Annotated in this window: 48 protein-coding genes (1 of these 48 running past the window's edge); 18 read left to right on the forward strand and 30 right to left on the reverse strand. The window is 43.8% G+C overall.

Annotated elements, in window-relative coordinates; genetic code table 11:
- Positions 1-1,050, forward strand: a 1,050-nt coding sequence (locus C900_RS28835; RefSeq protein WP_245558473.1) for an RHS repeat-associated core domain-containing protein, incomplete at its 5' end; no start/stop codon positions are given.
- Entirely contained in the window at positions 1,051-1,479 is a 429-nt protein-coding gene (locus C900_RS22775; RefSeq protein ID WP_040497357.1) for a hypothetical protein, read from the forward strand.
- Positions 1,480-1,539: 60 nt separating this feature from the next.
- Here the strand turns inward: C900_RS22775 and C900_RS22780 are convergent, their stop codons facing one another.
- The gene (locus C900_RS22780; RefSeq protein WP_009582633.1) at positions 1,540-1,887 is read right to left on the reverse strand and encodes a helix-turn-helix domain-containing protein; all 348 of its coding nucleotides are present in this window, start codon (positions 1,885-1,887) and stop codon (positions 1,540-1,542) included.
- A gap of 115 nt (positions 1,888-2,002) precedes the next feature.
- Here C900_RS22780 and C900_RS22785 point away from each other — a divergent pair, with 115 nt between their 5' ends.
- The 8 genes from C900_RS22785 to C900_RS22825 all read left to right on the forward strand — a co-directional run bounded on the left by C900_RS22785 (position 2,003) and on the right by C900_RS22825 (position 9,422).
- Positions 2,003-2,200 (forward strand): SymE family type I addiction module toxin, encoded by a 198-nt coding sequence (locus tag C900_RS22785; protein WP_040497358.1) that lies wholly within the window; start codon positions 2,003-2,005, stop codon positions 2,198-2,200.
- Positions 2,190-4,862: a CHC2 zinc finger domain-containing protein gene (locus C900_RS22790; RefSeq protein WP_009582635.1), complete on the forward strand. Its 2,673-nt coding sequence runs from the start codon at positions 2,190-2,192 to the stop codon at positions 4,860-4,862. The genes C900_RS22785 and C900_RS22790 overlap by 11 nt, the downstream gene beginning before the upstream one ends.
- Before the next feature lie 149 nt (positions 4,863-5,011).
- On the forward strand, positions 5,012-5,920 hold the full coding sequence (locus C900_RS28840) for a tyrosine-type recombinase/integrase (RefSeq protein WP_009582636.1): 909 nt from the start codon (positions 5,012-5,014) through the stop codon (positions 5,918-5,920).
- A 124-nt stretch (positions 5,921-6,044) separates the two neighbouring features.
- The gene (locus C900_RS22800) at positions 6,045-6,782 is read left to right on the forward strand and encodes a tyrosine-type recombinase/integrase (RefSeq protein ID WP_009582638.1); all 738 of its coding nucleotides are present in this window, start codon (positions 6,045-6,047) and stop codon (positions 6,780-6,782) included.
- Between the two features lie 913 nt (positions 6,783-7,695).
- Positions 7,696-7,962 carry a hypothetical protein gene (locus tag C900_RS22810; protein ID WP_009582640.1) on the forward strand — a complete coding sequence of 89 codons (267 nt, stop codon included), beginning with the start codon at positions 7,696-7,698 and terminating at the stop codon, positions 7,960-7,962.
- Between the two features lie 60 nt (positions 7,963-8,022).
- Entirely contained in the window at positions 8,023-8,169 is a 147-nt protein-coding gene (locus C900_RS22815; RefSeq protein ID WP_009582641.1) for a hypothetical protein, read from the forward strand.
- A gap of 2 nt (positions 8,170-8,171) precedes the next feature.
- Positions 8,172-8,858: a hypothetical protein gene (locus C900_RS22820; protein ID WP_083867562.1), complete on the forward strand. Its 687-nt coding sequence runs from the start codon at positions 8,172-8,174 to the stop codon at positions 8,856-8,858.
- Between the two features lie 132 nt (positions 8,859-8,990).
- Entirely contained in the window at positions 8,991-9,422 is a 432-nt protein-coding gene (locus tag C900_RS22825; RefSeq protein WP_157494144.1) for a hypothetical protein, read from the forward strand.
- Here the strand turns inward: C900_RS22825 and C900_RS22830 are convergent.
- On the reverse strand, positions 9,419-9,754 hold the full coding sequence (locus C900_RS22830) for a helix-turn-helix domain-containing protein (protein WP_245558474.1): 336 nt from the start codon (positions 9,752-9,754) through the stop codon (positions 9,419-9,421). The two genes, C900_RS22825 and C900_RS22830, sit on opposite strands and share 4 nt — an antisense overlap.
- Positions 9,755-9,770: 16 nt before the next feature.
- On the opposite strand from C900_RS22830, the gene C900_RS22835 reads away from it, so the two are divergent.
- The gene (locus C900_RS22835) at positions 9,771-10,127 is read left to right on the forward strand and encodes a hypothetical protein (RefSeq protein ID WP_040497362.1); all 357 of its coding nucleotides are present in this window, start codon (positions 9,771-9,773) and stop codon (positions 10,125-10,127) included.
- A 2-nt stretch (positions 10,128-10,129) separates the two neighbouring features.
- Positions 10,130-10,252: a hypothetical protein gene (locus tag C900_RS29480; RefSeq protein ID WP_245558476.1), complete on the forward strand. Its 123-nt coding sequence runs from the start codon at positions 10,130-10,132 to the stop codon at positions 10,250-10,252.
- A gap of 515 nt (positions 10,253-10,767) precedes the next feature.
- Here the strand turns inward: C900_RS29480 and C900_RS22840 are convergent.
- From C900_RS22840 to C900_RS22860, 5 genes are all read right to left on the reverse strand, one after another.
- Positions 10,768-12,117 carry a RagB/SusD family nutrient uptake outer membrane protein gene (locus C900_RS22840; RefSeq protein WP_040497372.1) on the reverse strand — a complete coding sequence of 450 codons (1,350 nt, stop codon included), beginning with the start codon at positions 12,115-12,117 and terminating at the stop codon, positions 10,768-10,770.
- Positions 12,118-12,143: 26 nt separating this feature from the next.
- Positions 12,144-15,158, reverse strand: coding sequence for a SusC/RagA family TonB-linked outer membrane protein (locus C900_RS22845; RefSeq protein WP_009582649.1), 3,015 nt, complete (start codon positions 15,156-15,158; stop codon positions 12,144-12,146).
- A 405-nt stretch (positions 15,159-15,563) separates the two neighbouring features.
- Positions 15,564-16,589 (reverse strand): WD40/YVTN/BNR-like repeat-containing protein, encoded by a 1,026-nt coding sequence (locus C900_RS22850; protein ID WP_040497373.1) that lies wholly within the window; start codon positions 16,587-16,589, stop codon positions 15,564-15,566.
- Positions 16,590-16,620: 31 nt separating this feature from the next.
- The gene (locus C900_RS22855) at positions 16,621-18,870 is read right to left on the reverse strand and encodes a S9 family peptidase (protein WP_009582651.1); all 2,250 of its coding nucleotides are present in this window, start codon (positions 18,868-18,870) and stop codon (positions 16,621-16,623) included.
- A 38-nt stretch (positions 18,871-18,908) separates the two neighbouring features.
- The gene (locus C900_RS22860; protein WP_009582652.1) at positions 18,909-19,976 is read right to left on the reverse strand and encodes a proline racemase family protein; all 1,068 of its coding nucleotides are present in this window, start codon (positions 19,974-19,976) and stop codon (positions 18,909-18,911) included.
- Positions 19,977-20,719: 743 nt separating this feature from the next.
- On the opposite strand from C900_RS22860, the gene C900_RS29485 reads away from it, so the two are divergent.
- The 3 genes from C900_RS29485 to C900_RS28850 all read left to right on the forward strand — a co-directional run bounded on the left by C900_RS29485 (position 20,720) and on the right by C900_RS28850 (position 31,202).
- The gene (locus C900_RS29485; protein WP_157494145.1) at positions 20,720-24,178 is read left to right on the forward strand and encodes a M43 family zinc metalloprotease; all 3,459 of its coding nucleotides are present in this window, start codon (positions 20,720-20,722) and stop codon (positions 24,176-24,178) included.
- 143 nt (positions 24,179-24,321) lie between these two features.
- Positions 24,322-28,668 carry a GEVED domain-containing protein gene (locus tag C900_RS28845; protein WP_009582654.1) on the forward strand — a complete coding sequence of 1,449 codons (4,347 nt, stop codon included), beginning with the start codon at positions 24,322-24,324 and terminating at the stop codon, positions 28,666-28,668.
- 569 nt (positions 28,669-29,237) lie between these two features.
- Positions 29,238-31,202, forward strand: coding sequence for an ATP-binding protein (locus C900_RS28850; RefSeq protein WP_009582655.1), 1,965 nt, complete (start codon positions 29,238-29,240; stop codon positions 31,200-31,202).
- 67 nt (positions 31,203-31,269) lie between these two features.
- Here the strand turns inward: C900_RS28850 and C900_RS22880 are convergent, their stop codons facing one another.
- The 12 genes from C900_RS22880 to C900_RS22935 form a co-directional block, all read right to left on the reverse strand.
- Positions 31,270-31,857, reverse strand: coding sequence for an LURP-one-related family protein (locus tag C900_RS22880; RefSeq protein WP_009582656.1), 588 nt, complete (start codon positions 31,855-31,857; stop codon positions 31,270-31,272).
- A 359-nt stretch (positions 31,858-32,216) separates the two neighbouring features.
- Complete coding sequence (locus tag C900_RS22885) at positions 32,217-33,461, reverse strand: NAD(P)/FAD-dependent oxidoreductase (RefSeq protein WP_009582657.1); 1,245 nt, start codon at positions 33,459-33,461, stop codon at positions 32,217-32,219.
- Between the two features lie 73 nt (positions 33,462-33,534).
- Positions 33,535-34,536, reverse strand: coding sequence for a 4-hydroxyproline epimerase (locus C900_RS22890; protein WP_009582658.1), 1,002 nt, complete (start codon positions 34,534-34,536; stop codon positions 33,535-33,537).
- A complete protein-coding gene (gene lhpI, locus C900_RS22895) occupies positions 34,529-35,422 on the reverse strand; it encodes a bifunctional Delta(1)-pyrroline-2-carboxylate/Delta(1)-piperideine-2-carboxylate reductase (RefSeq protein ID WP_245558475.1) in 894 nt (297 codons plus the stop codon). Before lhpI ends, C900_RS22890 begins: the two co-directional genes overlap by 8 nt.
- Positions 35,423-35,459: 37 nt before the next feature.
- Positions 35,460-37,061 (reverse strand): aldehyde dehydrogenase (NADP(+)), encoded by a 1,602-nt coding sequence (locus C900_RS22900; RefSeq protein ID WP_009582660.1) that lies wholly within the window; start codon positions 37,059-37,061, stop codon positions 35,460-35,462.
- Positions 37,062-37,083: 22 nt separating this feature from the next.
- Positions 37,084-38,022, reverse strand: coding sequence for a dihydrodipicolinate synthase family protein (locus C900_RS22905; protein ID WP_009582661.1), 939 nt, complete (start codon positions 38,020-38,022; stop codon positions 37,084-37,086).
- Positions 38,023-38,219: 197 nt separating this feature from the next.
- Positions 38,220-38,678 (reverse strand): GNAT family N-acetyltransferase, encoded by a 459-nt coding sequence (locus tag C900_RS22910; RefSeq protein WP_009582662.1) that lies wholly within the window; start codon positions 38,676-38,678, stop codon positions 38,220-38,222.
- 12 nt (positions 38,679-38,690) lie between these two features.
- Positions 38,691-39,257, reverse strand: a complete 567-nt coding sequence (locus tag C900_RS22915) for an NADPH-dependent FMN reductase (RefSeq protein WP_157494147.1) — start codon at positions 39,255-39,257, stop codon at positions 38,691-38,693.
- Between the two features lie 188 nt (positions 39,258-39,445).
- Positions 39,446-40,582 carry a serine hydrolase domain-containing protein gene (locus C900_RS22920; protein WP_009582664.1) on the reverse strand — a complete coding sequence of 379 codons (1,137 nt, stop codon included), beginning with the start codon at positions 40,580-40,582 and terminating at the stop codon, positions 39,446-39,448.
- 172 nt (positions 40,583-40,754) lie between these two features.
- On the reverse strand, positions 40,755-41,351 hold the full coding sequence (locus C900_RS22925) for a hypothetical protein (RefSeq protein ID WP_009582665.1): 597 nt from the start codon (positions 41,349-41,351) through the stop codon (positions 40,755-40,757).
- Positions 41,352-41,457: 106 nt separating this feature from the next.
- Positions 41,458-42,279, reverse strand: a complete 822-nt coding sequence (locus tag C900_RS22930; RefSeq protein ID WP_009582666.1) for a LytR/AlgR family response regulator transcription factor — start codon at positions 42,277-42,279, stop codon at positions 41,458-41,460.
- Positions 42,280-42,289: 10 nt separating this feature from the next.
- Positions 42,290-43,489 carry a hypothetical protein gene (locus tag C900_RS22935; RefSeq protein WP_009582667.1) on the reverse strand — a complete coding sequence of 400 codons (1,200 nt, stop codon included), beginning with the start codon at positions 43,487-43,489 and terminating at the stop codon, positions 42,290-42,292.
- Positions 43,490-43,619: 130 nt separating this feature from the next.
- On the opposite strand from C900_RS22935, the gene C900_RS22940 reads away from it, so the two are divergent.
- Entirely contained in the window at positions 43,620-44,387 is a 768-nt protein-coding gene (locus C900_RS22940; protein ID WP_009582668.1) for a hypothetical protein, read from the forward strand.
- 40 nt (positions 44,388-44,427) lie between these two features.
- Positions 44,428-45,261 carry a DUF6597 domain-containing transcriptional factor gene (locus C900_RS22945; protein WP_040497366.1) on the forward strand — a complete coding sequence of 278 codons (834 nt, stop codon included), beginning with the start codon at positions 44,428-44,430 and terminating at the stop codon, positions 45,259-45,261.
- A gap of 97 nt (positions 45,262-45,358) precedes the next feature.
- On the opposite strand, the gene C900_RS22950 is transcribed toward C900_RS22945, so the two are convergent.
- From C900_RS22950 to C900_RS22990, 9 genes are all read right to left on the reverse strand, one after another.
- Positions 45,359-46,849 (reverse strand): hypothetical protein, encoded by a 1,491-nt coding sequence (locus C900_RS22950; RefSeq protein ID WP_009582670.1) that lies wholly within the window; start codon positions 46,847-46,849, stop codon positions 45,359-45,361.
- A gap of 553 nt (positions 46,850-47,402) precedes the next feature.
- Positions 47,403-48,356, reverse strand: a complete 954-nt coding sequence (locus tag C900_RS29490; RefSeq protein WP_185113992.1) for an SRPBCC domain-containing protein — start codon at positions 48,354-48,356, stop codon at positions 47,403-47,405.
- A gap of 4 nt (positions 48,357-48,360) precedes the next feature.
- Positions 48,361-48,711 (reverse strand): ArsR/SmtB family transcription factor, encoded by a 351-nt coding sequence (locus C900_RS22960; RefSeq protein WP_009582672.1) that lies wholly within the window; start codon positions 48,709-48,711, stop codon positions 48,361-48,363.
- A gap of 120 nt (positions 48,712-48,831) precedes the next feature.
- Complete coding sequence (locus C900_RS22965; protein WP_009582673.1) at positions 48,832-49,941, reverse strand: adenylate/guanylate cyclase domain-containing protein; 1,110 nt, start codon at positions 49,939-49,941, stop codon at positions 48,832-48,834.
- A 121-nt stretch (positions 49,942-50,062) separates the two neighbouring features.
- On the reverse strand, positions 50,063-51,001 hold the full coding sequence (locus C900_RS22970) for a proline dehydrogenase family protein (RefSeq protein WP_009582674.1): 939 nt from the start codon (positions 50,999-51,001) through the stop codon (positions 50,063-50,065).
- Positions 51,002-51,156: 155 nt separating this feature from the next.
- A complete protein-coding gene (locus tag C900_RS22975) occupies positions 51,157-51,618 on the reverse strand; it encodes a hypothetical protein (protein WP_009582675.1) in 462 nt (153 codons plus the stop codon).
- Between the two features lie 103 nt (positions 51,619-51,721).
- Entirely contained in the window at positions 51,722-52,042 is a 321-nt protein-coding gene (locus C900_RS22980) for an MmcQ/YjbR family DNA-binding protein (protein ID WP_009582676.1), read from the reverse strand.
- A gap of 271 nt (positions 52,043-52,313) precedes the next feature.
- Positions 52,314-53,081, reverse strand: coding sequence for a M57 family metalloprotease (locus C900_RS22985; protein WP_009582677.1), 768 nt, complete (start codon positions 53,079-53,081; stop codon positions 52,314-52,316).
- A gap of 668 nt (positions 53,082-53,749) precedes the next feature.
- Complete coding sequence (locus tag C900_RS22990) at positions 53,750-54,358, reverse strand: hypothetical protein (protein WP_009582678.1); 609 nt, start codon at positions 54,356-54,358, stop codon at positions 53,750-53,752.
- Positions 54,359-54,551: 193 nt separating this feature from the next.
- On the opposite strand from C900_RS22990, the gene C900_RS22995 reads away from it, so the two are divergent.
- The gene (locus C900_RS22995) at positions 54,552-55,604 is read left to right on the forward strand and encodes a calcium/sodium antiporter (protein ID WP_009582679.1); all 1,053 of its coding nucleotides are present in this window, start codon (positions 54,552-54,554) and stop codon (positions 55,602-55,604) included.
- A gap of 57 nt (positions 55,605-55,661) precedes the next feature.
- Here C900_RS22995 and C900_RS23000 read toward each other — a convergent pair whose 3' ends face one another.
- Both C900_RS23000 and C900_RS23005 read right to left on the reverse strand, forming a co-directional pair.
- Positions 55,662-56,600: a hypothetical protein gene (locus tag C900_RS23000; RefSeq protein WP_009582680.1), complete on the reverse strand. Its 939-nt coding sequence runs from the start codon at positions 56,598-56,600 to the stop codon at positions 55,662-55,664.
- Between the two features lie 243 nt (positions 56,601-56,843).
- Positions 56,844-57,671: the 3' portion of an SMP-30/gluconolactonase/LRE family protein gene (locus C900_RS23005; RefSeq protein ID WP_040497368.1), read on the reverse strand. 48 nt of this gene lie beyond the right edge of the window; 828 of the gene's 876 nt are visible here — the last part of the coding sequence; its start codon lies beyond the right edge, outside the window; it ends in the stop codon at positions 56,844-56,846.

Here is a 57,671-nt window from a genome sequence, read left to right on the forward strand (position 1 = left end):
AAGGCAGGATTTGTGTATGTTTATATCAGCAGCGAAAGTGCTGCCACCCACTGGGTATATTTTGATGACATGAAGGTGACCCTAAATGAGAGTCCGGTGGTGCAGGAGGATGATTACTACCCATTCGGACAGACTTTTAACTCCTACAACAGAGTCACTGCGGAACGTAACAAATACCTCTATAACGGCAAAGAGAAAATTGATGCACTTGATTTGGGTTGGTACGATTATGGGGCTAGGAATTATGATGCCTCAATAGGAAGGTTCTTTAATCAAGATAGATTTGCGGAGAAATATTTATCTCTCAACCCTTATCAATACACGGCCAATAATCCGATTCTTTTTGTTGATATAAATGGTGATTCAATTCGCATTAGTCATAAAAAACAAGAATTGACATATCTTATAAATAAGGACGGCACAAGTTCAGTTCTAGATAAAAATGGCAATGCTTATAATGGGAAAAAGAATAAAAAAGGCCAATATAAAGGGTTCGTTGGAAAAGTTCAGCAAGGACTTGATGATATTCGCAATGGTGGAGATTCGGGAAATGGTTTAGTCACTGCCCTTCATGACAATGCTAGAGATGTAACAATAACTAGCGGCACTAATGAGACGGAATTTAAAGGTCAAAATATTACTGTTTCATGGTCTTCTGGAAATACTTCGGGTGGTCTAGATATTAACGGCAGTTCAAATAGACCGGCCTTTATTGGTCTGGGGCATGAACTTGCTCATGCATATGATGGATTAGATGGTCAAATTGCGCCAGGCACGTGGTATACAAATTCTGGAGGACAGCAAATTAATAATGGGGAAAAATTTGCCTCGCATGTAGAAAACACATTGAGGAGTGAGAATGGATTAGCACTAAGGCAATGGTATGGTGCTGCGGGTGAAGGTCGGATTTTGCAAAATGGAAGTAATACTCAAAGTGCAGTTCATTATAACATACGCAAGCGTAGTTATACCTTACCAGGAGGAAATATCCAGAGACAGCAATCTATTAAAACTCCATTTACTTATGGAACACATAAAATGAAGTACTAAATGACAAAATGGTTAATTCTTTTTTCAGGTTTTTTGATTAGTTACTCTTATGGTCAAAGTTTAGCCCAAGAGGTGAAGACTGATCATTCAAGGCGAGAAGCAGTAATTTTTGGTAGTGACTATAAAGATATATTAATAGTTCCCAAGGAATATGACAGATTTACCCCAGATATAACACAAATCAACTCTGTTGAGCGTGTTCTCTGTAAATCAATTCAAGGATTTAGAAATAACTTTCGTCAGTATGTAGGATATATAAATACAGAATCTGACTCCATCATTTTAGTTAGTATCCTGTCTAAAAAAGTCATTAAAAAGAATCAGGAATCCTGGAAAAGGGAGTTCATTTATGGTTTGGGTGATTTTTATGAGAGAAATCAGAGAATAATTTATTATAACTTGTCCGAAAATAAAATATTAAAACTATAGTAGGTAAGTTACCACCGTGACATACAGAACATAGAAGCCCTTGCATTAATGCAGGGCTTTTTACTTAGTAGCGTAAGCTCTTCGGGTTTTAGCATCCCTAAGAATGGCATCGAGACTAAACAAAACACACCTTCTTTCTTCCTCGTCCAGATGATTGATATCCTTTAGCCTCTGCAGCATAGTAGGGTCTTTAAAAGTATCACCTTCCTCTACTTCACCAAGCAGATAACCTACGGTAGTATCCAGTAGAGAAGCCATTTTCTTGGCCACATCAATACTGGGGATCATCTCATCCCGTTCATACCGTCCGATTACAGAATGAGAGGTGCTTAACTCGTTGGCCAGTTTTTGTTGCGAGAGACCTTTTTCCTCTCTGCATTCCCTTAATCGTTTACCGAAAGACTTCATAATAGGTACTTTTAAAGTTCAATAAACCCTTTAAAAGACGGGTTTTCGCAAAAATACGGTACTTAAACGATAGATAAAAGTCTGAAACAATTAGGGTTCAATAAAAAATATTTTCATGAAGAAACAATCATCGAGAAAGGTCAAACTACAGTCTAAGCACAGACAACTTGCTTGGGGAGATCAAAAGATAGTGCCAGAGCTACGGGTAAACGGAATATGGTTGGAGCAGCACGGATTTAAACCCGGTGGTCAGGTGGAAATAACAGTGACCCAAAACGAACTCATCATCAAACCAATTGTTCATGGAGATTAACGAGATCAAACAGCACTTCACTATCCTGGACATCGCAGACCGTTTAGGTATCCAGGTGAACAAACAGGGTAAAGCCCATTGCCCGTTCCATGATGATAAAACCCCCAGCCTGCAGTTCAGCAAAGAGAAGAACATAGCCACCTGCTTTAGTTCAAGGTGCAGTGCCGGCACAATGGACATTATCGGGCTAACGGAAAAGTACCTGAAAGTAAGCACCCATGAGGCCATCATGCAGCTAAAAGAATGGACAGGGTCGGTAGCACCGACAGGCAATAATGGAAAAACTACAACAAGTTCAGAAATGGAACAGATCGCCATCCTGACAAAAGCCTTCCATTACTACGAAAACGGAATCAGGACAAGCAGAAAGAGCAAAGAATATTTAGACAGCCGGGGACTGATCCAGACCACGCCAAGCAGACAAGGCACAGAAACAGGCTTTAACAGTGGCAACTTCCACGCAAGGGCAAACGAGAGCTTAAAAGCTACAGCATTAAAATACGGACTGATCTATGAGAGCATCGGCAACAGTGGTGGTTACTCAGCTTTTGCAAAGAATAGCCTGGTGTTCCCCCTGAAAAACAAGGACAGGAAAATCGTTGGCCTGTACTTCCGTTCTCTCGATGAAAAAGCAGTCAGCAAACATTTATACTTAAAAGACAGAAAAGGACTTTACCCACAGTACCCCAAGCCAGAAACTACCAAACTAATTTTAACAGAAGCGATTATAGATGCCGCTACCTTACAGCAAATCCCGGGGATCACAGCAGAATATGAAATACTTGCCTGCTATGGCACCAACGGACTGACAGAGGAACACACCAGGGCAATCCAATCACTGGCCAGCCTGCAGGAGATTACGTTTTTCTTTGACGGAGATCCCGCAGGATCTGCAGGCGTGGAAAAGCAAAGTGAAAAGCTCCGGGAGCTGCGTCCGGACGTGAAGATCTATCACGTAGAAACCCCTAAAAACGAAGACGTGAACAGCTTGTATGTAGGCCATCAAGAGAAAGCGGAAGAACTGTTTAAGCACTTACTGAAAGGGAGAAAGCTTTTATCCTCAAATGAAATAAAAAAGGAAGTTCAGAAACCAGAGCCAACAACACAACCAGTTCCCAAACAATCCAAGCCACCCACAGCAGGAAAGTTCGATACATCGAACCCGCACAAGATCAGTTACTTTACTGACATAGCCCATTACTATGTGAAAGGCGGATTACGGCAGGAGCTTGACAGCCTGCGGGTCAGCCTGGTGATCGAGGCAACCCACCAAACGGCCAATTACCAAAAATACCGGAACAAACTTGACCTTTACGAAAACAAACAGGTGGAAAGGATCGCCAGGGAAGCAGCAGAAAAATTAAGCCTGCGGGCTGATCTGGTAGAGCTGGACTTGCACAGGCTTACCGATCAGTTGGAAGACCACCGGGACAAACAAATGGATAGCAGGGAAACAGGCAGGCCCAAAGTGATCCTGGACAACACCGTGACCAGCCAGTGTAAAGCTTTCCTAAGCAAACCCGACCTGATCAAACGCTTTAATGAACTGATCGGAAAGGCGGGTGTAGTGGGAGAAGAAAACAACCGGATATTTTTGTTCTGCATCGCTGCATCCAGCAAAATGCCGGACACACTTCACGCTTTAATACAGGGTAGTTCCGGCAGTGGCAAAACCCACCTGTTGGTGAAGATCAGCAGCTTTATCCCGGACGAAGATGTGAAGCGGTTCACCAGGGTAACGGACAGCAGCTTTTACAACTACGGCATGTACGACTTGCAAAACAAACTGATCTGCTTAGAGGATCTGGACGGGATGAAAGAAGAAGCACAGTTGGCATTTAGGGAATTACAGAGCAGGGAAATGTTATCGAGCAGCACGAGCGGCCAGGATGAAAAAGGCAATATCAGGTCTTTTGAAAAGATCGTTTACGGCCCGATTGCCTCCATGGCCTGCACCACCAAAGGGGAAATCTACGAAGACAATATGAACCGCTGTTTTTTGATCGCAGTGGATGAGACCCACGAACAGACAAAAAATATCATCCGGTACCAGAACCGGAAAGCCTCCGGCAAGATCGATGGAGCAGAAGAAAAACGGGTGACAACCTTCGTCCAAAACTGCATCAGGATGTTAAAACCGTGCCAGGTGATCAACCCTTATGCGGACAAAGTGCAACTGCCGGAAGAAGCCCACAAGATCAGGCGGTTAAATGACCTCTACCAAAGCTTTGTAAAGCAGGTTGCCCTGATGAACCAGTACAGGCGAAAGAAAGACCAAAAAGGAAGATTGATAGCCGAGAAAGAAGACCTGCAGGTGGCAGCCGAAATCATGTTTGAAAGCATCATCCTGAAAGTGGACGAACTGGACGGGAGCCTGCGGCTCTTTTACGAAAACCTAAAGCAGTACGTGAAAAGCAAAGGCGAATCCTACCAGTCTTACAGCTTTGGCCAAAGGGAGATCCGGCAGGCGCTGCACTTGAGCAAAACCCAATTGCACCGCTATATCAATGACCTGTTAAGCCTGGAATACATCCAGCAAACTGGCGGATATGCCAACCGGGGCTATCAGTACAAAATAACCTGGTGGGACAATATCGAGGCACTACGGGCGAAAGTAAAAAGACACCTGCAAGGACAGCTTGACCAACTTGAAATTTTATAAAGCTTGTGTTCCAAATGCATGGAACGCCAGATGGAACGCCAGAAAAAGTAAAAATCGTTGAATACAGCCATTAGAGGCTCTTTATAAGCCTGGCGTTCCGTGTTCCAGAAAAATGCGAGGGGTACCTCCCTTCAAAAGTTGAATGAAAAATGAAGCACCTACCAATTTTTAACAAAGAGTACAGGAAGTTACTAAAAGACTTTGGCGTGTACCTGGAAAGGATGGGTTACAACAAAAACACCCAAAGCATGCTACCATCCTGCCTGCAGGAGTTCTTTTACCGGATGGAGCAGCAAGGCATAAACACCCTTGACCAGCTCACACCGGGACTTATACGAAAACACTACGAGTACTTAACAGAAAGACCCAACCGCACCCGTCCCGGAGGACTAAGCGACAGCATGATCAACCACCACATGTACGCCCTGAAAACCTTTATCAACTATCAGCAGGAAAGCGGGAACATGCACACCAACCCTTTTAGTGTACTGAACTTCCCCAAAGTGAAATGCCCGCCCAGGCAAGTGCTGACAATAGAGGAAATCAAAGCACTGTACAATGCTTGTGAGAATATGAAAGACAGGGCAATGCTTGGGCTGTTTTATGGTTGCGGGTTAAGAAGATCGGAAGCAATGAAACTGAATATTATTGACATCAACTTTAAAAGCCAGCTGCTCTACGTGCGGTCAGGAAAAGGCAGGAAAAGAAGGGTCGTTCCCCTGACCGATCAGGTAAAAACCGATCTGCAAAACTACTATCTGTATGAAAGAGGGCTACAGGTGAGAGAGATTACCAAAGACAACCAAAATGCCTTCATATTGAACAGACACGGCAACAGGATGGTAGAATACTGGAAAAGGTTAAAATACCTGGTGAAACAAGCAGAACTACCCGAGCAGATCAGCCTGCACCACCTGCGTCACAGCATTGCCACGCATTTACTGGAGAGTGGGTTAAGTATCGAACAGGTCAGGGACTTTTTAGGCCACCGTTACCTGGAGAGCACACAGATATACACAAGAATAAGCAAGCAATATTTAGCCAGCCAAACGGTATGAAGGAAGACTTAAAAACTTACCTGCTTAAAGAGCATACACCACCAACAGTCAAAATCTACTTGCGTGACATCCGGATTTTTTTGGACTACATGACTGAAGAAAAAGCACAAACAGCCACAAAGACATGATGCAGTATGTGGATTACCTCAGGAAACAATATCAAAACCCTAAAACCATTAACCGGATGTTGTACGGTGTAAAAGCCTGGTACCACTGGCTAATCCATACCGGAAAAAGGAACGACCACCCTTGCAGGTACTTAACCCTGAAAGATGCCAAATACGAAGATATCCAGTTGCAAGACTTATTTACTTCAATAGAATTAGAACAGTTGATGGAAAGGAAAGAACGCTATGAAAGTGTACGGATCAGGAACCAGGTAGCCATCAGTTTATTGATCTATCAGGGTTTGCGATTAACAGAAGTTGAGCAGTTAAGAATACAGGATATTGACCTGGAAGCCGGGATGATCTACAGCAAAGGCATGGCGAAAACCTTACCAAGAACCTTAAAAATGAAACCCCAACAGATCATGCTTTTTTACAAGTACATCCACGAAATACGGCCAAAGATCATCAGTGAAACGACCAATCAATTAATACTCAATATCAGAGGAAAAGCAATGTCAGCAGACAGTATCAATTACCTGATCGAGACGTTTAAAAACTACTTCCCGGACAAAAACCTGAATGCAAAAACCATCCGCCAAAGCGTGATCGCCAACCTTTTAAAAGAAGGAAAAGACCTAAGGGTAGTCCAGGTGTTTGCAGGACATAAAAACCCAACATCAACAGAGAAATACAGGCAAACGGGGTTGGAAGAGTTGAAGGCTGCCGTGTTAAAATATCATCCATTAGGTTAGGAGAGGTCAGTGCGCACGCCTTATGGGCGTGAAGAAAGTGTGTGCAATCCGAACGTTTGGTACATTTAGCGGTGTTCAGTCGTTCAGGTGCATAGCTTCCCGCTCCGGCCATACCGCACAAATCCCCAGCTATGCACCCTCTCTACCTTCACGGGCTGTTCTCCTTGCAGGTCAACCGTTCCGGCCAACGCTTCACCTGCAACCACAGCCCAGAGTTAATCCGCATCTACCGCCCATATCCCTGTAGCGCAGGCCGGGCAAGCTGTCCGGGAACACCGGACGACCCGAAGAAAAAAGCAAATCCACGCACCGTAAACCGCTCCACAAGTAAAATGATACCGTGATTATTGTCTGATAAAATTGCACTCCTGAAAAAGGAGAGCAGAAAGCGGTATCACCATATCATTTTACTTGCTCCGCTATTTAGCCGACCCGCAAGGCCGATTTGCTTTTTTGCCGACCCTTCTTTGCCCTACTTCCTGCACACAGGTCTATGGGGTGCGGTCAGCGCACAGTCAGCCCCCTAATATGTGTGTTCCAAATAAAGTTTAGCGGTAGATCAAAGAGAGTACCCCGAATGAAAATTAATGCAACCATGAAGGGCATATTAGTGTGCTGCCTCTTGCCCACGCATGCGGAATCACCCCCAAACCCCCGATCATGGGGGCTTTTTCCAGCCGCACAAGGCCGGGACAGTGCTAACCTTCCGCTCTGGTAACATCCTGCCCCGATTGAGTGCAGTGGTTCGCTTGAATCATTTTTTTGAAGAATAAATGCCGCACAAACCCACACACGGCCAAAGCTTTTATCCTTCAAAAAAACGTTTTTACCCTACTTCGATGGCTTAATGTTAAGTTTATGTTAAGTCTCAGGAAATCTAGGAAAAACATTGTCAACCCAAGTATTTAGAAATATGAATAAATATCAAATAACAGTTCGAAAAAGCTCTGTTGGTTCAGCGGGAGGTTGGATAGCAACAGTAGCAAAACAGTATGCACCCAAAGGTGCAAAGTCGTCAGTAGCACTCGGGGAGAGTGAAATCTATGCAACTAAGCAGGAAGCCTGGACAAGTATCCAGAAACGAGTTGAGAAGCTCGACTTTGAGGGGAATGAAGTTCACTTTAATAGCGAAAAAATCAACTCGTATGAAGAAGTCCAGCAAAAAGTGGAAGCGTTATAGTGATTGCCTCTTGGGTTTACCAAGAGGCATTTTTACCTTCAACTGAAAAACTCAATTGAAATGAAAAAATGCCTATCTTTAGGGCTTGCCGTTGAAGGCAAAAAAGTTCTTTTAGCTGGTGTGTTGGAAGTGGTTTTTGAGTTGAAAAAGGTTGTAAGGGTTCTTAGAAGCATCTTTATCAAGGTAAGGAATGGCAGACTGATTTAGATATTAATCTTTACGATTTTGAGTGGAGACAATATGATCCTGCTTTGGGTAGAACTCCTATTTTAGACCCTCATGCTTATAAATATTCTAGTCTTAGCCCTTATAGCTGGGCTGCTAATAATCCGATAAGTATAATTGACCCAGATGGTAGAGACATTATCATTGGGGCAAATAGTGTTACGTTTACTGGTTCAGATGCGCAAGCTGCTTTCTCAGCGTTAAAAAATAGTTATAGTTCCAAAGGCCCTTGTGAAGGAGCTGATTGTGATAAGAAAAAAGAAGGAGGTGGAGATGGTAAAATAGCTCTTGTGGGAGTTCCAGTTGTTAACGGTTTGGAGAAAGTGGCCACAGAAACTATAAAGTCAAGAGGTAAAGCTCTTTTTAGTTTTGCTTTAAAGACTTTTGGGTTAACACTATCTTTCGTATTAGAAAGTGAAGATGCTGGTAGAGGTTCAGCTTTTGTGAACCGTTTGTCTGAAGATGAAGAAGACAGGCTTTACGAGTTGCAGAATAAGAGCATGGCAGAAGGTTTGGATCAATCCGAAGAGTTGGAGTATCAAGAGCTATTAGATACGAAATATCCTTATGGAGATCCTTTTGAGCAAAGTTTTGAAAAAATGCGACAGGGTAATAATCAGAAGAAGAACCAAGAGGTGACATCTTTATATAAAGAATTTTGGTATTACTGATAAAGATACCCAAAGAAAAATCCATGATATGATTACTGGTAAGAATTTATCCAGAGATGAAATTAAAAAAGTGATTAAAGATTATTTAGGCAAATGATGAACAATCAGGACTTTCACAAAGTGCTTAGCTCGATGTCAAATAAAAGAGTACTAAAAGTTAATGCTGGAGGGTCTACGGGATCAATTTTCAGTTTAGATATTGGTGACGAGTTGATTAAGGAGGAAAGAGGGGGGCAAACTTTTTATCAAGGCGAATGCCTATTAATGATTTACTGTTCATGGAGGTTATTCGATATTCATGGTAAAAAACCTGTTACTGGTTGCCATGAAAATAGTGATCTGAATGGTTCAATGACTCTAGGGTTAAAGAGCCTTTTAGATGATACCGTAGAGAAAGTATTATTGACCTCTTTTTATGATATATCCGTTGTTTTTAAAAGTGGGAAGATCCTATCAGTTTTTTGTGATCTAACACCCTATGTCGATGAAGAAACCAATTGGTTTTTTGGGCTTCAAGGGAAATATTATTCTATAAATAACAATCTTCAACTAGTTGAAGACTAGCTAAAACAACAAAGCCTTGCAGGAATGCGGGGCTTTTTTAATATCAGAGCATATTGATTTTGGTAGCCTTGATAAAATGATCTACGGTAAGCAGCAGGCATTCCTTTTCCTTCTCGGGCAGGCTGTTGATATCGATAAACCGCTGCAGCATTTTTTTGATCCTTGAACAGTTCTTCCTCAGTCTCTCCGAGCAGATAACCTACAGTAGTATCCAGTATTTTGGCCAGCTTCTTTGCGGCCTCAATGGAGGGCTTCATCTCATCGCGTTCATACTTGCCGATAGTAGTATGGGAAGTATTGAATATTGTAGCCAGCTCTGTGCAAAATCTCATTGAAATCCCAAAAAGTGTGTCCCAATATTGGAACAGGTACCTCAATGGAAACATCCTTTCGCTGAAGCGCCAGGCGCATAACGCTGACTTCCGCACTATTGATGCAGTGCAATACAATACACCTACACCATGGCAACCAGTTGTCAGCCGTAGCCAATGCCGCAGCCTGGGAAGGCTTGCCGATAAGAACCCAACTGGCACAGAAGTTACTTCCGTGACATACCCACAAAACATGTCAGGCCAGGTCAAAAATGAAATTAGTAAAGGTAAAAACAAAAACCCAACATCTTCGAATTTTTTGTTCAGAACAAATGACACTTCGACCATCACTCCTTTCCTCGCTGTGAAAAAAATGGTGACGAGTTTCCGGTAGAGATAAGTCTTAGCCCGCTCGAAACCGAGGAAGGGCGGTGGGTTTCTGCAGCCATAAGAGATATCACTGAACTTAAAGCCCACTTAGCCCAGCGCAAACAACGAAAAAGAGAGATATTTTCTTAGCCAGATTTGCAACCTCCTACGACCCTTCTTTAAATCATCTTCCTCTTCTTGTCTCGCCTCCTATTCACAATTTCGCCCACTTTGCGAGTCACAGACTCTGGTATCCTTTTTTAAGCACAAGTCACAGACTTGCGCTAGTGAAGTTCAATGATTCCCGTCAAGCCAACATGTAGTAGAGAAAAATTCAGATCCATAGCTCAGAATGAAGATTACTTCGGCAACAGCTCTTTTCCTAAAGGAGCCCGGAACCTAAGCCTGGAGACAGGTGCGTCTCCGTTTACACGATAAATTTAACTGGAGCTTTTCCCTGGCTACTGGCGCGGCCTGAGCTCAGACTTCTAACCTGATCATGAAGATCCCGCTCTGGCGCATGCTTTATTTGTCAACTGCTTTTGCCTGCTTCTTTAACGGCAATCCATCGTAATTACAGACAGACCTACCCTACAAAAAAAAAAGAGCCATCAGATATACTGACAGCCCTTTCTCACCTAAACAAAAAAATATGCTAAAAACAACTAATATCCTTTATTCTGCACCATGGCAGGATTTGCATCTACTTCTGACTCCGGGATAGGAAATGCAAGCTTAGTTGAACCATAAGGTATGCCAGATGCTCCAAAAGTCTGTCCCGGATCTACATATGGAATACCGCGACCATAACGGGTCAGGTCAAAGAACCGGTGTCCCTCCATTGCAAGTTCTTTGCGTCTTTCAAGCAGTAGGTTGTCAACAGTAGCCTCGGCATAAGGGCTTGCATTTCTTGCCAGAGGAACCACGTTTAAAGCCTCCAGAGCATTAGCAGCATCCTGATTAATTAATGCTTCCGCATAATTGAGCAATACTTCTTCATATCTGATCACGAATACATGATCAGTATAATCAGGTGAATTATATTTACCGGTAACTCGAATGGTTCCTCCATTATTGGTAAACAAAGCTCTGCGAACGTCTCCGGCCTCGTAAACATTGTACAGGTCAGTGGTTACTTCAATGTCTCCATAAACGGTGTTTTGCAAAATGAAGAACAATCCGTTGATACCCTCGTTATCTGCACCTGTATAAGCAAGTTCGAAAACAGAGCTGGATGATCCTTTACCGGGATTTCCTGTGGCACTTATAGCGAATAACCCCGAATCAATAACCTTTTTAGCTGCAGTAGCAGCCTTACTCCACTCTTTCGTATACAGGTAAAGCCTTGATTGCAGGGCTAATGCAGCCCATGAAGTCATAAAAATAGGCGAGCTGCCATCCAGTTCCTGCTTCATTTTATTTTCTGCTGCTAACAGGTCTGTTTCTACCTGATCCCACACCTTGTCTACAGCCGCTCTTTCAGGATAAATGTTGTCATCCAAAAACTCCGTAATAATAGGAACGCCCATATTATTTCCTCCGGTAACATGCTGTTGACCATATAGTCTTAAAAGGTCCATATATGCCAAAGCTCTGATGGCATGAGCCTGTCCTTTAACGTACTGAACTTCATCACTGTCATTATTTTCAACCTCAGCGCCAATGATAATATTTGCGCTTGATATCACCTGGTAAATTCTTCTCCACGTGTTTCTGGGATAAGCATCAGCAGCATTTACCGCAAATTGGGCTGGTTGAACAAAACGTCCCGAGTTCGCATTACTAAAGGCATTGTCTGATCGTACATCAGCGAAAATAACATAGTCTCTGCCATAGTAATCGGAGGTATTCATCCGGTCGTAAGCTCCAAGGATGAGTCCTTGCAAGTCTTCCAACGTGTTAACACTGGTGGTCACTTCTTTATCAGAAGTAACCTCCGGCTCCAGAAATTCTTTGCTGCAGGATGTCCATGCAAGAGATATCAGGAGTATATAGAATATTTCAAATCGTTTCATATTATTGATCATTTAAATAACTTTTATTAAAACCCTACCTTCAATCCTACTGCAATATTCTTTAGCGGAGCGGAATTGAGATCGATAAAACCGTCAGCTTTTACCTCCGGATCAAACTCCAGGTTATCATCCTTCACCCAGGTCCAGAGGTTAGTACCTTTTACATACAGACTTGCTGAGGATAAGCCTACTTGCGACACTAGTGATACCGGTAGGTTGTAACCGACAGTCAGGTCTCTCAATCGAACATATTCTCCATCGTACAACCTCCTGCTGGAGGTCTGGTTAGACTGCGATGTGTTGCCATAGATATTTTGTGGATGTTCGCTAATGTCACCTGGTTGTTGCCATCTGTCATAGGTACGGGCATATCCACTGGATACGTTATAGGTAAAACGTCCATCAGAAAGAGTGTATCCCGCCCATGTATCATAAAGTTTATTTCCAGTGGAGTAGTACAGGAGTGCAGTTAGAAAAATACCCTTGTATTCCAAACGGGTATTGAGACCGCCATAGAAGGTAGGAGTAGCGTTAGCTCCCTGGTAGTAATCTGCGCTTCCATTATAAACGGAGGTCACCACTTCACTATTCTCAGCTTCCAGCCACTGTGGTTGACCAGTTTGAGGGTTCACTCCCTTCCAGGTAGGCATAAACCAGGAGTAAACCGGCAAGCCGGTAGCCACTTTTCTGGTGTTGGTGGTAATACCAATTTCCTCACCTGTCGCACTGGCAGGTAACTTGGTAACTTCATTCTTCAGAGATGTTAGGTTAAAACCAACATTCCACTTAAAGGCTCCGGTTCTAAGAATATCAGCCGAAACAGATACCTCTATTCCTTTATTAACCATCTCACCTACATTTTGCAATTGCTGGTCGAAGCCTGTTGTGTAAGAAAGGGGGACCTCAAGTAACAGATCAGACCCTGTTCTATGAAAGTATTCAACAGTAGACGTGATCCGTTCGAATAATCCAAGATCCAAAGCAAAATTCCAGGTTTTTGAGGTCTCCCATGTCAGGTCGTAGTTACCAAATTGGCTAGGAGCAATAGCTCCGGCTCCATTGTACGTATAATCGTAACCCAGAAAAGCCTGAAATTGATTCACACCAATACCACCATTTCCTGTCTTGCCGTATGAAACCCGTAGCTTAGCATTATCCAGAGCCCCGATTTCCTGTAGAAAGCCTTCATTAGACAGCACCCATGATGCACCTATTGAATAGAATAATCCCCACCGGTTGTCTGCGGAGAACCTGGAATTGCCTTCACCTCTTAATGTAGCGTCAACAAAAATTCTACTGTCAAAAGCATAATTAACCACACCCGCGATGGAATTCACCGCCCAATCATACTTGTATCCATTAGCAAAAGTAACGTTACCTACAGAGCTGGGGTAATACAGACCGTCAGCGGCTATATCGCTACCTCCGGCCCCTATGGTATAGTATTGATTCTTTTGGGCTTCATAGATAAGTTTCAGTCCTAAATCATTGGAGCCATTGATAGCAAGATTATAATCAAGCATGTTTTTCCATACCCAGTTAAAGTTACGGTTGCTGTACACAAATGAACTTCCGTTGGTTCCGGCTCCATCACCATAGATACGATTGTTATAATATAACTCCTCTGTTTGCACATAGTCCAGGCCAATGTTTGTAGTAAACTTAAGATTATCCAGAACATCATACCTCAAAGTGGTATTATTGAGTATCCGCACCTGATTCCTTCTGTCTATGTCGTTTTGGTACACGAACAAAGGATTGTAAGTACCTGTACTTAAGTTTAAATTAGGTGTGCCGTCAGGATTGGTAGCCGGATCAATAGGTAGTGTAAACAATGGCGCAGCTTCAGGGTTACTGAAATAGGCCGATCCCTCAAGTTGTCCGTTTTGTAATACATGCGATCCGGTAGTTGCATTGCTCAACATAAACCTGTCGTTAAGTGCGCTGGAAAAGTTTAGTTTCCCGGTTATCCGTTCGTAATCAGTACCTAAGTTAACACCGTCTTGTTGAAAATAACCTACGGAGCCATAATAGTTGAATTTCTCATTACCTCCTCTGGCTGAAAGGTCATAACTCTGTTGCATGGCATCATCATTGGTGATCACACCCCACCAATCTGTATCCGTTTTGCCGTCCCATCCGCTAGGATACAGGTTGTTGGCCTCTGCAGGTGTAGTAGCATAACCTGCATTTACCAATGATTCGAGGTATAGCTCCTCCCACTGAGCTGCATTGAGCATCTTGGGGCCGTCAACTGCTCTGGATACCCATCCTCTCTGGGCAGAAAAATTGAATTGCGCTTTCCCCGCCTTTCCGCTTTTCGTGGTAATGATAATCACACCATTAGCTGCCCTAGCTCCATACAATGCCGTGGCGCTGGCGTCTTTCAATACGGTCATGCTTTCTATATCATTAGCGTTAATGGAAGACAATACACCAAGAGTTCCTGTTGATGTTGACTGTGCCATGTTTCCGGAAATCACTGGTATACCATCAATTACAAACAAAGGTTCGTTATTCGCTGTGATCGAACTTATACCTCTGATCCGAATATCCTGGACTGACCCTGGCGTACCTGAAGAGCTGGTGAGTTGTAACCCAGCAACGTTACCTTGAAGCACCGACTCAACAGAACTTACAGGTTGCGACTCTATCATAGCCGCATCAAGCCTGGTGTGCGAACCGGTAAAGGCTTCTTTGCTCACTTCACCATAGCCTGTTATTACCACTTCAGACAACTGCCTAATGTCCGTTTCCATGCGAACATCAATAACATTCCTTCCTCCAACAAGCTCTTCCTTAGACATAAGTCCGATAAATGTAAATATCAGCGTCCCCTCCCCTGATGATAAAGAAAGAGAGTACTGTCCGTCTGCATCTGTTACCGTTCCTTTTGTAGTTCCTTTCAGGACCACATTCACTCCGGGAAGAGACGAACCATCTTCCGCAGAGGTAACTTTACCTGTTACTGTGTGACCTTGGGCACTAACCTGTACTACAGCCACACATAGCAGTAAGCTTAAAAGTAAAATTCCTTTCATACGTGTTAAATTTAGTTTTGGGTTTGCAGATAATCTTGAGAAATGACACCTATCAAAATGTACCTTTTACAGTATAAATAGATAGATACTCACTTATCTTAAAATAAAGTCCGCGTTATTTAGGTATAAACTCAGATGGCAAGTACGAGATAAAATGCCTTGAATGCTCTTAGGATTTTATCCATTACTAGTACAATTATTACAGGAAAGGACCAAATGGCATAAAGTAATTATCCTACAGGACAAAACGTAAAGTGTCAACAGATGAAGATGCTTTGCAAAGAAGCAGCTCTATGAAAGCACCTTACACTTCGGGTAAGATTTATCAACAAAAGGAATAAAATTACCACGGGTTACACAAGAAGAAAAGAAGAGCATATGAATCGAAGAAAACAGGACTTACACCTACTCCAGCCTGCCTACCACTCCTCCTGCCCCCGCAGCCCAGACCCCCTCACCATCAGGACTCACGGTCAATGTATGAAAACCCATATTGCCGAGGCTAACGAATGAGCGACCTCCATCAAAAGAGATCTCCGAACCTGAAGGGCCGACAGCGATCACTTTTGAACCAACAAAGGCAATACACGATCTGAAATCAAGGTCAACTCCCACTGTCAATTGCCATGTTTTGCCACCATCATAACTCACAATCATATTATCATGTCCTTCCTGCTCTTTGGTGTAGTCGCCACCTACGGCCATACCATATTCTTTGTTTTGAAATGCCACAGAAAAGGTGCCTTGAGAGGAAGCACCGGAGATCATTGGAGTATCAGCTACTTTCCAGCTTTCGCCCTGATCATCAGAATAAAAAATGCGAGCCACACTACCACCTGTTCCTACAAAGGCCTTATCTGACCCCTGCACTGCGATATGGGTACCGCTTGCAGCAAAGCCGTACTCACCCCCTTGCAGCAATGGCAGCTTATCAGGATCAATTTCTCTCCAGGTATCACCTCCATCGGTAGTTTTAAGAATGTAAAGCGTGCTGTACACCGGATCACCCGCCAAAACACCGGTATTCTCACCCCAGAAAGCCATACCGTTATAGAATCCATTTTCATGGGTGTTTTGCTTCACCAGTTTCCAGGTGGCGCCTCCATCTAATGTTTTGTATATCCTGCTGGCGCCTCCACTCCCGGCACTCATAGCAATGCACTCCTGATCACCAAATGCCTGCACATCCCTGAAATCAAGGCTGTCGGCCCCGGGGATATTGATCTTATGCCAATTTGCTCCACCATCAGTAGTACGAATCAGGCCTCCCTGCGTACCCAGCCAACAGACATCAGCATTAACTGCACTGGCCCCCCGGATGGACGATGTTACGCCACTGAATTGCAGTTGCCATTGTGGTGTTTTGGTATCCTGACAGTAGGTTTCGAGGCCAAGTAGCAGGATCATAAGAAGGCAAATAGTTGTTTTCATGAATGATCTACGCGTTACTGGTTTCAAGCTATTACCTCGGTCCTGCCGGTAAATTATTTTTTAAATACCAGGTCAAATATTCCCTCAAGTGCCTTGAAGTATTTTCCCCTTCATATATACCATGCGAGCGGTTAGGATATGCCATGAAAGTAAACATTTTATTATGTTTTACTAATTCATTGATGAGTAATTCACTGTTCTGATAATGTACATTATCATCGCCCGTACCATGGATCAGCAGCAAGTTACCCTTCAGGTTTTTGGCAAAAGTGATCGGTGATCCGTTTTTGTAACCCTCGGCATTTTCCGAAGACAAACCCATATATCGCTCCTGGTAAATGTTATCGTAGAGCAGTTGGTTGGCCACCGGAGCCACAGACATACCTGTATGGTATATTTCGGGGTATCGGAACATCGCATTCAAGGTCATGGAGCCTCCACCGCTCCAGCCCCAGATACCAATACGCTCTTTGTCAACAAAGGAATATTTTTTGATGATACCTTTCACAGCATTGGACTGATCAGCAGAGGCCAGGATACCGATTTGACCGTAAACAGCTTTGCGCCAGTTGCGCCCTTTGGGAGCTGGTGTACCTCTATTGTCGACACTCATCACTATATAACCATTCTGCGCCAGGTACTGGTGCCACAGGTAGGTGCTCCCTCCCCACTGGTCCAGCACGGTCTGGTTCCAGGGTTCACCATACACATAAAAGAGTACCGGATATTTTTTTGAAGGGTCAAACCCGGCCGGCTTGATCATATAAGCGTCAAGCATTACGCCTTCACCAATGTCCACCTGGAAAAACTCCATAGGATTTTTGTCAAGGGCAGCTATTTTCTGCTTCAACTTGTCATTGCTTACCATCACCTTCATCGTTTTATGGTCGGGCAAGCTGATCAGTGAAGTAGTATTGGGAACCTCCGCTGTCGAGTAATGATGCAACGCATATTTAGCTCCGGGAGCAATGTAGTAGCTATGGGTTCCTGGCTGGTGGGCCGGACTGAGCCGCTCCGGCTTGCCTTTGCCTGATAATTTGCTTCTGTACAGGTATCTTTGTGTAGCATTTTCAGGGGAAGCAATATAATAGAGCCACCCTCCCCTGGTATCTACTTCCTCAATGCTGATAACATCAAAAGGCGAAGGAGTGATCAGCTTTAGGTCCTTACCATCACTTGAAAGAGTATATACCTGCCGCCACCCTCGTCTTTCACTCACCCACAATAGCTTACTACCTTTATCATCAAGCCACTGCCAGTCATCTACTGTGTCTAGCCATGCCTCATCTTTCTCGGTAAAAATAGTCTCCACGTGACCTGTAGCGGCATTACATTTCATCAATTGATTAGTATTTTGCTTCCTATTCAAATGCTGTAGAAGCACGTGCTGCGAATCTTTCACCCATATCATCCGTGGTATGAAGTTGTTCTTGGGATCTCCCGGCACGTTCATCCATTGTATGTCCCCACCGGAGACGCGCACCACTCCTACTCTGCAAGCAGAGTTATCTTCTCCGACTTTAGGATACTGCACCGGTATGGTATAAGAGTAAACTGAGTCTGTGTTGTTGATCATTAGAAAATCTTTGATACCGGAGGCATCTAACTGCCAAAAAGCGATAGCTTTTCCGTCAGGACTCCAAAGGAAACCATCGCGAGCATCAAATTCTTCCTCATAAGCCCAATCGAATGTGCCGTTGATCAGGTCGGTGGAACCATCAAATGTAAGCTGGGTAATGCGCTTTGTAGTCAGATCCTCAACAAATACATTATGCTCCCGAACATAAGCCACCCTGTCACCTTGTGGCGAGAACTTGGCAAACATGAGTGTAGAAGGCTTTGCATCAGCCCCTCCTAATTGGTGTAGTTTTCGTGAAGCTACATCCAGCACCCAGTAATCACCTTTTGTATTGTAGCGCCACACGCGGGCGGTGTTGGTAAAAATGAGAAGCTTTGTTTTATCATCACTCCAGCTATAGTTGCTGATCTGCAACGGCTTTTCTTTTCCCGCCGGAATAAGACTGGCAGCGCTTACCAGCACCTCTCTTTTCTGCGTGGCGGTTTCATAGCGGATGATATCCTGTCCTCCTGCAACATCAGCAGATTTTTCTACAGTGGTATACCCCTCTCCGTCATCGACCCATCTGGAAGGGCCAAAATAGTCGGAAGAAAATTCATAGTCGGTAAATATCCGCTTCAGGTCAAGCCTGCTCTCCTGAGCCGCTACCTGGCTGACCAAAATAGTAAAAATGATTGCCAACACTTTACTTAAAATTCTCATATACAAATGTTTAAAAAAATTAAATCCTCTTACAACTTTTATCTTAGCATAAATCCCTCTCGAAATGGATCTTGTGGGTCCAGGCAAAATTCATTGCTGCCCGTAACATAAGCCGTTCCCCATACCTCAGGGATCACTGCCTGATGAGGCCCGTAGGTCACCTCCTTCATCAACTTACCCTCGAATTGGCTCCCCACAATGCTTTCTATTTTCATTTTTTGTCCGATATCCAGCTTTTTCTGATGATAATGTAGTGCCATCCTACCGCATACACCAGATCCCGTGGGAGAGCGATCCACCTCTCCATCAGCAAAAACACAAACGTTTCTGCTGTCAACTCCTTGCGATAAAGGGCCTCCCATGAAAATAGTCCCGTATAAAAAGCTTAGGTCCTTTTCTTCAGGGTGCCTCACCGGGATCCCTTCTTTTATTATTGTGTTTTTTATTTCCCTTCCTATTCGGATGAGCTCACTGTAGTTATCGGGGGTTAACTGTATATTCAACTGTTCCGCATCAACATAGGCATAAAAAGCGCCCCCATAAGCAATGTCTGCTCTGACTTTACCAACACCACTTACTTGCACCTCCACGCCTTCAGCTAAAACAAATGAGGGTACCCCCTGAAATCCGCTGGCCGTTACCTGTCCATTTGCAACTTCTGCATAGGCGGTGATCAGGCCGCATGGGGCCTCTATTCTTATTGTAGTGACAGGTTCTATATGGGCTACCCATTCCATTTCCACAGCAAGTTTGGCCAGGGCAATGACTGCGTGTCCACACATGGTGCTGTACCCTTCATTGTGCATGAAAAGCACGGAAAAATCTGCTTCTGAATGAAATGGAGGTAGTAAAATACAGCCATACATATCCGCATGGCCTCGTGGTTCAAACATTAGTAGCTTTCGCAGGTAGTCATAATGCTCTTTGACATACCGTCTGCATTCCAGCAATGAACTACCGGGCACTTCCGGAAAACCCGCAGTTACCACCCGCAGTGGTTCTCCACCGGTATGCATATCAATAGTACTCAACCTAAGCCACTCAGGAGAGATTTTCCATTGCTCAGACTGCAGGATACGTTGATAAATGTCGCTGATTCTCCCCATGATTGTTAATTTACAATATTATAGATTATCGACAATAGCACAGCGTAAGACTGTCCTTTGAAATTTCACCAAGAAGTAAATAAGGCGAAAAAGCCACACGAATACCTCAACTATCTCAACAAAAACCGGTACTATTTTATCATTTATCACAAGCCTATCAAGTCGGTTTTCTCTATGACTATCTCTTGCCTAATATAGCCATAGTTTCCTTACATTCTTAAAGCACACCACACCCAGTCCAAGATTTGGATCACAATTATAATTGCAGGCAGAGACATGCCTGGAGCACCACGTCAGAATAAAAAAAATCACCGAAACTTCTCTCCAATATTAACATTTGATAATGTTCTATACATATAGGTTAAAAAAGTATCAATATTGCTTTTAAATTCGTCATACCTTGGAAGTTGAAAATATATTACCTAACCCAAACCAAAAAACTACATACTTATGAAACGTACCGCAATTTCCTTATTTGCTCCGTCTTAACTCCGGTAGCTCAACAAACAACATTTAATCTTTAAGAAATATTAAAGAGGCTGCCTTAAGAGTCTCCTTCTGACGAGATCAGGATCTCCTGGTTAGTTTTTGTTCATTTCCTTGGGATTCCAAAATCAAGTTTGGAATGACGACAGCCCCTTAATATGCTATTTACGGCACATACAAATGTGCACGCGGGGATGCTTTTGTCTTCTTTTACCCGCTCCCATGTTCAATATTTCAACAAAATAAATCCATACATTATGAAGAAAATCCTTTTACTATTTTTTTGTCTGCTAACAGCACTACAGGGCTGGTCGCAAGTTGACCCTCCCGCTATGTGCAATAGTGATGAGCAGATGAAACAGTTCTACAAAGAGCATCCTGCTGCATTACAGGAGGCACTGAAATTTGAAGAGCGGACCCGGTCCGGAAAAAACACAACGGTCAGAACCGGTGGTTATATAATACCCGTAGTATTCCATGTCTTCGGAACGGATTTTGCCGGAAAAACAGTGAATGACAATACTATTATTACTGCGCTTGAAAAAGCAAATGAAGACTTCAACGGCCTGAATGATGACTATAACACTGTATCATCGCTGTTTCAAGGTATCAGAGCTACGTTAGACATCGAGTTTAAGCTGGCAAAGATAGATCCGAATGGAAATCTCACCACCGGCATCAACTACTATCCCGAACGGTCAGGCTTTGGTAATGGCGGTGGTTATGACGACCAGATCCGTCAATTTGCATGGGACAATTATAAATACATGAACGTATATATCATGCTCGATCTTTATGATGACAACAGCTATACCAACTCCGGAGTAGCCTGGTACCCGAATACCTGGATGTCAGATAACAATCTTGCAAGAGTGGTATATAACGGACGATATCTGTATGGCAATACAGACAAAGAATTTGCTTCTGTTTTAACCCATGAGTTTGGTCACTGGCTTAACCTTGCGCATACTTTTGACAATGGGTGCAGCGCTCCTGGCGACAATGTGGATGATACACCGGCTACAACGGCCAACTCCGGCACTTGCAATGTAACAACGGAAAAGTGCAGCGGTGCCGGTATCCCCAACGGTGAAAACTATATGGATTATTCTAATTGCTACAAAATGTTCACCCAGGGGCAGGTAGCACGAATGCTAGCTGCATTAGAGCATGAGGCGCGATTTCCGCTTTGGCAGGAAGCCAACTTAGCTGCTACAGGTGTGAATGACACTGACTCCCCGTTTTTACTGTATTCGGCATCCGTTCTTCATGAGGATGATGCCAATGCGGGAGGCATAGAAGGCAGTGTAAATATCAGCGGACAAAATGGCGCTGCATTTGCAGTAACGGGTGCGCTAACACAAGGCTCTCACTTTACCACCAGCAATGTGCCATCAGGGCTTTCCATACAGATCAATGTTCAAAATAGTACCACCGCTACATTGTCTGTATCGGGAAATGCCTCAGCACATGCCAATAGCGATGACGTGTCAAATATTTCAATTACTTTCCTGAACCCAGCCATTGCAGGTGGCACATCATCTATTCAAAACCCAACCTTTAGTGGCTTTTCGCTAAACTTTAAGGATCCCTACTCTATTGTTTATGAGGACATCACGGATATAACCACTAATAGCAGCGCTACATGGACGTTCTTCGAACTGGCTTATGGCGATGGGCGCTATGGCTGCTGGTATGACGGGGGTAAACTACGATTAGAGACATACACTAAGCCATTAGTTTGTGAGGGCTCCACAAGAAATATCTCCCTCCTTGCAAGTGGCACGCCTATTAGTAGCAACAGCAATTGGGTAGCCGGTGGCCCCTACCCTGATGAGCATGACCTAAGAAGTGCTTCATACACTGCGTGGAATGGCAAAACAGGCTATATCGGCTTCAAATTCACTAGTCCGGAAGGCAAAAACCTGCACGGATGGTTCAGGGTAACTGTCAATGCTACAGGAAGTTCTTTTACTTTACATGACTATGCCTACTACACCAAGCCTAATGGAACCATCATTGCAGGTTCCACTACTGTAAGCACACCTCCGGTAGCTGCTTTTACGGCTTCTGCTACTACGGTTACAGCCGGTCAGTCCGTAATTTTTACTGATGGATCCACAGGTGGAGCTACAAGCTGGTCATGGTCTTTCCCCGGAGGAACGCCAGCAACAAGCACCTCTCAAAACCCAACGGTGAATTACAACACTGCCGGCACCTATGACGTGTCACTTACGGTTACCAATGCCAATGGCTCTGATACTGAAACTGCATCAGGTTATATCACCGTAAACCCTGCCTCAACAACCTATTGCAGTTCTGCGGGAAGCCGTTCTACTTACGAACATATTGCCAATGTACAAATAGGGAGCTTTTCCAATCCTTCTGGAGCAGCTAATTACTCTGACTACACTCATCTGACAGTGGACCTCAGCAAGGGTAACAGTAATGCGCTTACACTCACTCCGGGCTTTTCCGGTAGCACATATAGCGAATACTTCAGGGTGTGGATCGACTACAACCAGGATGGAGACTTTGCAGATGCCGGAGAGCTGGCGTTTGACGCTGGAGGCACCTCTACCACAGCAGTATCAGGTACTATTAATGTGCCGTCATCAGCCCTTAATGGTACTACCCGCATGCGGGTAAGCATGAAATATCAGTCGGCGCCCGGACCTTGCGGCACCATAGGTGACGGAGAGGTGGAAGACTATACTGTTAACATCAGCAGTGTCGTAACAGTGATCGCACCTGGCAACCTTACCGCTACCGCTACCAGCTCCGGCAGTATTTCTTTGACCTGGGGTGACAACTCCAACAATGAAGACGGCTTCGAAATAGAAAGGTCAACGGGAGGTGCATTTAATATCATAACTTCCACCGGTGCAAATATCAGTTCATATACTGACAATGGGCTTAGCGCGAACACTACCTATTCATACCGGGTAAGAGCAAAAAGCGGGGCGGTATACTCATCATACTCAAACACCAGCAGCGCTACTACTCCAAATGCACCATCGTATTGCAATGCAAGTGCCGGTAATCCCTCCGGACAATATATCAAAAGAGTAATAATCGGCAGTGTTGACAATAGCACAAGTTATGCAAGCAGCGGATACTCTGATTACGCTACAATGAGCGCCAATGTGACCAGCTCGGTTACTTTGACAGTCACTCCGCACCAATCCTGGGCCGGAACACAAGCCAGAGCCTGGGTGGACTGGAACCGTGACGGTGACTTCAGTGACAGTGGAGAACAGGTACTCAGCGGTAGCGGTTCTGCTACCAGCTACAGCAGCACGATAACTCCTCCTGCAGGAACAGCCAGTGGTCCTGTGCGTCTCAGAGTAAGAGTTGCTTATGGAGAAGCGCCAACTGCTTGTGGAAGTATCTACTTCAGCGAAACAGAAGATTATACACTTAACATTGGCACTGCAGCAGGCCCCTCTGCCTCAGCGTTTGAGCAACAGTTGACATTATTCCCTAACCCTTCAAAAGAAGGGCGCTTCCAGCTTGCATATACCAAATATGAGGGTGATTTGGACGTAAGTGTATATAGTTTACAAGGGGTACTGATCCATCGACAAACCTTCAGCACTGTCAATCAACCCGTTGATGCAATTACAATATCAATTAATCAAAATGTACGTGGAACCTACCTGGTACATGTAAAAAATAATAACACCACCATAGTGAGAAAGGTCATTTTTGAATAAAAAAGAGACCTTATAACCACAGAAAATACAGGATTTAGCGCAGCCTTTTCACAAGGCTGGCGCTTCCTGTGTGTTCTGCGGATAATTTCTACATCAATCTATACAATGCAATTTATAATTATTAAACTAACCGCAATCAAACCATGCTAAAACAATTTTACAAATGTCTGTTGTCAATAATACTACTATCGGTAGCAGGATATACACAGGGGCAAATACAAGTACCTCATGATCCCCATGATCACAACGATTTCTGCTCAAGAATGAATAAAAGCAAAAATCATGGGGTAGCAGAACCTAGCATCAAGATCGGAGATCATACCAGGAAATCTTCAACTTCAAGAACTACAGCCACCTGCTATGATGCAGCCGGTTGGGCCTCTTTAGGTTCGTCAGCATTGGTGGGTGAGCTCAAGCAAAACACTAATTCCGACTGCTTTAGCTCCTTTTTTGCTATCGAGTCTAATTATGCGCCATCAATATTTTCGAATGCCAACATTGAGGCTGTGGCTAATGAACTATACAACCTCTCAGCTAGCTATGACGGCACAAAAAGCAGCGGCCTGTATGGACTCGTATACTACCTGCATGCAGCCGGTTATCAGGATTTTTACAATGACGGTGTAAGTATGAATATCACCAGTATTAACCGTTACATTCAAGGTTGTGAAGCATTGACTTCCAACCCAAACCTGTTTCTCACCACAAAAGATGCACTGGATATCCTTGATGAGTACCTGATACTGCTGGATTTTGATGGTCTAAGACACAAAACCACTGTACTTAATACCGTGAAGCGTGTAATGCAGGACCTTGTAGTAAACAAAGTATGGAAGCAGGTGTCTTCCAACGATATCCGCACCTATGCAGGCGCTGCCAACAGAATATTTTTCCTGATGTTCAGGGGGGTGCAGGATAATGATTATGTCAATGCCATCAATGGCAACAATACCTATTTCGAACTTCTTCGAACCATAGCACTGGATACAGAACTACAAAACAATGATGAACTGGCATTTATGACATTAAATGCTGCAGGGGAGTTGGCCAGAATGGCTGGAGTTCCCACTCTGCTGGATGATACAGAAGCACATTTGGCACAGATTGCTCAAAACTCTGCGCGTCTAAGCCCTATGTGGTTAAAGGCAATCGAGGCTATGAATGAATATGGCAACTGTGCCGCCTACAGCTTGTGTGAGGATATGGAGCAGCTCCAGGATGAACTTGATCAGATGTTATTTCCAAACACTTACACTTTTGATGATGGCAAAATGATTGTCAGAACTCCTCTTATCGAGGAGGAAGTGCAGGGACTTTACCATGCCGCCAAACAAGTGAAAAATCAGTTTTTCAGAATGCTACAGACCGATGAACCTGTAGCTGGTGACCCTAACGACACATTAAGAATAGTGGTGTTCGGCTCAAAGCAGGAATACGATGATTATGTCACATACCTGTTCGGCATTGGTAGCGACAATGGTGGAATGTACATAGAAAGCAGGTCTACTTTTTACACCTGGGACCGTACCGTTGGTGTGGAAAGCAGCCTATCTCTTGAGGCGTTGTTCCGTCATGAATACGTGCATTATCTACAAGGACGATACCTCATCCCGGGTTTTTGGGGTGAAAGCGAAATATACAACAACAGCAGATTAGTATGGTATGAAGAAGGCATGGCTGAGTTTTTTGCCGGTTCCACGGAAACAGAAGGCATCCGACTACTGGCCTCAAATGCCAGGAATACACAGAACAGCGCCGGCAACTGGCCATCGCTCAACACCGTGTTTAATTCCAGTTATACCAGCGGAAACTTTCACCACTACCACTACGGCAATATGATCTGGTATCACTGGTATGTCAATGATTTTGCCAAGCTGAAAACATTCTTCGAGTTGACGAGGAATAATGATATTGCAGGTTTTGATAATCTGGTAGACAGTCAACGGTATAATGGGCAGCAGGCTTTTACAGATTTCCTCAACCAGGTAGCCAACGGTACTGTGCAAGGCTGGGAACCTGAAACTAACTGGCTGGATGATGATTATTTGGCAATAGGCTCCGAAAATGATATTGAGAATGAATTTACAGCCATTACGGGCATTACTGCATCCGCATCCATAGAAGCCACCGCGCTCAACAGGCGCTTTAAATTAACAGGCAGCCTGACAGGTTTACCTGCGGCTAACAACAATACAGATGCTGCCAAGGCGGCCGGGGCAGCTTTGGACAACATACTCATTCAGTTGCGCGGCAAGCCTATGCTTAACAATTTCACTTACTCCATAGGCTATTTCAAAAACCTTAGCCATAGCTCCGCCTCTACAACAGCCGATTTTGTGATAACAGGTCCGCTCAGGGATGCCGGTATTCCGGACACCAACGATCCTGAGTTCAGCGCAGACCATACAGTGACCATGACCGGAGGAAATGTAACCTTCACCAGTGAATCCAGCGGCTATGTACGCTCGCTACAGTGGTCATTCCCGGGAGGATCGCCCTCCAGCGTTACTAATGAAGTACAGCCGACCATCACCTATGCACAGCCAGGTATCTATGATGTTGCGCTGACAACAACCGGTAGCACCGGTAGCGTAACGGAAACCAAATCAGCGTTCATCAAGGTATATGAAAAAAGTAATGTAGTTTATTGTGCTGCTGCCGGCAACAGAAGTGATAACTATGCCACGCGCGTTACCCTCGGCTCCATTGATCATACTTCCGGTCATCAGGCCTACAACGATTTTACATCCCTGGTCACCGAGTTGGTTCCTGGCGCCACTGAGACGTTAACAATTGGAACAAAAAATGGCTACTGGGATTCCAATGGCGTGGGTGCCTGGATAGATTGGAATGCTGATGGAGACTTCGATGACGCTGGTGAAGAGATCTACAATCAGTTTGGAGCCGGGCCGTATACTACTATTGTAAACGTGCCCGCCAATGCTACACCTGGAGTTACCAGAATGAGAATACGGGTTGCCTACGGAGACGCGGGAAAAATAATAGCCTGCGGCAACGATGATTATATCGGTGAGGTCGAAGACTTTTCTATTGTCATTCCTGGCAACAATGACCCTGTAAGCTATTGTTCCTCTGCATCCGGTCGTTCTACTTACGAGCACATTGCCAATGTACAGGTGGGCAGCTTCTCCAACCCTTCCGGAGCCAGCAACTACACCGACTTTACCCATCTGACAGTCAGCCTCACAAGAGGCAACAACCCCGTAACGCTGACCCCTGGTTTTTCAGGATCCCCGTACAATGAACGTTTCCGCGTTTGGATAGACTACAACCAGAATGGCGACTTTACTGATGATGGCGAGCTGGTATTTGCCAGCAGCCTTTCCTCTTCCGCTGTTTCGGGAAATATCAATGTGCCTGCCTCCGCGCTGGAGGGTAATACGCGTATGCGCGTAAGCATGCGATACGCCCGTCTCCCGGAGGCTTGTGGTACATTCGATGATGGAGAAGTGGAAGATTATACTGTTAACATCAGCAACAGCGCTTCGGTAGATGCGCCGGGAGCATTGACTGCCATGGCAGCTTCGTCCAATTCAGTTACCCTCACCTGGACTGACCTTTCAGATAATGAAGATGGGTTTGTTGTAGAGAGAGCGGGTGACAATTTCAGCGTTATTACATCTTTAAGCGCCAACAGCACTTCCTATACAGACACCGGTTTGAATCCGGATGTAACTTATTCGTACAGGGTAAGGGCCCGAAGCGGGTCCACTTATTCAACATATTCTAACATCGCAACTGTCACCACTCCTGCCCTTAACTATTGTACAGTTGGTGGTGATTATCCTTCCGGGCAGTACATTGCCAATGTAGAAATAGGTGCTATCAATAACAATTCAGCTTATGCATCGGCAGGTTATTCTGACTACAGTGACCAGCAAAGCGACATTTCCGGATCAGCTAACCTGATAGTTACGCCTCACAACACCTGGGCTGGCACGCAAGCCAAGGCATGGGCTGACTGGAACCGCGATGGGGATTTCGATGACAGTGGTGAAGAGGTGCTTTCCGCAACCGGAGCAGGAGGTTCATACTCCAGTACCATAGTAGTTCCATCGGGTACTACTTCCGGCCCGGTGAGGCTACGGGTAAGGGTGGCCTATGGAGAAACACCAACCCCATGCGGAAGCATTTACTTTAGCGAAACAGAAGATTACACGATAGATGTCAATAGCAATAGCACTACCACCTTCAGCGAACCTTCCGCAAATGCGCCTGCCTCTGAAATGACAATATTCCCCAACCCGGCTTATGGCGGACAGTTCAGCATTATTTACGCTGGCCATGAGGATGATTTGGAGATCAGCGTGTATACACTGCAAGGCAAAGTCATTCATCAGCAAATAATCTCTCACGAAGCAGGTTATAATGCTATGGAAATTAAGCTAAATGACAAAGTTAACGGCACTTATCTCGTACAGGTAAAGAGCCTAAGTAAAAACATTGTCAGGAAAATAATTTTTGAATAAAATCCAGCGGCGACACCCTTGTGCTAAAGTCAAATTTAGCACAAGGGCTGCCGTTTGGCCTTTTAAAAATTTTTCAATCCCAGTCAAAATCAAACTGTTCTCCTTTCTATTTTTCTTTTTCTCAAAAAATCTCACTCGAGCCTTTTAATCTGAATTATTGTCACATGTAACGCGCATTTTGTGTGGATACGCTCCTGTTTATTAATTATCTAATATTAAAGATCTTTTATTTGGCGTTCGGATATATCAAACAGATAACGAGGATATAAATATTACACATTACCAGCCCAGTAGTACATCGTCTGACCACAAGTGTGGCACGTTGGTTTGAATATCAATGTTCCAACCCATAGATTAACATAGTTAGTGTCTAAGAAAACGCCAATGTCTGCGTTACGCTCGTTCCAAAAATGCTCTCGTACCTCAGTACGTTCCGCTTTTTGTAACTTCATTTCTTAAAGCCACTTAGAGTTTTCTTACAAACACTAGTTACAAGAGCTGTCTCAAAAGAACAGTCAGTTTTGAGTTTGGTCTTTTGATACAGCCCTATTTTATCGCGGAGTTAAGTAATGAAGAATAAGAAGCACGGGGAAAGTACTAATGATACAGAAAAAGCCAGACTACTGGCGCTTAAACGATATCAGGCCTTAGCATTGCAACCGGAGCATGACCTGGAAAATTTGGCAGAAATGGCCTTGTATATCTGCCATGCGCCTATCTGCTCGATCTCTTTAGTTGATCTGGATGACATACAATATCTGATCACCAGAGGACATAATGCAGATAGTATTCCTAGAAGCCTTTCTTTTGAACAATATACTATTCAAGCCGAGGTATTTGAAGTAAAGGATACTCTGGAAGGCAACACATTTGTTGGTAATCCTCTTATTGGTAACGACACAGGCATTCGCTTTTATGCAGGCGTGCCACTAGCCACCTCTGATGGATATCACATCGGAGCCATCTCTGTCGCAGATACAACCCCTCGCATATTGAACGATGAACAAAAAAGGATGCTCAAAGTGCTGGCAAATGAGGTCATGAAGTATCTTGAATTCGAAAGGCAAAAGAAGATACATGAAGAGGAGCGTAAGGTTGTACAAGGTGGCTTTCGCTCATTGGTTGAAAATTCTACTGATTTCATCACTGTTTTGGATGCCGAGGGACTAATAGGGTATCACAGCCCATCATTTTACCGGGCAACAGGTTACACTGAAGCAGATTTGGTAGGACATCACACTACCGAATTTGTCCATCGTGAAGATAAAGCTAAGATCATAACTGATTTTCTGAGTGTTATCGACAATTACGGAAGCACGTATACCACAGAATTCAGATGCCGTAAGGCCAACGGCGAGTGGATGACGCTGGAAGCGGTTGGCAAAAACGCACTGAATGATGAATCAGTCAAAGGTATTGTCATCAACTCCAGAGATGTAACTGAACGCAAAAAGGCAGAAAAAGAGATCAAAGAAAAAAGCCAGGTACTTAATGGTATTACCAACAATATGCCGGTAATCATTTACAAAGTAGATGCAGAAGGCAACTTTACTCAAGCCATCGGTGCAGGGCTGGAAAAATTAGGGCTGGAAGGAAATCAATTGATAGGTGGCAATATCTATACACTTTTTCCCGAAGTGAATGAGTTTGTTGACATGGCGTATCGGGGGGCAAGTGACCCGGTGGTACTTCACGGTGTTACAGGGGACAAGCCTTGGTATTTCGAGTTCTATACATTTGCCGACACGGCCAACGAGGGAGGGCTCGTTGGTTTTGGACTAGACATTACAGCCCAAAAGCTATACGAAAAGGAACAAAAAAATTATGCTGCTAATCTCGAAAAGATGAATAAAGCGCTCGACCAGTTTGCTTATGTAGTTTCTCACGATCTGAAGGCACCCCTTCGCGCCATCAACAATCTTTCACAGTGGATCGAGGAAGACCTGGGTGACCTGCTGGATGATAAAGCTGATGTAAAAGAGAATATGAGCCTGTTGAGAGGACGAGTCAACAGAATGGAGCTACTGATCAATGGAATACTGGAGTACTCAAGGGCAGGCAGATCTGAAATAAAGTACGAGGAAACTGACGTAATGGCTCTCGTGGGTGAAGTGATGTCGGCCTTGGATATACCAGCAACTTTCAAAGTAACAACAGGAGATCTCCCTACGATCCGCACGAGTAAACTCAGACTTGAACAAATCTTTTCCAACTTATTAAGCAATGCTGTAAAATACAATGATAAGCCTGAGGGCACCATCACCATAGGCTATGTCCACAAGGAAAATTTCCATGAATTTTATGTAGCTGACAATGGCCCCGGCATAGCCAAAGAATATCATGAAAAGATATTTGATATTTTTCAGACATTAGCGCCTAAGGACAAATCAGAAAGCACAGGTGTGGGGTTGTCTATTGTTAAAAAGATCATAGAAGAGCTTGGAGGAAGCATCCATGTGGAATCAGAGCCAGGTGCGGGAGTAAAGTTTATATTTACACTGCCAGCAAGGAAACAAAGTGACCTAAACCGCTAAGCGCTGAGGGCGAAGCGCAGAGTGATGAAGCGCCTTCCCCTTCGCCCTCAGCTCTCCGCGCCCCGCCCTACTCTTTTAGCACCATATCAATACACATCACCGCAGCCATAATAAGTATCCTTATACCATTATCAGCGGGTATCTGATCATCGATCTTGAGCATGTAATTATCTGCGGTAGTAAATAGCTCTTTTCCGAAACCAGCCCACTTTTTACTCACGTGTGCCATCTCGATATCATCTTTTACGAATTTAAAATCCCAACTCGTCCACTTGCCTTTGAGCGTACACAAATGTGTTTCATTGGCATCCAGTACATTGAATTTCCCGCCGATAGAGAAAAACTTCTGTTTGAATTTGCCAATTAGTTTTTCATTGCCATCGAATACTTCTACAGATGAGAGAAAAAAAGACACACCACGTTTTACCGACAGCACCTTTTCACCGGATGGTGTTTTTATTTCAACATGAAAGGGAGTCATGCGTTTATAGTCGGTGAAGCGCAACATTTTGGTAAAAAAACCAAGTCTCTCTTCGCGACAGTGCATAATAACATCCTGCGTTTCAGGATCATAGATGTCATAGTTATTGGCAGCTTTAAACATGCCCACATGCTCCTTTACCAGGAACAGATTTTTGTTAAGTACCGGATTCATTTATAAAATAAGTTTTGGTCAAGTTGGCAATTAACAATAATTCCTCAGGTTGACAAAATAGAACTTGCATGTTAAAGAGTAATTTAAATGATTGATCAAAAAAATTAAAAAAAATGTCACCCGGCCCAGTTACAATGCTCTGAGTTAAGGACTGATTCAATAAAAAGAATTGCCATACCGATTTTGAAGGCACGTTACCAAGACACTTTTTCTACATTAGGTAAGGTGCTTCATTCCTCGGGGATGATGTTTCTTAATAATAGCATTGGCTCTCATGTGCCGGGGATCCTGTAAAAAGGGCTTCTCAAAATCCAATAGGAATTTATCTGACTTCCGACTTCGATCTTCGGTCGTCCGACTTATAAATACCTGTCCGGGTTCAGCAATGATATATCGACCTCCGTTTTCTTTCCACTGACCACCTGGCTCACCAGCTTGCCTGTAATAGGCCCGAGGCTCATGCCCATCATAGAATGGCCGGTAGCAGCAATGAGGTTGTCATAGTGTTTAAACCGCCCGATATAAGGCAGTCCATCCGGGGAGCAGGGTCGGAGGCCAACCCAAACCTTTGATGCAGTGAAATCAGTGTCTTTGAATTGTGGATAGTAACCTGGAATAGATTTAAAGATACCCCCAACCCGATTCAGATTAATACTCCGATCGGTACCATTGAGTTCCATAGTGCCTCCGAAGCGTACTGCCCCATCCATTGGGGTCACTGACACACGAGCCTCTGCTAACAATGAGCATATCTCCGGTTTTACAGGAGGCGTGTTCACCTCTACACTGTAGCCTTTTCCACCCTGTAGCGGAATGTTCACCTTTAGGTTCCTGAGCAATCCGGAAGACCAGGCTCCTGCTGCAACTATATATTCATCGGCTACGACAGTGGCGGAGTCTGTATTTAACCCTGCGATCTTGCTGCCTTTCACTGTTATACTTTTAATCTGCCCGGCAGCGAACTTCACTCCTCTGCCGCTAAGCAAGTTCTGCATTTCAGCCATAAAGCGCCCTGGTACCATAAATGCGTCCAGCGGCCAGTATACGCCTCCCTCCACATCAAATTCCACACCCGGATCCATGGCCATTAATTCCTTTGGAGTGAGTATCTCTGCTTTCATGCCCATTTGCTTCGCTTTTACTGCAATTTGGGCCTCCTCCTGGAGGGCGTGCCGGGTTTTACACAACGTAAATAGCCCTTTGGTGCATAATGAAAAGTTCAATCCCTCCTCTTCTGCCAGTTGCACATATAACTCACGACTAGACGTGTTTAAGGCTTTCAATAATGGCATCGCCTTTTGCACGTTGGCAGCGGTGGCGGCTTTATAGAACTTCCACCCCCAGGATACCAGGTTTTTGTCAAACCTCGGCTTGATGTAAAAAGGGCTATCCGAACGAAGCATCCACCGCAATCCCTGGGAAATAATTCCAGGAGCAGCCAGAGGAATAAAATGGCTCGGAACGATCATTCCTGCATTTCCGTAAGAGCATCCCTCCTTTTTGTCATCGTCACTGATAACGGTAACTTCAAACCCCGCCTGAGAAAGATAATAGGCTGAACTCAACCCTACTATCCCACCACCAATGATGGCTACTTTTTTCATTTATTACTTATTTTTTACCACGGAGACCGCTGACAACATCTCAGAGGTCACAAAGAATTCTTAGCTATTTTTATCATATCACCTGAAAGCCATGAGCATAAGGATCATCATCGTCTACAATTATAGTATTGTAGCCCGTTACCATGGCCCAACCTTCCACGCTTGGAATGATCGCCTTTTTGTCGGCAAGCTTCACCTCATCTTCTATTCTTCCTATAAATTTAGAGCCGATGATACTTTCGTGGATAAATTTTTCCCCTTTCCTCAGTTTACCTTTGGCATGCCATTGTGCCATACGTGCTGAAGTGCCGGTACCACAAGGGGAGCGATCAATGGCTTTGTCTCCATAGAACACAGCATTTCTTGCCGTAGAATCCGGGGAGATAGTATCTCCGGTCCAGAGGATATGGCTCAGCCCTGAAATAGTCGGGTTTTCCGGATGTACAAATTCGTTATTTTGATTGATATTTTCTCTTAATTTCCTGCTCCACTGTATCAATTGCTCAGCAGAATAAGCCTGTACGCCTTTGAAGTTTTGCTGGGGATCAACAATGGCATAGAAATTACCACCATAGGCCACATCAACAACAAGCTTACCCAAGCCCGGGCATTCCGTTGTAATGCCTTCTGCCGCCAAAAATGCGGGCACATTGGTCAGTTTTACCGACTTCACCTTTTTACCTTCCTGAACATAAACTATTTTCACCAGCCCTGCCGGGGTCTCCAGCCTGAGCTGTCCTGGGACTTTTGGTGTTACCAATCCCTCTTCAATAGCAATAGTCACTGTGCCAATGGTGCCATGACCACACATCGGCAAGCACCCTGAAGTTTCTATGAAAAGCACCGCCACATCATTTTCCGGGTCAGCCGAAGGGTACAAGATACTCCCCGACATCATATCATGCCCCCTCGGCTCGAACATGAGGCTTTTCCTCACCCAGTCATATTCCCGGAGAAAATGCTGCCTTTTATCACTCATTGTGGCACCTACCAAAGTAGGGCCTCCTCCTGCTACAACCCTAACCGGATTGCCGCAAGTATGTGCATCAATGCAAAAGAATGTTTTCTTAGCCATCTATATTTTCTTTAACCAATATGGCGGCCACCAGGTCTTCCAAAGCGTGGCCCACCGATTTAAAACATGTTATTTGCTGTTCTGAAGTTCTTCCCGGTAGCTCATCGCTGCACAGTTCCCTTAATTCTGCTTTAATATCAGCCCTTCCGATAAGACCTGCCGATATCGGTATCACCAGGTCGCCGGTTTCTTTCAGCGCCCCCTGATAAGTGTCTACAAACAGATCACACCTCCGAATCACTTCGTCATCGGCCTCGCGCATATCAGGCCGATAGGCCCCTACAAGGTCTAGGTGCTGGCCAGATTGCAGCCATTTTCCATTGATCAGTGGTGTTGGACTCAGTGTAGCACAACTGATAATATCTACATTTCCAATCACTTCTTCCATAGAGTCAACCGGCTCGCAGGAAAGGTGAGACAGATGCTCTGATTGACAGATTTTCTCTGCATTGTCAATGCTGCGCCCCCACACATATACTTTTTCAATCGGTCGTGCTGTGGCATGAGCTTCGATTAGATGGGGTGCAAGAGCGCCGGTACCAACCATAAGAAGGGAACCGCTATCTTCCCTTGACAGGAACTTAGAGGCAAGTGCGGAAGTAGCAGCCGTCCTTCTTACAGTTAGTTCTTTGGCGTCCAGTATTAGCTCCGTTTGGCCTGTAACGGCATTATTTAAAATGTACAGGCCTTGTATTGAGGGTAGTGCATGCTCACCATTGTATGGTGACACAGTAACCATTTTCACCCCCAGATATTGTCCTTCTATCCAGGCAGGCATCAGCAGCAAGGTAGATTCCCGTTCTTTACCCGGATTGGCATAATCGTGGTGATGTCGCATTGGAAATTTGACCTCAGAGTGCGCGAACGCACCCTGAAGCCTGTCCATCAACCCCTTAAAACGAAGGACACGTGAAATTTCGTTGTTAGATATAAACCTCACCGGCTACCGCCTCCCTTGTCAGTTCACCATTTACTTTTCTCCAGATACCCAGCGGGTTGTTGCTTTTTAGTTCGTCAGGTAGGGCATCTTCAGGAAAGCCCTGATAAGCCAGCGGTCTGGCAAAACGTCTGATAGCATCTGTACCTACCGAGGTAAACCTGCCATCGGTAGATGCCGGGAAAGGACCGCCATGTTGCATTGCATGACACACCTCTACGCCAGTCGGTACTCCGTTAAAGATCACACGCCCGGCAATATTGGCCGCAGCGTAAACAATTTCCTGATAATCGCTCAATTCGTTCTCTTCGGCCATTATAGTAGAGGTCAATTGCCCCTTAACACTGAGAATAACCTCTCGTAACTCCTCTTTGCCTGAACAAGTGACCACCAGGGAAAACGGCCCGAAAACCTCTTCATGCAAACCCGGATTGGAAAGGAAATCAGCGCCTGACACACGAGCTACTGTAGGTACACCTAAGAAATTACCTTCTTCATCTTTAGCGGCTCCCGCCAGTTGTACACCTTTCTGCTCCAACATCTTCTTTTTACCTTCCTGATAACTTTTATGTATTGCTTCATTCAGCATAGTAGCAGGTGCTATTGCTTGTATTTCTTTTCCTAACACCCGAATAAATGTATCCATTTCGTCCCCTGCTATACCAAGAATGAGACCTGGGTTGGTACAAAACTGTCCCACACCCAGAGTGATCGATCCCGCATATTGTTTTGCTACTTCCTCTGCCACTTTTTTCAGCTTTCCGGGGAGAAGCACAACAGGATTGACGCTACCCATTTCAGCAAATACCGGAATGGGCTCCTCTCGTTGCGCTGCTGCGCGATACAGCGCCATTCCCCCGTTAAATGAGCCCGTAAAGCCTACCGACTTCACTACAGGATGTTTCACAAGGGCCTGACCCAGAGAAGAACCCCTGCCATTTAGACTGGAGAAAACCCCATCAGGCATACCTGTCTTTTCAGCCGCCTGGCTAATGGCCCCGGCAATCAACTCATTGGTGCCCAGGTGAGACATATGAGCCTTAACGATCACTGGGTTTCCCGCTGCCAACGCAGAAGCCGTGTCACCGCCTGCTGTAGAGAATGCCAATGGAAAGTTACTGGCAGCAAAGACCACAACAGGTCCTACAGGACACAACATTTTTCTGATGTCCGGCTTTGGCAATGGTTGACGATCTGGCTGTGCTGTTTCTATAGTAGCATCTACCCATGAACCTTCGCTCACTAATTGTGCAAAAAGCCTTAGTTGGCCCATAGTGCGCCCCCTTTCACCGATAATACGGCCTTCCGGTAAGCCACTCTCCTTCATAGCCGTTTCAATAAGTTCATCTCCAAGGGCTAATATCTCATCGGCAATAGCTTCAAGAAACTCTGCCTTTCTTTTTCCGGAATAATAACGATAACTATCAAAAGCTTGTGCCGCTTTATCCAGAGCCAGCGCTACTTCATCCTCGGTGGCCAGATAGAACTTATCCAACGCTTTCCCCGCTTTTGGGTCGTAAGAGTGAACAAACTCCTCTGATGCCGCGAGTAATTCAAATCCTATTCTATTCTTTCCGTGTAGTGCCATACTTCTTCGCTTTTTTAGATGGTTAAAATAAGTTGACTTCCTTCTGCAGGTTAAGATAGTCGGGAAGGACAGGGCGACTGGTGACAGCCTCTTCGATAATTTTTATCACACGGGCTCTTTCCTCTCCTTCCAAAGGCATGCGTGGTAACCTGACCTCCTCGGTACCTAAACCAACAACAGCCTCTGCCAGTTTGATGTTCTGAACAAGTTGTGGATTAATATCCAATTCCAGCAAGGGCAAAAACCAGCGATAGATCTTCAGCGCTTCTTCATGATAACCAGCTTTTTGTAAACGATATATTGCCACAGTTTCTCTTGGAAACGCACAAACCAAACCAGCCACCCATCCATCAGCACCCATAAACAGGCTTTCAAGCGCCAGGGTATCTACTCCTGAAAGTATTTTAAACCTGTCGCCAAAACGGTTGATCATACGGGTAACATTGCTTACATCACGAGTCGATTCCTTTACCGCTTCAATGTTGCTTTCACCGGCCAGCGCTTCGAACATATCAAGCGTAACCTCTATTTTATAATCAACAGGATTGTTGTAGATCATGATTGGCAGGTCTGTAGATTGCGCCACCGCTTTAAAGTATTCTACAGTTTCTTTGTCGGTAGCCTTATAGCGCATTGGAGGAAGTATCATCAATCCGCTGGCGCCATTTTCTTTTGCTTTTTCGGCAGTGTTAATAGCTGCAGATGTGGTTTGTTCTGCAATGTTTAATACTACCGGCACCGCCCCTTTTACCAGAGAGACTGTGTGACGCACCAGCTCATATTTTTCTTCTTCCGTCAGAGCGCTTGCCTCACCAAGCGTACCGCCCAGTATAATGCCATCCACTCCGGCTTCTAGCTGAGCTTTGATATTTTTATCAAACCACAACAAATCGAGTTGATCATCTTTCGTGAATTTTGTTGTAACTGCGGGAAATACGCCCTGCCATTGAATGTTCATCATGGATAAAATTTTATAGTTTTTAAATTTCAATGCAAATTAGTCCAATCTTAGCACTATTGATTTGACTATCTGACCCTAAACCGATACTATTTTAACATGTTAGATGTAATAAGCTTTCAAGGAGAGATTAAATAGTATACAAAGGGGTGTATTTCTGCGAAAATTGGGGGATAAGGGTCAGAATTCTGGAATAGCAGCTAAACCCCGAAAGTAAACTGCACTACCTCCTCTCCCTCTCCTCCTGAGGTACGATAGAAATCAACAGCATGTATATCTTCAGCGCTGGCATCTACAAACACCTGACGAATACCTTTGCTCCTGCAATATACCTCCAGTTGCCGTAATAATTTTTTACCTAAACCCCTACGCTGGAATTCCTGCTTAATCGCTATGTCATAAATAAACATCTCAGAGCCCTCAAATTGATACATGGGAAGTTCATAAGCAGTAAGACCACCCACTACGTTGCCTTCATACCGGATGCATAGTACAACTAAATCAGTCCTCGCCAGCAATGAAGACAGGTACTCCTTACCCGGAGGGGTAGTTTCCTCCACTTCGAATACTTCTCTAAACAGACGAAAAAGCTCTTGGGCAACCGCTACATCCCGCTTGCTCAACCGGATCACTTCAAAATGCATACTGGCAAAATTCATTGGGATTATTCTTTAATGTCGGTATTTGGTGGGTATAGCATGCTCCGCTTCCATGGCTGCAATGAGCGACCCCATCACATTTTTGATCCGCGCGAGGGTATCGTCATCTTGTATTTCCCCATCTCTGCCTATTTTTCCTCTGGCTCCTTTTATCAGGAGCTTTGAGCCTTCATCTATCCGTCCTTCAATGGTAGTGATAATTAAATCAAGCGCTTCAAATGCTTTTTCTCCCGAAGCGGCAGCCACTATGATGGCAACGGGCTTGTTAGAAAAAACAGTAGTGGAAACTGTCCATTCAATGGCATTCTTTAAGCTACCGGGAAGGCTGAAAACATATTCGGGAGTACATATTAAGACGCCATCCGCTTTAGCAATACTATTGCGAAACTTCTGAACAACTGCAGGCGGAGTTTCACCATCCTGGTCGGGGTTAAAATGAGGGAGTTTGTCTATTCCGTCAAAAAGCTCAACATCCACCACACCCTCTGCCAACGCTGCTGCCTTTCGCAAAATGATTTCATTTGTAGAGTTTTTCTTAGTACTGCCTGAAATGGCCAACACTCTTTTTTTCTCATTCATATACATCCATTTTAACTGCTTACTTATGTCTCTAAGAAAACGTCAAAGTCTGCGTTATGCTCGTCCCAAAAATGCACTCGTACCCCAGTAAGCTCCGCTTTTTGGGACTTGATTTCTTAAAGCCACTTAGAGTTTTCTTATAGACTCTACTTACTTAGTGCTTGTAAAAATACTAAGTGGATTTTCCTTCAGTCTAACAAAGCCTGGTACACTTTCTCTCTTGCTTTACCGGCTCCTGTATGCAGGGGGCTGTCCGTAACCGTACCTAAATTAATGGCAATGAATATGTAGAGGTTCTCTCCGGGAAAATAGTACAACTCACAGCCAGCTCCAATACCTCCTCCACTATGTCCATACGCTACATGTCCGTTGATGGTTGCATGGCTCAGGCCTAATCCGTACCGTGGTTGACCTTTACTATCATTTGTCCAGCTTTTCATTACTTCCAGAGTAGCTTTTGAGATCAGTTTTCCTTCCATCAGTCCTTTAAGGAACTTCACCGCTTCAATAGGAGTGGCAACTATGCCATCATCTCCAACCAGAGAAGCTACATTTGACCTTTGCAAACGAGAGGCATTTTCAACAATACCATCGCTATACCTGTCCCAGTAGGTATTCACTATGGTAGGGTAAGTCAGGTAGTGTGCATCGTTGCGATAAAAGGTGTTAGTCAGGTCGAGGCGCTTAAAAACGGTTTCTTCAATGAACTGTGCATGGTCTCCCGTAAGCGCATCTGTTATTAGCGCCAGTATCACATAGTTGGTATTTCTGTATGAGTACCTGCTGCCTGGTGCAAAATCCAATGGTTTGTTTTTAATGTATTTCAAATAATCCACCGGTTCAAACTTATGATCGGGGTGTTGAAGCAGGTATGCAACATAATGGGGTGAAAAATTATACTCCGGAATGCCGGAAGTATGGTTTAAAAGCATCCGCACCGTGACTTTTTCGGCATCGACAATATAGCTACTGTACTTTTCAGGAAGGTAAGTAGTCATAGGGCTATCCAGTGCAATGCGGCCTTCTTCGTATAACTTCAATACTGCCACAGCCAGGTATGTTTTGGTCACACTTTGTAAATATTGCAGGTGACACGTCTGCATAGGCACTTTATCTTCTATTTTTGCGTAACCACTGGCAAACTCCCACCAACCCTCATCGGAGTAAACAGCTATAGCAGCCCCGGGAACACCGCTATTGATCAGCTCACCAATAGCCCGCTCAACACTACCCGCCCTTGAATATAGCGAGCCTCCCTCTGCAGGCTTACAAGGCGTAATAAGCTGAGCATGGCGGTAGGCTGAGCATGGCGGTAGGCTGAGCATGCGCTAGCGATCACCAGAAGACCTGAAATGTATATATGTATGCTTTTCATGTTCTATTTATTGATATATAAGATCAAAATACAAAGCCGGAAGTCTGAAGTGCATCACTCACACCCTTTTTGCCAACTACCGACTATTCAGCCTGGACTTGCCTCGACTTTCGGGGCCAGCCCTAATCAGACTGAATTGCAGTGCCTACCTGCACTATGGTTTCGGGGACCAGAGGTATGCTCGCGTTGTATCCTCTCACCAACATAAATTGATAGCTTATGAAAGATGATACAAAAGCATCGCTCGAAAAGCCTTTATACCCCATGGATACGCCAAGAGGGATTGTTAGCATACCTTTCCCTTTACGTCCGGCAGATATCCATTGGCCGTTTGCCTGCTTGTACGACTCCGCAGGCCGAAAGGAAAGCAGATAGCCGGCTCCAAGCTTTAATTCGCCATAAGCATCAGAGACAACCTCCGGTCGCCAGGCTGCCTGTGTGTAAAGCATTACACCATTACCGATGGCCCTGTTTCGATACCACATCAGGTTTAGTTGTTGCACCCATTCGTGCGACCCATTCATGCTCACTTCTGTGCCGATACCTATCCCTACATTAGAGAAATTGGATAATACACTTTGAAAAGGCATGGCGAAGGCATGAAACTGCAGCGTCAGTACAATAGGAAAATTCTGATAGTTTTGCTCCGTATCACCTTGCGCTACGATATTGAATCCCACAAAAAGGCTCAATAGCAAACTCAAAAATATTTTTTTCATAGTTCACAGAAATGTTGGGTAATATTACGGGGAAAAGACCCTTTTCAAGGCTTCATACTGCCTGTTTTCCGCTGAAATGTAGCAAATTTACAGGTGAAGTGTATTCCTACTCCGGCTGAAACCAGTTCTTAAATTGTGGAGCTTTCGTCCTGCTTACAGCGATATCCGGTGGAAAGTGTTCATTGGAATGAAGCAAAACGCGCAGTTTGCCGTTTTCTGCCCGTGCATACCCTGACACCTGCTGTCTGTGAAGAATATACTGACGGTTGAGCCTGAAGAAAAATGCTGTGGGAAGTTTTTGTTCAATTTTATCCAGTGAATCATCCAGGTAATACTTCCTGCCTTCGTTATCGACTGCAATAGTATAATCACCGTCAACATAAAAACCCACCAGCGCTTTGAAGCTTATTTTCACATCACGCTTGCCGGATTTTACCATAAAGCCTTCATATTTAATACGTTGCTCCTCTTTTCTCTTCAATTCTGACCTTTGCCATTCGTTGTAGTAGTAAAGCCCGATATAGATGCCATTGATCACCAGAAACCAAATACTAATAATGAATAGGTCCACAGTGTAAAAGCTCACCTGAGCAGGCTTACCCTTCGCTATCCAACTCACCAGCTCGGTCAGCACGCTAATGACCAACAACCCTATGACCGTAGTAGCGCCAATTTGAAAGACGATCCGTTTCAATCCGCCTTGCTGATAAGGCCACCTCTTATCAAGATAGATAATAATGGACCTGACCGCCCACCATGCCGCATACCCCTGAACCGTGTCTATGGAAAAAGTGAGTAACAAAAACCAGCTTAGCCGGATATCAGTATAGGTGAGGTAATAGTTAAAAGCGCTAATAAAAGGAATAAGCGCGAGAAACAGTGGTATATCAGGGTGGTAAGAATTAGTCTGGCCTCGTTCCTGATTCATAACCTGATCTTTAGCAAACAATTTTCAAGATATCATTTTTATAAAACAATAAGAAAAACCGGGATATGTGCATTGCTCCAAAACCTGCAAACAGAACAATCCCGGGCTCCATGGGAATGTAAAATCGATTGTCCCAATCTACCGTAGCTATGGCTATTAACATACAGTTGACAAAGATTACAACAAGAACGTTGGTTTTAATGGCGTTTTTGCAGGATTTGATTATACCAACAATAAAGCAAGCATAAACAACGGCTAGCCAGATCATGTTAAATACATTGTGTTCCCAGGTATAGTAGGGCCTATAGAATGACAGTAAATAAAAAACTTTGAGAGCACCGGTTTTTAATATGTGTCCCGGATACTCATACATAAAATGCAGCATGTTTAATATTCCCCACGAATGGCCGGTCACTTTCTCTGCTTCCTGTAGTCTGGAAGGCTCCAAAGGTATTTGCAGATCAGCCACATAGGTGGGTGTTCCTTTAGTGATATTCATGTAGCTGACAATGTTGCCGGTCAAATAGTCTACTGAAAAATCCCACTTCTGAAAAAGTAATATTGCTGAAGCTAAAAACAGAAATAAAAGCAGGAAGCCATAAGTTGATTTTTTCACTAGCGACAGACTTTTTAGCTGCTTCCCATAAAAAACCATCAAAAATGCTATGACCCCTGTAATAACTACAACAGAAGCAGGCCTTGTAAAGAATAATAAGACTAAAAGGCCTGTTAATTTTAAGAAGTCAGACTTTCTCCCCTGAAAGTCCGCTAATACATAGATCAGGATCAGGCACAAGCTACAAAACAATGATTCTGACATAAGGGTAAGATTCCAGTGGATACAGTCCACCCAGCATATAAATATCAACGCTGAAAATAAACCCGCCAATGGATTGTTGAATAATTTTACGCTGCTTTTGTACAGTAAAATAGTGGCCAAACCGGAAAGGATAATTTGAAAGATAATCACTGGCGCCACCGTATGTGCCGAGATCAATCTGCTCAGCGCAATAATGCCGATATGAACACTATAAAAGATATGATGGCTATCCTCCAATTTTCCATGAGCTATTAAATAATCCGCTCCTCTTAAATAGACCTCTGCATCGAACAACACCCGAAAACCGAATATCAGGAATAGTGACAGATGAACACAACCCCAGGCGATCAGTATGATAATCAAATGAAGTTTATAGGTAGATATAGCCATTTACTTTCTGTGTCTGCATGAAGATAGCGTATATTACGGTAGTGAGATTTCTCCTTCTGTTCGCATTTATACAATTGTAGCAAAAAATAGTCATTTTACTTTGGGGTTGTTATACCAAACTTAGACGACAATGAAGGACCTGACTATGCTGGCTCTAGCGCTTATTTTCACTAACGTTCACCCAATTTCAGCTCAAAACACTGAGGTACGTGGCAATGCGGCTTATATCTTCGCCTATTACCCAAAGGAAAATGCCCGGGAGCATTTCGAAAATGGCTATAAAAAGCACCTTTCCTGGCATGCTGCCAAGAACGATCCGCTTGTATGGTATGCGTGGTATGTACAAACCGGAGACCGGTTGGGGCTCTTCATAGATGGCACTTTCGGTATCTCCCATGGAGCCTTCGATAATCGCATAGCACCTGCCGAAGATGGTCAGGATTTCCAGGAAACAACTGCGCCATATGTTGACAATGCATTTCGAAAGGTATATACCCTAAAGCCAGAGCTAAGTACCGCTCAACTATTGGAAGAACATACCCCTTCAAAAATGATTGAGGTATATGATATCGTAGTACACCCTGGAGCAGAAGCTAGATTTGAAACAACAATTTCATCACTCAAAAAAGCGTTGGATATGCGTCAGGAAAAACCCAGGTTCACTGTCTATAAGCTGTTGTCAGGTGGCGAGCAAAGTGGATACTTAATAATGGTGCCGAGAGAAAATGCTGCTTATTTTGACGAAAAAATGCATTTTACGTCTATAAGCGAACTGGTCACCAAGGTATTTCCCGTTGCACAGGCCAGCGCACTAAACCAGGATATTGTGGGATCTGTAAAACACATAAAAAGCGAAACCTGGGGGTACAGGGCGGACCTGAGCCTCATCCCGCAATGATTACCGGAAACCTGCGACATAAAGCATTCGTAACAAATGTATGGTCTATCACGAAGTATTGCCGTCTGAACCGCTGGCACCCTATATAAATTGCTTCTGGATGATTCAGGACGATGGATGTCATCAGTTGGAGGATATTTCTTTTCCTGACGGCTGCCTGGAAATAATATTTAATATGGGCGCGCCAGTGTTTCGCGCCACAGACCATAAACATTTTGTTCGCAATCCGTCAGTCGAGCTAATCGGACAGATGACCCAACCGTTTTCTATCCGATCGAAAGGGAAACGGGCTATGCTGGGTATCAGGTTTTATCCTCACACTGCACATTATTTTATCAAGGAAGGTATGGCGGTGTTTAATGATGAGGTGTTGCACCCTGCCGACCTGTTCGGTAGCGACTTTCTAACACTATCTGACCAGGTGTTCAATGCACCCGGCATGGCGAAAAAGGTGGCCATTTTGGAAAGCTTTCTGATCACCAAACTCGATAGTATAGGTACCAAACATCAGATAATTGATCATGCTGTAAAGAATATTCTTACCCATAAAAACAGAAGCGACCTGAATAGCATCTTAATAGACTGTGGTATTAGCGCCCGCTACCTGCAAAAGCTTTTTCTTCAATTTGTAGGCATCAGTCCGAAAATGTTTATCAAGATCATCCGCTTTCAGAACACCTTTAAATACCTGATGCAACAAGAACCCACCCTCACAAGCGTAGCTTATGACTGTGGGTATTTTGACCAATCACATTTCATCAGAGATTTTAAGCTGCTGTCAGGGGCATGTCCCACGCGGTTTTTGGCCGAGAACCACCCTTATAACTCCTTTTTTCTCCAGGAATCCAATAGATCCTATCTTTTTGATTATTAATAACCTTAATAACCATAGAGGACACCGAGAGATTCTCTGTGATCTTTGTTCTCCTCAGTGCCCTCTGTGGTTAAGTTAGGGCTATTCGTATTTTTACCTATAATTTCTTTGTAGCCGCCTGCCCTTCGAGCAAATTGAAAAACTCTTTTAGTCTTAATGCCTCCACTTCATCCACAGCAACACCGCTGCTAACACTTATATGACTCCTGAAAATATGACTGAAGTAAAGTGGGGACGTGCTATTTTTATGCTTTGTATCTCCGATAGTTACTGTGGCCATCGCGGTATGACAACTCATACAATTAAAGACCTGGGTTGAATTCATGCTGTGAATTTGCGAGACGCCAAAAGTCTGGGCAAAAGTTTCCATAGTAATATTAAATGCAGCCAGTGAACCACGAGTGCTTGAACCGCTCTCAGCACTACCAATAGTGTTTCCTGCTTTGATCATTAAAGCCACCTGTTCATCATGTGTCAACCCGTCTGTATCGATCCAAACTGACCCATTATAAAAATAGTTTTTCCACACATCAGTGAGATTAGCGGCTACGCATTCATTCAGGCGCACGATGTTATTATAATTACTCAGGTTGCTGGCACTGTCCTGGCTGGTGTTAGGCATAATGGCGTTTCCCACTGTCCTTGGAATGCCATATTGGAATACGGTGAATACATTTTCAGCGGACGCCATAGTGGACTCCGAGAAAGTAATATTGGCAATGGTAGCCGTATCTCCCTGAGTAAAGAACAACAAATTGTTGGCTGACACTACAGGTATATCTTCAGCTTTCGTTGCAGTCCAGTCATAGTAGCTGGCCATACTATTGTGTTCGAAGGTTGCCCAGATAAATTCAGGGTGGTTCTTCACAACGCCCACCACATGCATACCCAACAATGCCACCGTTGCAGTGTCTTTTATAGGAGTTATATATGCCCGGGTAGTGTAATAATTAGTGAGCTGGTCAACAGGAATAGCATTAGCCGGTACCCAGGCTGTTTTCAACTCCAAAGCACCAACGGGAAAGGTGGCAGTATTGTTTACCAAACTGGTATCATTAAGGATAACTGCCCTCATTGAGTCAGCTACCTCCATCAAGATATCGTTAACATAAATACCATAGTATATTGTATCCGATTTACCATTAAGTGTGGCGTTAGACAACAAGACTCCTCCTGACCCCGCCTGACCAATGTCTGTCAGCACCAATGGAATTCCGTCAATAGCCTCTACGGGAATGAGTTGATTGTCCACCAGCGTAAGCGCCTCTTCGAACAAAGGCTTGCCATCAGGCATAGGCTTTGTCAGCCAAAGGAACTTCTGCCACGACCATTCATGAAAAATAGAGTTAGTAGTGCTGGTAGTATCAAACGGGCTACCATCACCTTCTGCGGGTGGTGGTGTTTGGCTGTGTGGAAACCAGTCGGCACTACAGTTACTTTCCGTTTGAAGCGAAATAACTGAATAATTATCTTCCTTTTTATCTGTTTTGCCTGTGTCTTTGTCACAGGAAATCAGAAAATGGCTCAATGCAATAGCAAGTCCAAGCATAGGAAGCTTGAAGGTAAGGTTGTTAATGTTAATCTTCATGTAAGTAGTTTGATTTTTTGTAGTTGTTCTTCAAGGTATGAATCCTGCCATCCTTTCCTGCATCAAAAATAAAATGAAAGTTACCTCAGTGTTTTTTGGTAGAAAGTGAGTGCTGATTTTAGCAGGATACAGAGACAATGAACTATAATTGCACTGAAATACGGCAGTTCGAATGACTTGCCAGGGTCTTACCAGAGGTAGTAGAAGAAGAAGATGCTTTCAATAACTTAAAAAAATGCATGCATTATCTGTATTTAGTACATCGAACCCCAAGCACAAGTTTCTCCTCACCTGCTCATGAGAATCCCGGTTCGGGTAATTTTTAGTTTGGAAGTGCCGGTACCTTGCTATTTTGTCGACCCTGATGCTAATAAATGATCTCAAAAAAAGAGGTTCCCATGGTAGAAAACATCGTGACTATCGCAAAAGCCAATGCATCATATTAACCCGCACAAATTCTGTATCTTATGATGTCAGAAGTAGGCTTTTGAGATGGCCTCTAAAAATCCAAACAAGGTGGTAATTACCGGCTGTGAAGACGTTATACACCAGGTTATCCAACAGTAGTCTTCGACTCCAGAAAGTCCCTCAGCAACGTACCGATCAGTTCTGTCCAGCCTGAGTTGAAATTTTCTTTGGCAAAATCCGGATTGTCCGGGAAGGTATACAGCCCTTTGTGGGTAAGCCTCAACTTTGTTTTATCGCCTTCACCTGATAGCTCAAACGAAACGTAAGACATACCTTTGTAGCCTTTATAGCTCCAGCTATACGTCAGCTTACGATTTTCCTCCACTTCAGTGACCTTGCAGAGGTGCAGATACTGCTCACCCTTTAACCCCTGACCATAAAATTCAAACTCAAATCCCACTTCCGGTTTAAAATCATCGAGATCAAAGTACCATTGCTTCATCTGATCCTTATCGGTCAGGGCTCTCCATACCTTTTGCACGGGAGCATTGTATGTTCTTTCAATCACTATGGGCTTGTATTTCTCCAGCTCAGGATAATCCTTGTACACTGCTTTAGTATACAACTCCTGCATTTTTAAGTTTTCAGGATCATTTTCCTCTGTGCCAAATGGATGGAAAACAGTGCTGCCGTCAAGCAGGCCTTCCAGGCGGTCGAGCAAAATATGAAAACCAGCAGGCGCATTCACTGCATACTGTTCATCAAGTCTGCTATAGGTTAGGATCAGCCTGCATTTATTATCACTTTCAGCAAAAAGCTCCCAAACAGCCAGCTCTCCTTCCCAGGTGAACACCAACTTATTGGGCGGATCCATACTGACTATTTCCCCGTAGGTGGCTGTTTTTGCATCATCCCTAAATCGAATGGTGAGCTTCCCTCCTGGTTTTGCTTCCATTTCGATATCTGTAAACCAATACTTCATTTTTTCGGGGTTAGTAATAGCATCCCAGACAGTATGAATATTGTGGCTGAAGATACGTTCGAATCTTACTTGAAAGCCATCGGCTTCCTTAGTTACTTTTCCAAGGTGCTTTTCCATATCCTTAAGTTTTTTTGGTTTGGTCCTTATTTGAGTCTGATTGACTTTGTTCATCCAGAAATCTTCCCAGAGCGTCCAGCTTGTTGTTCCAGAATACTTTATATTGATCCACCCAGGCCGCTACTTCATTAAGCTTTTCCAGCCGCGCTTCACAGTACCGCTCCCTACCCTGTTTTTTCACATTTACCAGACCGCATTCTGTCAGGATTTTTATGTGTAGCGAAATCGCCTGACGCGTTACATCAAAATTCTCCGCGATGGTATTGAGGTTCAGTGACCGGTGTGCGATCAAATTAATTATTTCGCGCCTGGTAGGATCGGCAATAGCCTGAAATACGTCTCGTCTTGTCTCCATTTCAAAATACGCAAGTACTTGCTTGCAAATATATAAGCAAGTATCTGCTTGCACAATGTTTTTTTGTAATTTTTGTCAGATCTCGTTTAAGATCACTCTGCAATCGTGGTTATAATCAGATCAGGATACAGCTAAATGAGCTTCCACAGGTTTAAGAGTACTAAGGGATATTTCTCTGGTTTTACCACGCAACCTGATGGATCCGACAGGTTCTGCTTTATACTCATCGCCCAAGGGGAGCTCATTTAGCAAATCGGTGGATGCAAGCACCTCTACATGAAGTTCCTTGCATAAATCCTGTATTCTGGAAGTGGTATTGAGCACATCACCGGAGTAGGTAATATCCCTTTTGATAATCCCTACCTCTCCTGCCACTACTTTGCCACAATGGATCCCGGCTTTAAAAGAAGGTATAAGCCCGTAGCGTTCCAGGTATTTTTGTTTCTTTTTGATGATGCCCAGTTTCATATCAAAAAAACACCTGAGACATTGTGCATTTTCTGTCCCTTCTTTAAACTCCCACGCCACTACCACTTCATCACCTACATATTGGTAAATATTCCCCTTGTTGTTTACAATCGGATCAGTAATATCCGCGAAAAAATCCTGGAGAAGAGCATGATAAGTTCCGTCACCCAATTGTTCAGCTATAGTAGTTGAAGAGTTCAGGTCGAGAAACATAAATATCCTTCGCTCCTCTTTTGGCGTGTTATACTTGCCTCTGATGATATTCCAGAAAGTATCCTGACCAAACTTACTGCTCACCTGGAGCAGCAGTTGGGTAGTAGCCACAATAATAGACCACACCAGAGCATTTTTTAACGGGTAGCTATCCATGACAAACGCCTTTAAAGCAGCTTGGGATGTAGGGTCAGACAAGGGCTTACCTGTTTGCACAGGCACTATGATTGCCCCCATGACGGAGGTAATAACGACCATCACGAAGATGAAAAACAAGCTTACTGTGATGATCGTGTACCCGTAAGGCTTATCACGATATTTCACATTTATGAAAAAAACCAGGGCGCTACCACCCAAAAGCGCCCCTATCAATCCCCCCATCATATTGCGCATGGCAGACAATCCAAAAGAGTATTCTTCGGTAGGGCCAAAAGAAAAGGTAGTGCTTAATACCAGGTGATCATATACTGCGATCACAAACCCAAGCACCATCCACACCATGGTGATAATGAGCAGTTGCCTGAATTTTAGTTGTGTTCCCCGTTTCACATTATGAATTTAATTTTAGTGAAATATCCGACTCATCAAAAGTGGCGCCTGGAACAGCCTCTTTCATCTCATGTCTGAAAGTTAAGGATGGTAAAAACAAAATTCCAAAAAAACTCAAACTCTACCCGACTATATCATTCAACGCCTGAAAAATATTTAATGGATACTCTGCTATCCTGTTACATACATAGAGATACCACTCTTTGCCATAGACAAAATATAATTTAGCCGGATAGCCCTCATCTTTCAGGGCCATGAGCTGCTCAGTTCGAATACCATAGAGGCTTTCAAATTCATATGTGTTGCGCTCGGGCTGGTGCATACTGATCAACTCCCTGGCTTTCTGCTGAATTTTATTGTGATGTGTAGCTATGGAACACTTATGACCGAGGGAAAGCAGTTGATCCACATATCCCAGATAAGCCTCATCCAGTTGCTCGCCCCTTGGCCAGGCTAGATTTGCAGGCACATCAAAAGCACCTTTTACCATTCGAATTCGCCCCGATTCATTGATCAGATCCTTAAAATCATCCTTTGTTCTGTACAAGTAGGCCTGAAGTGTAATGGCTACATTATCAAATTCCCTGGATATTTTTTTATAGGCATCAATGATGGCATCTGTTCTGTGCACATCCTCGGCGCTGATGATCACCTCTATATCTCCTTCTTTTGCCTCCTTACAGATCAACTCCAGGTTTTTGTAACCAAGTTCTTTTGAAATAGCCAGACCAATGTGTGAAAGATCGAGAGAAACTGTAGAATTAAGGCCAAGCCTCCTGATCTCCTGACATATACGAATAAATTCTTCAGTAGCCATATTCGCCTCCTGCTCTGCATAGGTACTTTCACCCATGAATTCGATTGAGCATTTAAGGCCATTTTCATTCTGCTTTATTACCTTGGGTATCGTTTCCTCAAGAGTCTCTCCACCGATGTACCGGTCGGCTGCCCTTTTAAAGGTGCTGAATACGACTTCATTGTTGAGTATAAACTCTTTCGCTTTTTCATTCAAAGCTGCCTTTCTCAGGGCCGTTGCACCTGTTTGCAATAATGGATCCATAGCTGTTGGTTTCTGATGTGAAAAATGAAGCACTTATTGTTTGCAACGAATCGCTGCCAAAATACTCAGTGCATTTGATGACTTACGATTCAATTAACTCCGGGGTTATACGGGAGGCAACATTTAAAGTCGTTTAGCCATAATTATTTCTATACCTATAAATTAGATGGCTTAAGATCTGTATTGGATCGTCTTTTCACTAAAATAGCCATCGGGATGCCAATGACAAAAATGTGTATCAACAAGCCAATGGTAATTTGCAATACATCGGCAGGATACTTTCCTATTACGGAAAATGGAATAACGATGTAATTCATCACCAGCCAAATGCCCACGCCATAAATGGCACCGGCTGCAACGACTGGACGAAGAACATGGCCCCATTTTTTGTACAGCAGATAAAAAACAAAGGTAGTGGTAATAGCTATTGTAAAATGGATGATCAGCCCCAATATGGTAGGCAGGATATCACTCTCATAGGCAACCTTTCCCTGCAGACCGCTGGCTACATATTGCCAGACCCTGTGTGGTAATATGCCATATGAAAACCATGCATTTGTGCACGCTGCGATGGCGTCTAGTAAACCAATAAAGGCACCTATTTGTAAAATCTTCATTCTCATTGTTTTTATAGATTAATTAGTGTTTGTAAAGTTCTGATGAAGATTCAATAGATTGGAAAAGGCTCTCAATATCGACCTCTCCCATGAATTTTACAAATCATTTCTTTTTAAAAACATCATTATATGCAGTATTTAAAGCATCCAGCGCCAACGCTTCAGGTATTTTTTTAAGCTCGAACGTAGTCCATCCCTGTTGGCCCCACTTATTAGGCACAGGGTAAACGGCAGCATCATCAAATGAACAATAAACCGGCTGATCCGCAGGTGACAGTTTAATATTGACCATGCTGCTGGCCTCATGCATAGTAGCAAATATCCTTTTATTGATCACTTTAAATGCCGCCCGATCAAAATGAGGCGCCTCCATAGTGCCCGGAAAGGACAAAGCTAATTTTCTGAATGTCTCGGTAGTGATCATATCATGATTAATTGTTGTCCCTAAGAAAACGCCAATATCTGCGTTACACTCGCCCCAAAAATGCTCATCCCTACAACTGTACGGACTCCGCTTTTTGGCACTTCGTTTTCTTAAAGCCACATAGAGTTTTCTTCACTAATTATACTGGAATGTAAAAATAGAAACGGGTTATCCGCTAAAATTGTAAAAATCCGACATGCCTGACAATGGCCCCTCATCATCATCAAAAAAGGCCCCTTCCGGAGCCTTTTTGTTATTCTAAAATCAACCACTAAAGTGGATAAAGTATCTGTACCGCGGCAACATCACCGGCAGTAAATCCATTCCATGGCAATATGTATGAATTCATCACAGAATTAGGATCTGTTGCAGGAGTACCGCTTATAAAATACCCCTGTGTCTGGTCTGTGTGATACAAGCCAAAGATATGGCCCATTTCATGGACAATAGTGAAAAGCTTGTAACCGCTGTTCAGGTAATTATACTTCGTATTGATAGTCATTGTATGGCCGGGCCTTCCGTTATACGAGGGCAGATAGGCTCTCGCTACCCAGTTTTGCGAAGAATAACTGGTACCGATAACGGTGTTTGCATTACTCCTGTTGGACACCACCGACATATAAAGTTTAGTACCATTTACTGCATTCCACTGGTTTACTGCGCCATGAATGGCTGTTACCCAGGATGAAGGAACAGACGAATCGATATAAAATTTGATGTTGGTCACATAACTGTTGCTCACCAGGTAGTAGCCGCGATAATGTTCTGTTTGGGCATCAGAGATCTCAGAACGGTTGCCATCAACATACTTTTGAAGCTCTTCTTTAGAGATCAATACATCGTCATCGATCACAAATACACCATCTTCAAATTTTATTTTATCCTTTTCAAAGCCTGTTTTCACCAGGAAGTCGATCAATTCATCTGAAGGTTTTTCCACTTCAGGTGATATCACTTCTTCCTGCTCATTACAGGAAAAAAGAACTACACAAAAAGCCACAGCATAGACAGACCATGTTTTTGAAAATAGATTTTTCATTTTTACTGGTTTAGGTTGAAAATAATTTAAAGGATTGAAGTTACGTGTTAAAACATGATTCCGCACCTGAGATGCCTAGCTGAAGTTACTCATGTAATAATGAAAAAATAATTATAGATGCTCAAGTGAAGCCGCAAAGCCATACCCGCACACACGCTTAAACACAAGTATCTAAAACACTGGTCGATGCCTTTACCAACGGAAAAAGGAATTTATTATCAACGGGATTCTGAAGGAATAATTTTCTTGTAATATTTTATATGATTTCCAAGATGAGTTTGTGGCTGGAGTTGATACTAATTAGTGTCTGTAAGAAAACGCCAATATCTGCGTTACACTCGTGCCAAAAATGCTCACGTACTCCAGTACGCTCCGCTTTTTGGAACTTCATCCCGTTCTTTAGCGGGAATGTTTTCTTAAAGCCACTTAGAGTTTTCTAATAGACACCAATTAGAGTCTATTAGAAAACTCTGGCCGTCATCGCGCCTGTCCCGGCCTTGCCACGGGGAGGAATCGAAGCGATCCCCCCTTAATGGACGCCAGGGAAGAGGGGATTGCCGCACTGTTTTAAGCCAGTACAATGAATGCAAATTATGCAAACAGCATCAAAAAGCCGTCTCAATGGCTATATAGCACTTTGAGACGGCTTTTTATTAAATTTTTATTACTTAAAAAGCCTTTTTCTTAACGAGAAATTGGCCCAATTCCTTTCCGGCTTTAGCATATGACTCCTGGATACGGTAGCCTGTGTCAAAATCATATCCCATGGCATCACGGCCAGGTGATTTTTCAAGTGCAATTACCATAACCGGCTCTTCAGAACCTGTTTGCATAAAGACAGCCTCCAGGTTGGTGAATGCGCTCTTTCTCACTACCCCAACATTGAATCCCGGTTCGGTATAGGTGGTTTTTAATACCAGGGTGTATTCGGCATCATCAAACTGTCCCACCTTTACACCCACCTTTTCAAGCTGTTTATTGAATAGCTCTTCAAATTTAGGTTCAAAACGCTCCTTTCTGTCTGCCACCCAATTTTTTTTCCACTCATCACCACGGCCTGACTCTTTTTCATTGAGTTTTTCCGATTTATCCTTCACATAGTCTTCCTCCCTATCAAATTTTCCAACGCCCATATTGCTATAATCGTAGACAACATTAATCTTCTTTTGGCCTTTGAGAAAACCCGGGTCACCTGAGGTGATTTTCATCTTTTGTGCAAATGCCGCCACTGTAGAAACCAGCAGGATGCCTGAAATAAGTAAAGTTTTAAATTTCATAAATAGTCATTTTTTCTGCTCAATTTATAAAAATTCAGCAATAAACATTAATTCCTTAGCAAGAATATTTTATCGCACGACTCTCTTATCTAAGATTACATATTATCTGCAAATCGATAGGGAACAGTGGTTTTTTTTTTGTTAATTCCGCAACAGACTTTATAAAAAAAACATAAAAAAAGTATCTTTAGGCGTGGAGATTATTATTTATAGTTGGGCATTGATCACAACTTTCTATCTTCTTGCTGAAGTAAGTGATCGCTACTTTATACCTGCTCTGGACCAAATTGCAAAACGCTTGAAAATGTCGCACGAAATGGCGGGCGCTACGCTTATGGCCATTGGTTCGAGCGCCCCTGAGCTTTTTGTAGCCATCATTGCTCTAGTACACTCCGGGAATCACGAAGCCATCGGGGTAGGCACTATTGTGGGCTCTGCTCTTTTCAACATCCTTGTTATTATTGGAGCCTCAGCAGCAGTACGCAAGGTCAAGCTGATGTGGCAGCCTGTGTTGCGGGATCTTTTATTCTATGGCCTGTCTGTAGCCGCTTTATTTTTTATATTAAGAGATGGTGAAGTGAACTGGATAGAGAGTCTTGTATTGGTTATCTTCTACGGAGGTTATTTGATCGCTGTGATGTACTGGCGTAAATTATTAAAATTCACAGATACAGATAGCATAGACGATGATTATATAGAGGAAGGTGAGCTAAAAGGATGGAAAAAGATATTCCAGCCGTTAAACTATGTCCTGAGGAAAATATTTCCTCCTCCGAAGCACTACATTGCCACTTTTGCACTCTCAGTGTTGGCTATAGCTGTTCTATGTTGGATACTGGTGGAGTCTGCCATTGGTATCTCCCAAATTTTGGATATACCGGAAATAATCATTGCATTAACCGTTTTAGCAGTCGGCACCTCTATCCCCGACATGATATCTTCTGTGATAGTTGCAAAGCAAGGCAGAGGAGGAATGGCCGTTAGCAATGCGGTAGGCTCAAATATTTTTGACATACTGATAGGTCTGGGACTTCCTTGGCTTCTTATCACTCTGATCAAGGGCAGTTCGATTTCCACACAGGCAGAAGGGCTAAATGAATCCGTTATCCTGCTGCTTGCTTCTGTTCTGCTTATCTTTATTGCGTTCTTGATATCCCGATGGCGAATAGGGCAACGGCTGGGCTATACCCTCATTGTGATTTATCTACTGTACATCGGCAAAGAAATTTTTGACCTATACAGCTAGTGTAGAATGTTTTGAGCAGAAGATAACTGCCACTTACCTGACACAACGATTCTGCGGTTAATCAAAATTCAGGTGGATATTTTGTCCGTTAGATGAAAGATACTGCCCTGTAGAGAACTGCACATCTGCCTGTCCATCACAAGATGAGTGGAAATCAAGAAGGATATTTCCCAGGTCAATACTATTTCCTGCTTTAATATTCTGAATAAATGCCGTCCCTCTTAAAGGATTTCGGCTGCAGGTAGCATAGGAGAAAGCGGTTTCGATCATTGCATGATATAAAATGCCACCGGAAGTACTATTGGCCTCCAAAATCTGACCTCCTCCGTTGATCACATATTCATCATCATAGATATCAGAAAAACTATTGCGTTGGTCAACATTAATAAACCAAACATTTTGCTTTACAGTTGCAAATACATCTGCCGGCTGGTCAGATTCCAACCGCTGCAACTCTGTATCAAAGGCTATTCGCGAAAGCCCTACATGAATAATGGTATCCGAGCCTTCACCAATGACTATATCCTGCTCGGCAAACACAGCAACAAGCTGATCACTGTCCTTTTTTCTTATTACAGGTATGGTATGTATGCCATATAGTTTAAACTCTGCCGATAAAATATCAAGGTCACCAAACAGAATAGAGATAACTCCTCCCCCATCTGTATTGTCCCAAATGCCCCCAATCAATATATTGCCTATTTTATTATTGAATGGCAACGGATGGCTTTTGTCTACAGTTAGGTAGATTAAACCTGAGCTGGAATATTCGCTGTTGGCGCCTGCTTCGAAGGTAACATTGGCAGGTAAAGGATGCCCTTCGAATGCCGTAGCCGCCAAAGACACACAATAACCTATCGCTGCTGCCGCTTTGAATCCCTGCTGAAGAGGGGTCAGTTCCGGGTCTTGCCGTAGCTCATCGACTCTGGTGCAGGTACCGAAAGTTAAGAGGCTTGCCAAGGATAAAGCTGTAAGTGTCTTAAGTAACTGTGGCATGAAACACGCTTTATCTTTATTAATCTGTCCTTTAACTTTCTGGTAACCGAAACAGGCCGGCAGCCATAAGCCAGAAGTGTCGCAATGAAAACACCAATGTACGCGTTATGCTTACCCCAAAAATGCTCTTCCCCCAAGAGACTCCGCTTTTGGGGACTTCATCCCCTCTTTGGCGGGAACATTTTCTTACATACATTAAGTAAGTTGCAAGCTTACAGCTCAAGCTGCGAGCCGCTTGGCCCATCAGTAGCTAAGCTTATAAGCCACTACCTTGTTAGCAAAAAAAGTAGGAACAAGAACAAGCTGCTCTTCAGGAATATAGCCTATATCGGCAGTATTTGAGTTCTGATCTTTGGTGTCCAGCAACAAAGTTTCTTTGCCATTTTGGATCAGGTAGATCTCTCCCTGCCAGCGACTGGCAATGAAAGTATTATCATTGATTATCACAAGTCCGTCTCCTCCTGTAACAACATCATTTATTACTTCAGGCTCACCGTCTTCCATCGGAAACTTTCGCAGCCCCCGGCCATCCAGGCCATAAAGTTCTCCTTGCTGATTAAAGGCGAGGCCATTAATATTTTCAATCCCTTCTTTGAATACAGAAACCTGCCCGTCTTCCATCATATGTATCTTACCTGTGCTCATATCCGAGAAATAGATATGCTTGCCATCGGTAGCCACATCGTTGAGAAATTGCGCTCCCTCAACAGGATAACGATTGGTGATTGTTCCTTCCGCAATATTTATTTCTACCAGTTCATCAATATTGGTCACATACAGGTTATCGTTTAGAATAGCCATTCCCTTTGGTGCGTCCAGCCCTTTCACCCACTCTAACTGTTCGTCACTACCATCCAGGCCCTGCTTACTGATGAAACCCACGCCATCCTTTTCGGTGGGCTTTCCCGATATATTGCTTACGAAAAGCACATTCCTTTCCTTATCATAAAGCACTGACTCATTTGTAGTCAGCGTAGTGTCAGTTTCCCAAACCTTGGTTAGTATAGGTCTTTGAGGTGTTTCTGTATCTGTCTGATCTCCGCCTTGTTCGTCAGTCTTCGGTTTATTACA

The organism is Fulvivirga imtechensis AK7, assembly GCF_000331535.1.
Classification (GTDB): Bacteria; Bacteroidota; Bacteroidia; order Cytophagales; family Cyclobacteriaceae; genus Fulvivirga; species Fulvivirga imtechensis.

Excerpts from the sequence above, each read along its gene's own strand:
- C900_RS28850 (WP_009582655.1), top strand. The coding sequence starts at position 29,238 with ATGAAGAATAAGAAGCACGGGGAAAGTACTAATGATACAGAAAAAGCC.
- lhpI (WP_245558475.1), bottom strand. The coding sequence starts at position 35,422 with ATGGACAGGCTTCAGGGTGCGTTCGCGCACTCTGAGGTCAAATTTCCA.
- C900_RS22945 (WP_040497366.1), top strand. The coding sequence starts at position 44,428 with ATGGTCTATCACGAAGTATTGCCGTCTGAACCGCTGGCACCCTATATA.
- C900_RS22930 (WP_009582666.1), bottom strand. The coding sequence starts at position 42,279 with ATGAATCAGGAACGAGGCCAGACTAATTCTTACCACCCTGATATACCA.
- C900_RS22845 (WP_009582649.1), bottom strand. The coding sequence starts at position 15,158 with ATGAAAGGAATTTTACTTTTAAGCTTACTGCTATGTGTGGCTGTAGTA.
- C900_RS22935 (WP_009582667.1), bottom strand. The coding sequence starts at position 43,489 with ATGGCTATATCTACCTATAAACTTCATTTGATTATCATACTGATCGCC.
- C900_RS22985 (WP_009582677.1), bottom strand. The coding sequence starts at position 53,081 with ATGAAAAATCTATTTTCAAAAACATGGTCTGTCTATGCTGTGGCTTTT.
- C900_RS22970 (WP_009582674.1), bottom strand. The coding sequence starts at position 51,001 with ATGGATCCATTATTGCAAACAGGTGCAACGGCCCTGAGAAAGGCAGCT.
- C900_RS22975 (WP_009582675.1), bottom strand. The coding sequence starts at position 51,618 with ATGAAGATTTTACAAATAGGTGCCTTTATTGGTTTACTAGACGCCATC.
- C900_RS22785 (WP_040497358.1), top strand. The coding sequence starts at position 2,003 with ATGAAGAAACAATCATCGAGAAAGGTCAAACTACAGTCTAAGCACAGA.
- C900_RS22880 (WP_009582656.1), bottom strand. The coding sequence starts at position 31,857 with ATGAATCCGGTACTTAACAAAAATCTGTTCCTGGTAAAGGAGCATGTG.
- C900_RS22860 (WP_009582652.1), bottom strand. The coding sequence starts at position 19,976 with ATGGGGAGAATCAGCGACATTTATCAACGTATCCTGCAGTCTGAGCAA.
- C900_RS22810 (WP_009582640.1), top strand. The coding sequence starts at position 7,696 with ATGAATAAATATCAAATAACAGTTCGAAAAAGCTCTGTTGGTTCAGCG.
- C900_RS22790 (WP_009582635.1), top strand. The coding sequence starts at position 2,190 with ATGGAGATTAACGAGATCAAACAGCACTTCACTATCCTGGACATCGCA.
- C900_RS22850 (WP_040497373.1), bottom strand. The coding sequence starts at position 16,589 with ATGAAAACAACTATTTGCCTTCTTATGATCCTGCTACTTGGCCTCGAA.
- C900_RS22800 (WP_009582638.1), top strand. The coding sequence starts at position 6,045 with ATGATGCAGTATGTGGATTACCTCAGGAAACAATATCAAAACCCTAAA.
- C900_RS22905 (WP_009582661.1), bottom strand. The coding sequence starts at position 38,022 with ATGATGAACATTCAATGGCAGGGCGTATTTCCCGCAGTTACAACAAAA.
- C900_RS29485 (WP_157494145.1), top strand. The coding sequence starts at position 20,720 with ATGAAGAAAATCCTTTTACTATTTTTTTGTCTGCTAACAGCACTACAG.
- C900_RS28840 (WP_009582636.1), top strand. The coding sequence starts at position 5,012 with ATGAAGCACCTACCAATTTTTAACAAAGAGTACAGGAAGTTACTAAAA.
- C900_RS22840 (WP_040497372.1), bottom strand. The coding sequence starts at position 12,117 with ATGAAACGATTTGAAATATTCTATATACTCCTGATATCTCTTGCATGG.
- C900_RS28845 (WP_009582654.1), top strand. The coding sequence starts at position 24,322 with ATGCTAAAACAATTTTACAAATGTCTGTTGTCAATAATACTACTATCG.
- C900_RS22830 (WP_245558474.1), bottom strand. The coding sequence starts at position 9,754 with ATGAGATTTTGCACAGAGCTGGCTACAATATTCAATACTTCCCATACT.
- C900_RS22825 (WP_157494144.1), top strand. The coding sequence starts at position 8,991 with ATGTCAAATAAAAGAGTACTAAAAGTTAATGCTGGAGGGTCTACGGGA.
- C900_RS22960 (WP_009582672.1), bottom strand. The coding sequence starts at position 48,711 with ATGGAGACAAGACGAGACGTATTTCAGGCTATTGCCGATCCTACCAGG.
- C900_RS22925 (WP_009582665.1), bottom strand. The coding sequence starts at position 41,351 with ATGAAAAAAATATTTTTGAGTTTGCTATTGAGCCTTTTTGTGGGATTC.
- C900_RS22915 (WP_157494147.1), bottom strand. The coding sequence starts at position 39,257 with ATGAATGAGAAAAAAAGAGTGTTGGCCATTTCAGGCAGTACTAAGAAA.
- C900_RS22950 (WP_009582670.1), bottom strand. The coding sequence starts at position 46,849 with ATGAAGATTAACATTAACAACCTTACCTTCAAGCTTCCTATGCTTGGA.
- C900_RS29490 (WP_185113992.1), bottom strand. The coding sequence starts at position 48,356 with ATGGAAAAGCACCTTGGAAAAGTAACTAAGGAAGCCGATGGCTTTCAA.
- C900_RS22775 (WP_040497357.1), top strand. The coding sequence starts at position 1,051 with ATGACAAAATGGTTAATTCTTTTTTCAGGTTTTTTGATTAGTTACTCT.
- C900_RS23000 (WP_009582680.1), bottom strand. The coding sequence starts at position 56,600 with ATGCCACAGTTACTTAAGACACTTACAGCTTTATCCTTGGCAAGCCTC.
- C900_RS22940 (WP_009582668.1), top strand. The coding sequence starts at position 43,620 with ATGAAGGACCTGACTATGCTGGCTCTAGCGCTTATTTTCACTAACGTT.
- C900_RS22990 (WP_009582678.1), bottom strand. The coding sequence starts at position 54,358 with ATGAAATTTAAAACTTTACTTATTTCAGGCATCCTGCTGGTTTCTACA.
- C900_RS22780 (WP_009582633.1), bottom strand. The coding sequence starts at position 1,887 with ATGAAGTCTTTCGGTAAACGATTAAGGGAATGCAGAGAGGAAAAAGGT.
- C900_RS22815 (WP_009582641.1), top strand. The coding sequence starts at position 8,023 with ATGAAAAAATGCCTATCTTTAGGGCTTGCCGTTGAAGGCAAAAAAGTT.
- C900_RS22910 (WP_009582662.1), bottom strand. The coding sequence starts at position 38,678 with ATGAATTTTGCCAGTATGCATTTTGAAGTGATCCGGTTGAGCAAGCGG.
- C900_RS22890 (WP_009582658.1), bottom strand. The coding sequence starts at position 34,536 with ATGGCTAAGAAAACATTCTTTTGCATTGATGCACATACTTGCGGCAAT.
- C900_RS22980 (WP_009582676.1), bottom strand. The coding sequence starts at position 52,042 with ATGATCACTACCGAGACATTCAGAAAATTAGCTTTGTCCTTTCCGGGC.
- C900_RS22855 (WP_009582651.1), bottom strand. The coding sequence starts at position 18,870 with ATGAGAATTTTAAGTAAAGTGTTGGCAATCATTTTTACTATTTTGGTC.
- C900_RS22885 (WP_009582657.1), bottom strand. The coding sequence starts at position 33,461 with ATGAAAAAAGTAGCCATCATTGGTGGTGGGATAGTAGGGTTGAGTTCA.
- C900_RS22920 (WP_009582664.1), bottom strand. The coding sequence starts at position 40,582 with ATGCTCAGCCTACCGCCATGCTCAGCCTACCGCCATGCTCAGCTTATT.
- C900_RS22900 (WP_009582660.1), bottom strand. The coding sequence starts at position 37,061 with ATGGCACTACACGGAAAGAATAGAATAGGATTTGAATTACTCGCGGCA.